The sequence below is a fragment of the Streptomyces sp. NPDC058691 genome (genome assembly GCF_042714775.1).
Taxonomy (GTDB): domain Bacteria; phylum Actinomycetota; class Actinomycetes; order Streptomycetales; family Streptomycetaceae; genus Actinacidiphila.
In genome coordinates this window covers 1-55,617 of the sequence record NZ_JBHXSO010000044.1, presented here as the reverse complement: position 1 = coordinate 55,617, position 55,617 = coordinate 1, and the positions used below count along the sequence as shown (strand labels likewise).

General features: G+C 71.4%; 59 protein-coding genes and 1 rRNA gene (1 of these 60 only partly in view). 27 read left to right on the top strand and 33 right to left on the bottom strand.

The features are described from left to right. The 3 genes from ACFWVC_RS27530 to ACFWVC_RS27520 form a co-directional block, all read right to left on the bottom strand. Positions 1-60, bottom strand: partial view of a phosphotransferase family protein gene (locus ACFWVC_RS27530; RefSeq protein ID WP_384291992.1) — the 5' end (the start) only. The gene continues 906 nt to the left of window position 1, outside the view; the window shows 60 of its 966 coding nt (coding positions 1-60); the start codon lies at positions 58-60; the stop codon falls past the left edge of the window. Between the two features lie 521 nt (positions 61-581). Further along, positions 582-1,331 (bottom strand): HAD family hydrolase, encoded by a 750-nt coding sequence (locus tag ACFWVC_RS27525; protein ID WP_384291987.1) that lies wholly within the window; start codon positions 1,329-1,331, stop codon positions 582-584. A 10-nt stretch (positions 1,332-1,341) separates the two neighbouring features. Beyond that, positions 1,342-2,199 (bottom strand): GntR family transcriptional regulator, encoded by an 858-nt coding sequence (locus tag ACFWVC_RS27520; RefSeq protein ID WP_384291983.1) that lies wholly within the window; start codon positions 2,197-2,199, stop codon positions 1,342-1,344. A 335-nt stretch (positions 2,200-2,534) separates the two neighbouring features. Between ACFWVC_RS27520 and ACFWVC_RS27515 the strand changes: the two genes are divergently transcribed. Together ACFWVC_RS27515 and ACFWVC_RS27510 are read left to right on the top strand one after the other, a co-directional pair. Further along, the gene (locus ACFWVC_RS27515) at positions 2,535-2,702 is read left to right on the top strand and encodes a hypothetical protein (RefSeq protein WP_384291980.1); all 168 of its coding nucleotides are present in this window, start codon (positions 2,535-2,537) and stop codon (positions 2,700-2,702) included. 56 nt (positions 2,703-2,758) lie between these two features. Further along, on the top strand, positions 2,759-2,938 hold the full coding sequence (locus ACFWVC_RS27510) for a hypothetical protein (protein WP_384291976.1): 180 nt from the start codon (positions 2,759-2,761) through the stop codon (positions 2,936-2,938). Between the two features lie 4 nt (positions 2,939-2,942). Here ACFWVC_RS27510 and ACFWVC_RS27505 read toward each other — a convergent pair whose 3' ends face one another. Then, on the bottom strand, positions 2,943-4,184 hold the full coding sequence (locus tag ACFWVC_RS27505) for a GNAT family N-acetyltransferase (protein WP_384291973.1): 1,242 nt from the start codon (positions 4,182-4,184) through the stop codon (positions 2,943-2,945). Between the two features lie 81 nt (positions 4,185-4,265). Beyond that, complete coding sequence (locus tag ACFWVC_RS27500) at positions 4,266-4,793, bottom strand: ABC transporter substrate-binding protein (protein ID WP_384291969.1); 528 nt, start codon at positions 4,791-4,793, stop codon at positions 4,266-4,268. 222 nt (positions 4,794-5,015) lie between these two features. On the opposite strand from ACFWVC_RS27500, the gene dtd reads away from it, so the two are divergent. Beyond that, the gene (gene dtd / locus ACFWVC_RS27495; protein WP_384291965.1) at positions 5,016-5,441 is read left to right on the top strand and encodes a D-aminoacyl-tRNA deacylase; all 426 of its coding nucleotides are present in this window, start codon (positions 5,016-5,018) and stop codon (positions 5,439-5,441) included. Between the two features lie 31 nt (positions 5,442-5,472). Here the strand turns inward: dtd and ACFWVC_RS27490 are convergent, their stop codons facing one another. The 8 genes from ACFWVC_RS27490 to ACFWVC_RS27455 form a co-directional block, all read right to left on the bottom strand. Then, positions 5,473-6,456: a YgfZ/GcvT domain-containing protein gene (locus ACFWVC_RS27490; protein WP_384291960.1), complete on the bottom strand. Its 984-nt coding sequence runs from the start codon at positions 6,454-6,456 to the stop codon at positions 5,473-5,475. 9 nt (positions 6,457-6,465) lie between these two features. After that, on the bottom strand, positions 6,466-6,918 hold the full coding sequence (locus ACFWVC_RS27485) for a Fur family transcriptional regulator (RefSeq protein ID WP_384291958.1): 453 nt from the start codon (positions 6,916-6,918) through the stop codon (positions 6,466-6,468). A gap of 68 nt (positions 6,919-6,986) precedes the next feature. Beyond that, on the bottom strand, positions 6,987-7,550 hold the full coding sequence (locus ACFWVC_RS27480; RefSeq protein WP_384291955.1) for an FABP family protein: 564 nt from the start codon (positions 7,548-7,550) through the stop codon (positions 6,987-6,989). A gap of 242 nt (positions 7,551-7,792) precedes the next feature. Then, positions 7,793-8,686 carry a hypothetical protein gene (locus ACFWVC_RS27475; RefSeq protein WP_384291952.1) on the bottom strand — a complete coding sequence of 298 codons (894 nt, stop codon included), beginning with the start codon at positions 8,684-8,686 and terminating at the stop codon, positions 7,793-7,795. After that, on the bottom strand, positions 8,683-9,528 hold the full coding sequence (locus ACFWVC_RS27470) for a hypothetical protein (protein WP_384291950.1): 846 nt from the start codon (positions 9,526-9,528) through the stop codon (positions 8,683-8,685). The genes ACFWVC_RS27475 and ACFWVC_RS27470 overlap by 4 nt, the downstream gene beginning before the upstream one ends. Then, the gene (locus ACFWVC_RS27465; RefSeq protein ID WP_384291947.1) at positions 9,525-10,310 is read right to left on the bottom strand and encodes a hypothetical protein; all 786 of its coding nucleotides are present in this window, start codon (positions 10,308-10,310) and stop codon (positions 9,525-9,527) included. The genes ACFWVC_RS27470 and ACFWVC_RS27465 overlap by 4 nt, the downstream gene beginning before the upstream one ends. 29 nt (positions 10,311-10,339) lie before the next feature. Further along, positions 10,340-10,468 (bottom strand): hypothetical protein, encoded by a 129-nt coding sequence (locus ACFWVC_RS27460; protein ID WP_384291945.1) that lies wholly within the window; start codon positions 10,466-10,468, stop codon positions 10,340-10,342. 155 nt (positions 10,469-10,623) lie between these two features. Beyond that, on the bottom strand, positions 10,624-11,067 hold the full coding sequence (locus ACFWVC_RS27455; protein WP_384291941.1) for a hypothetical protein: 444 nt from the start codon (positions 11,065-11,067) through the stop codon (positions 10,624-10,626). Positions 11,068-11,195: 128 nt separating this feature from the next. On the opposite strand from ACFWVC_RS27455, the gene ACFWVC_RS27450 reads away from it, so the two are divergent. Continuing rightward, complete coding sequence (locus ACFWVC_RS27450) at positions 11,196-11,558, top strand: DsrE family protein (RefSeq protein ID WP_384291939.1); 363 nt, start codon at positions 11,196-11,198, stop codon at positions 11,556-11,558. Between the two features lie 68 nt (positions 11,559-11,626). Here the strand turns inward: ACFWVC_RS27450 and ACFWVC_RS27445 are convergent, their stop codons facing one another. The 7 genes from ACFWVC_RS27445 to ACFWVC_RS27415 form a co-directional block, all read right to left on the bottom strand. Next, on the bottom strand, positions 11,627-11,860 hold the full coding sequence (locus ACFWVC_RS27445) for a hypothetical protein (RefSeq protein WP_384292103.1): 234 nt from the start codon (positions 11,858-11,860) through the stop codon (positions 11,627-11,629). 112 nt (positions 11,861-11,972) lie between these two features. Next, complete coding sequence (locus ACFWVC_RS27440) at positions 11,973-12,263, bottom strand: DUF1416 domain-containing protein (protein ID WP_384291935.1); 291 nt, start codon at positions 12,261-12,263, stop codon at positions 11,973-11,975. 45 nt (positions 12,264-12,308) lie between these two features. Continuing rightward, on the bottom strand, positions 12,309-13,154 hold the full coding sequence (locus ACFWVC_RS27435) for a sulfurtransferase (RefSeq protein WP_384291933.1): 846 nt from the start codon (positions 13,152-13,154) through the stop codon (positions 12,309-12,311). A 390-nt stretch (positions 13,155-13,544) separates the two neighbouring features. Beyond that, complete coding sequence (locus ACFWVC_RS27430) at positions 13,545-14,258, bottom strand: DUF2993 domain-containing protein (protein ID WP_384291930.1); 714 nt, start codon at positions 14,256-14,258, stop codon at positions 13,545-13,547. An 86-nt stretch (positions 14,259-14,344) separates the two neighbouring features. Next, positions 14,345-15,256, bottom strand: coding sequence for a hypothetical protein (locus ACFWVC_RS27425; protein WP_384291928.1), 912 nt, complete (start codon positions 15,254-15,256; stop codon positions 14,345-14,347). Positions 15,257-15,260: 4 nt separating this feature from the next. After that, complete coding sequence (locus tag ACFWVC_RS27420; protein WP_384291924.1) at positions 15,261-15,524, bottom strand: MoaD/ThiS family protein; 264 nt, start codon at positions 15,522-15,524, stop codon at positions 15,261-15,263. An 86-nt stretch (positions 15,525-15,610) separates the two neighbouring features. After that, complete coding sequence (locus ACFWVC_RS27415) at positions 15,611-16,435, bottom strand: alpha/beta hydrolase (protein WP_384291920.1); 825 nt, start codon at positions 16,433-16,435, stop codon at positions 15,611-15,613. 190 nt (positions 16,436-16,625) lie between these two features. On the opposite strand from ACFWVC_RS27415, the gene ACFWVC_RS27410 reads away from it, so the two are divergent. The 6 genes from ACFWVC_RS27410 (at position 16,626) to ACFWVC_RS27385 (ending at position 22,183) form a co-directional block, all read left to right on the top strand. Beyond that, complete coding sequence (locus tag ACFWVC_RS27410) at positions 16,626-17,423, top strand: response regulator transcription factor (protein WP_384291915.1); 798 nt, start codon at positions 16,626-16,628, stop codon at positions 17,421-17,423. Positions 17,424-17,489: 66 nt separating this feature from the next. Then, on the top strand, positions 17,490-18,512 hold the full coding sequence (locus ACFWVC_RS27405) for a LacI family DNA-binding transcriptional regulator (protein ID WP_384291913.1): 1,023 nt from the start codon (positions 17,490-17,492) through the stop codon (positions 18,510-18,512). Between the two features lie 155 nt (positions 18,513-18,667). After that, positions 18,668-19,720 (top strand): S1C family serine protease, encoded by a 1,053-nt coding sequence (locus ACFWVC_RS27400; protein ID WP_384291910.1) that lies wholly within the window; start codon positions 18,668-18,670, stop codon positions 19,718-19,720. 28 nt (positions 19,721-19,748) lie between these two features. Beyond that, the gene (locus ACFWVC_RS27395; protein ID WP_384291906.1) at positions 19,749-19,934 is read left to right on the top strand and encodes a hypothetical protein; all 186 of its coding nucleotides are present in this window, start codon (positions 19,749-19,751) and stop codon (positions 19,932-19,934) included. A 93-nt stretch (positions 19,935-20,027) separates the two neighbouring features. Continuing rightward, the gene (locus ACFWVC_RS27390; protein WP_384291902.1) at positions 20,028-20,765 is read left to right on the top strand and encodes a response regulator transcription factor; all 738 of its coding nucleotides are present in this window, start codon (positions 20,028-20,030) and stop codon (positions 20,763-20,765) included. Further along, the gene (locus ACFWVC_RS27385; RefSeq protein WP_384291898.1) at positions 20,765-22,183 is read left to right on the top strand and encodes a sensor histidine kinase; all 1,419 of its coding nucleotides are present in this window, start codon (positions 20,765-20,767) and stop codon (positions 22,181-22,183) included. The genes ACFWVC_RS27390 and ACFWVC_RS27385 overlap by 1 nt, the downstream gene beginning before the upstream one ends. Before the next feature lie 18 nt (positions 22,184-22,201). Here ACFWVC_RS27385 and ACFWVC_RS27380 read toward each other — a convergent pair whose 3' ends face one another. From ACFWVC_RS27380 to ACFWVC_RS27360, 5 genes are all read right to left on the bottom strand, one after another. Continuing rightward, positions 22,202-23,989: a ricin-type beta-trefoil lectin domain protein gene (locus ACFWVC_RS27380; RefSeq protein WP_384291894.1), complete on the bottom strand. Its 1,788-nt coding sequence runs from the start codon at positions 23,987-23,989 to the stop codon at positions 22,202-22,204. A gap of 148 nt (positions 23,990-24,137) precedes the next feature. After that, positions 24,138-25,064 (bottom strand): RimK family alpha-L-glutamate ligase, encoded by a 927-nt coding sequence (locus ACFWVC_RS27375; protein WP_384291890.1) that lies wholly within the window; start codon positions 25,062-25,064, stop codon positions 24,138-24,140. 91 nt (positions 25,065-25,155) lie between these two features. After that, positions 25,156-26,343, bottom strand: coding sequence for a glutathionylspermidine synthase family protein (locus tag ACFWVC_RS27370; RefSeq protein ID WP_384291887.1), 1,188 nt, complete (start codon positions 26,341-26,343; stop codon positions 25,156-25,158). Then, positions 26,343-26,636, bottom strand: coding sequence for a hypothetical protein (locus ACFWVC_RS27365; RefSeq protein WP_384291884.1), 294 nt, complete (start codon positions 26,634-26,636; stop codon positions 26,343-26,345). The genes ACFWVC_RS27370 and ACFWVC_RS27365 overlap by 1 nt, the downstream gene beginning before the upstream one ends. A gap of 486 nt (positions 26,637-27,122) precedes the next feature. Then, complete coding sequence (locus ACFWVC_RS27360; RefSeq protein WP_384291881.1) at positions 27,123-28,916, bottom strand: bifunctional metallophosphatase/5'-nucleotidase; 1,794 nt, start codon at positions 28,914-28,916, stop codon at positions 27,123-27,125. 200 nt (positions 28,917-29,116) lie between these two features. Between ACFWVC_RS27360 and ACFWVC_RS27355 the strand changes: the two genes are divergently transcribed. The 9 genes from ACFWVC_RS27355 to pstB all read left to right on the top strand — a co-directional run bounded on the left by ACFWVC_RS27355 (position 29,117) and on the right by pstB (position 40,037). After that, positions 29,117-30,349, top strand: coding sequence for an MFS transporter (locus tag ACFWVC_RS27355; protein WP_384291878.1), 1,233 nt, complete (start codon positions 29,117-29,119; stop codon positions 30,347-30,349). Next, positions 30,346-31,299, top strand: coding sequence for a mycothiol synthase (gene mshD, locus ACFWVC_RS27350; protein ID WP_384291875.1), 954 nt, complete (start codon positions 30,346-30,348; stop codon positions 31,297-31,299). Before ACFWVC_RS27355 ends, mshD begins: the two co-directional genes overlap by 4 nt. 360 nt (positions 31,300-31,659) lie before the next feature. Next, complete coding sequence (locus ACFWVC_RS27345; protein WP_384291871.1) at positions 31,660-33,960, top strand: RNA degradosome polyphosphate kinase; 2,301 nt, start codon at positions 31,660-31,662, stop codon at positions 33,958-33,960. Continuing rightward, on the top strand, positions 33,941-35,218 hold the full coding sequence (locus ACFWVC_RS27340) for a CHAD domain-containing protein (RefSeq protein ID WP_384291867.1): 1,278 nt from the start codon (positions 33,941-33,943) through the stop codon (positions 35,216-35,218). The genes ACFWVC_RS27345 and ACFWVC_RS27340 overlap by 20 nt, the downstream gene beginning before the upstream one ends. 55 nt (positions 35,219-35,273) lie before the next feature. Next, positions 35,274-35,693 carry an NUDIX hydrolase gene (locus ACFWVC_RS27335; RefSeq protein ID WP_384292097.1) on the top strand — a complete coding sequence of 140 codons (420 nt, stop codon included), beginning with the start codon at positions 35,274-35,276 and terminating at the stop codon, positions 35,691-35,693. A gap of 209 nt (positions 35,694-35,902) precedes the next feature. Beyond that, positions 35,903-37,051: a phosphate ABC transporter substrate-binding protein PstS gene (gene pstS / locus ACFWVC_RS27330; RefSeq protein ID WP_384291862.1), complete on the top strand. Its 1,149-nt coding sequence runs from the start codon at positions 35,903-35,905 to the stop codon at positions 37,049-37,051. Between the two features lie 106 nt (positions 37,052-37,157). Then, the gene (gene pstC, locus ACFWVC_RS27325; protein WP_384291859.1) at positions 37,158-38,147 is read left to right on the top strand and encodes a phosphate ABC transporter permease subunit PstC; all 990 of its coding nucleotides are present in this window, start codon (positions 37,158-37,160) and stop codon (positions 38,145-38,147) included. Continuing rightward, positions 38,144-39,217 (top strand): phosphate ABC transporter permease PstA, encoded by a 1,074-nt coding sequence (gene pstA, locus ACFWVC_RS27320; protein ID WP_384291854.1) that lies wholly within the window; start codon positions 38,144-38,146, stop codon positions 39,215-39,217. The genes pstC and pstA overlap by 4 nt, the downstream gene beginning before the upstream one ends. A gap of 43 nt (positions 39,218-39,260) precedes the next feature. Next, entirely contained in the window at positions 39,261-40,037 is a 777-nt protein-coding gene (pstB, locus tag ACFWVC_RS27315) for a phosphate ABC transporter ATP-binding protein PstB (protein ID WP_384291848.1), read from the top strand. A gap of 142 nt (positions 40,038-40,179) precedes the next feature. Here the strand turns inward: pstB and ACFWVC_RS27310 are convergent, their stop codons facing one another. Both ACFWVC_RS27310 and ACFWVC_RS27305 read right to left on the bottom strand, forming a co-directional pair. Further along, entirely contained in the window at positions 40,180-41,178 is a 999-nt protein-coding gene (locus ACFWVC_RS27310) for an anion permease (protein WP_384291844.1), read from the bottom strand. A 5-nt stretch (positions 41,179-41,183) separates the two neighbouring features. Next, complete coding sequence (locus tag ACFWVC_RS27305) at positions 41,184-41,804, bottom strand: DUF47 family protein (RefSeq protein ID WP_360909989.1); 621 nt, start codon at positions 41,802-41,804, stop codon at positions 41,184-41,186. A 198-nt stretch (positions 41,805-42,002) separates the two neighbouring features. Between ACFWVC_RS27305 and ACFWVC_RS27300 the strand changes: the two genes are divergently transcribed. Further along, the gene (locus tag ACFWVC_RS27300) at positions 42,003-42,365 is read left to right on the top strand and encodes a metal-sensitive transcriptional regulator (RefSeq protein ID WP_384291840.1); all 363 of its coding nucleotides are present in this window, start codon (positions 42,003-42,005) and stop codon (positions 42,363-42,365) included. Here ACFWVC_RS27300 and ACFWVC_RS27295 read toward each other — a convergent pair. Then, positions 42,362-42,544, bottom strand: coding sequence for a hypothetical protein (locus tag ACFWVC_RS27295; protein WP_384292106.1), 183 nt, complete (start codon positions 42,542-42,544; stop codon positions 42,362-42,364). The genes ACFWVC_RS27300 and ACFWVC_RS27295 overlap by 4 nt on opposite strands. Positions 42,545-42,624: 80 nt before the next feature. Then, the gene (locus tag ACFWVC_RS27290) at positions 42,625-43,479 is read right to left on the bottom strand and encodes a hypothetical protein (RefSeq protein ID WP_384291837.1); all 855 of its coding nucleotides are present in this window, start codon (positions 43,477-43,479) and stop codon (positions 42,625-42,627) included. A 418-nt stretch (positions 43,480-43,897) separates the two neighbouring features. On the opposite strand from ACFWVC_RS27290, the gene ACFWVC_RS27285 reads away from it, so the two are divergent. Next, complete coding sequence (locus tag ACFWVC_RS27285; RefSeq protein WP_384291833.1) at positions 43,898-45,478, top strand: FAD-binding oxidoreductase; 1,581 nt, start codon at positions 43,898-43,900, stop codon at positions 45,476-45,478. Between the two features lie 43 nt (positions 45,479-45,521). Here ACFWVC_RS27285 and ACFWVC_RS27280 read toward each other — a convergent pair whose 3' ends face one another. Beyond that, on the bottom strand, positions 45,522-46,220 hold the full coding sequence (locus ACFWVC_RS27280; RefSeq protein ID WP_384291828.1) for a phosphatase PAP2 family protein: 699 nt from the start codon (positions 46,218-46,220) through the stop codon (positions 45,522-45,524). A 174-nt stretch (positions 46,221-46,394) separates the two neighbouring features. Next, positions 46,395-47,336, bottom strand: coding sequence for an NlpC/P60 family protein (locus ACFWVC_RS27275; RefSeq protein WP_384292092.1), 942 nt, complete (start codon positions 47,334-47,336; stop codon positions 46,395-46,397). 399 nt (positions 47,337-47,735) lie between these two features. On the opposite strand from ACFWVC_RS27275, the gene ACFWVC_RS27270 reads away from it, so the two are divergent. The 6 genes from ACFWVC_RS27270 to ACFWVC_RS27245 all read left to right on the top strand — a co-directional run bounded on the left by ACFWVC_RS27270 (position 47,736) and on the right by ACFWVC_RS27245 (position 54,954). Then, positions 47,736-48,044 carry a hypothetical protein gene (locus ACFWVC_RS27270; RefSeq protein WP_319140882.1) on the top strand — a complete coding sequence of 103 codons (309 nt, stop codon included), beginning with the start codon at positions 47,736-47,738 and terminating at the stop codon, positions 48,042-48,044. Between the two features lie 132 nt (positions 48,045-48,176). Beyond that, on the top strand, positions 48,177-48,998 hold the full coding sequence (locus tag ACFWVC_RS27265; RefSeq protein WP_384291818.1) for a hypothetical protein: 822 nt from the start codon (positions 48,177-48,179) through the stop codon (positions 48,996-48,998). Further along, positions 48,988-50,280 (top strand): hypothetical protein, encoded by a 1,293-nt coding sequence (locus tag ACFWVC_RS27260; RefSeq protein WP_384291814.1) that lies wholly within the window; start codon positions 48,988-48,990, stop codon positions 50,278-50,280. Before ACFWVC_RS27265 ends, ACFWVC_RS27260 begins: the two co-directional genes overlap by 11 nt. Next, on the top strand, positions 50,277-51,827 hold the full coding sequence (locus ACFWVC_RS27255) for an SCO6880 family protein (protein ID WP_384291808.1): 1,551 nt from the start codon (positions 50,277-50,279) through the stop codon (positions 51,825-51,827). Before ACFWVC_RS27260 ends, ACFWVC_RS27255 begins: the two co-directional genes overlap by 4 nt. Positions 51,828-51,973: 146 nt before the next feature. Next, entirely contained in the window at positions 51,974-53,365 is a 1,392-nt protein-coding gene (locus ACFWVC_RS27250; protein ID WP_384291801.1) for an ATP-binding protein, read from the top strand. A gap of 14 nt (positions 53,366-53,379) precedes the next feature. Continuing rightward, on the top strand, positions 53,380-54,954 hold the full coding sequence (locus ACFWVC_RS27245) for a type IV secretory system conjugative DNA transfer family protein (RefSeq protein ID WP_384291794.1): 1,575 nt from the start codon (positions 53,380-53,382) through the stop codon (positions 54,952-54,954). Here the strand turns inward: ACFWVC_RS27245 and ACFWVC_RS27240 are convergent. Then, positions 54,951-55,460, bottom strand: coding sequence for a GNAT family N-acetyltransferase (locus ACFWVC_RS27240; protein WP_384291788.1), 510 nt, complete (start codon positions 55,458-55,460; stop codon positions 54,951-54,953). The genes ACFWVC_RS27245 and ACFWVC_RS27240 overlap by 4 nt on opposite strands. 69 nt (positions 55,461-55,529) lie before the next feature. Beyond that, positions 55,530-55,617 (bottom strand): 5S ribosomal RNA (gene rrf, locus ACFWVC_RS27235); the annotation flags it as partial.

The following is a 55,617-nucleotide window of genomic DNA, read 5'->3' as shown; positions in this document are numbered from 1 at the left end:
CTCAGGGCTCAACCGCTCGAGCGCGGCGAGTACCGCGGCCTCGTCCTGCCACGTGCGCATCACGACCATGGGAGTGTCGAGGGGGACCCTCAGTTTGACGCGCGCCGTCCGATCCGCCGGGGTGGGCATTACCCAAGCGAGCGGTCGAGCCATCGGCACCACATGGTTGGAGTTGTGATGCCCCGCCAGGAAGACGGAGTCCGGATGGTGCCTCTTCCGCGCGTAGTGCCACCTGACGAAGGACTCATGCAGTCGCCCGTACATGGGTGGACGGGTCAGGCTGTCCGCCCCCGCCGGAGCCGGGGCGCCCCGGCCCTCCGGGCGGCTACATGGTTCAGGGAGATCGTCATCAGGCGTGTCGGCGGAATCGGACTGCAGACCGTCATCGCGCCGCGTGCGCATGGCAGCGTCACGCGGGGCATCCTTGGCCACAACCGTATCCGTCAACTTGCACCGACCGTTTGAGCGCTCGCCAATGGGGCATCACCACTTGATGACGCGTGATGTGCCCGCGAGCCTACGCGCTTTTCCTGGAAGACGCACATCGAAACCCTTAGCGTGTCAATCGCATTTCGATGCGCCTACTCACCTACGGGAGCGCCTCTCCGGCTGAGGCCCGCATTGGAGAAAGCTTCCACCAACTCCCACATGTCCCTGACCAGCAAATCCGCTCTCGCCTCCAGCAGAGCGTCGACCCGCTGCTGGTAACGGTCCCCGAGACCGGCATATGCCAGAAACTTGACGTGCGCCTTGCGTGCGGCCTCCAGGTCTCGCCAGGAATCACCGATCATGAGGCAATTGCCCGGGGTAGATTCCCATCCGAGTTCCTTCATCGCCGCGCGTAGACATGCGGGGTGCGGCTTCATTTCTTCCGGCGAGTCACCCCGGCCGAAGATTCTTCCGCTGAACTCCCGCTCCAGCCCGTGTTCCTTCAAGTAGACCTGGACCGAGGCCGGAGAATTGTTGGTCGTGATCGCCATGGGCCGATCCATTGCGGCCAGCCCACGTATGAGCTCGGCGGCCCCTTGGATGGGTCGCGCCACCTTTGCCGCCTGCCGCTCCGCGTCGACAAGAACGCCATCGAGGCCCTTGACTATCTCCGCGGGAACGCCGGCCGCGGCCACATCGAGGAGCAGTTGGTGCGTGTCCGTGTACGCCTCGAATTGCCGTAGCAGACAGCCCTTGTCCGCGAGGAACCCCTTCATGTGTTCGGCTACCGCCGCGGCACTGTACTCGGCGAACAGGTCACAAAGCGGCCCATCAAAGTCGAACAGGACGACCTTGACGCCTCGCAGTCGGTTCAGGAGCCGCTTGGGATCTGTCGAAGCCATTCAGTGAGTGTCACACCGATTCGGCGATTGTGTTCCACAGTGAGTCGAACCACCGCCGACACTCCTCAAGTTGGAGGGACCCCTGAGGGTAGAGCTTCGCTCCGACACCGAGGACGTCGTAGATGGACAGGGTTGTCCCGTCATCCAGGACGACGTTGTTGGGCGCCACCGAGTAGTAGCCCGTCAGCCCTTGATCCCCGTTCAGCAGGTAGATCTTGGTCATGGGGGTGATCGGAACCGTCTTGGTTTCGATCACCACCGTGGCCAACCCGCGGTTCTCCAGATCACCCAACAGGTTGTGCAAGACGCGTGCCTGGAGATCTATCAAGCCTGCCAGACGGCGCCTGGGGCGCGCATCATCTCGGTCCGAGACATTTCGCGGGATGGCCAGCAGGGCGTCGGGGCTGGGCAGCAACAGCCGGACCGTGATCGAGGAGGGGGTCAGGTCGCCTCGTAGGATCCGGCCGACCGGACGGCTGAGGGCCGCGTTCAGGGACTCGCTCGTCAGGCAGTAGGCGTCGATCGTGATGTGCTCCGCCTCGAACGCCTCCGCGATGGCGTCATCAAGCTCGACACTGGCCGAATCTGGTCGATGAGCCACGCCGTTGGCATGTGCCGGTGTCTGGTTGCGCCAGTTTCGGGCGAAGACTCCCTTGCCTTGGATTGACTCTACGTAACCCTCGTCCTGGAGCTCCTTGAGCGCCCTCTGGACTGTGGCCCGGGCTAGACCGAACTCATCTACCAGCTCAGCCTGGGTGGGGAGTTGATCGCCGACGGCAATCTCACCGGCCACGATCTGGTGACGCAGCGAATCGGCCACGCGCTCCCATTCGCGCCTGGCTCCACCGGTTGTGCGCTCGCCGTTCACGCAAGCAGCCTACATCTTCCGGTCAGGCAAGTGGAGTTGACTGCGGTGAGTTTATGGACCTGTAGTCATCGGGAACAACCTAGACATGACCGCAGTCAACTGCTCCGGCTGGCAGACAAGTTGGAGCAGTTGACCCCACGGGGACCGCGGCGTCCCGGCCCGACGATGTGACGGGAATGGCCGCGGGTGATGGTGCAGCGCCGCATGGACTGGCTCGCTCGCACGCTTCTGGATCTTCCGCTCTTTCGTCCCCCCTGATCTTCGCGTCCTCTTCCGCTGCCGTCCCGCGCCACGCGGGACGCGCGAAACAGCGCGCCACAAAGGAGTGATCCGCAATGCCCGCTCTCGCTCTGTGCGCCTTCGCGTTCGAGCAACTGTTCCAGTGGCGGTACGGCGCGGCCGGCGCCCTCGCCTTCGGGATGTTCACGGTGGGCCACAAGGCCCGGAACACGACAGTCACCTGTGTCGGACTCGTGGTGATCGCGCTGCTGCTGACCCGCTAGGGGCAGCGGCAGCGGGGCCCGCGCCGTTCGGCGGCCGCCTTGGAAAGGGGTGGGTCATGCTGTGGAGTCACGTGATGGCGGCAATCGTCGAGGAGTACCTCGGGTGGCAGTTCGGCCCGTTGATGGGGCTGGGTGTCGTACTGGTGGCGGCCGGGGCGAAGGCGCGGTCGAGCTACGCGATGTGCGTGGGCGGGGTGCTGGTACTGCTGATCCTCGTCTCGTACAGCGGCCGCTGACCCGTCAGAAGCCGTCGATCGCCCACGGCTTGCGCGAGGTACGGAACAGCGCGTCCACCCGGGCCGCCGTGCCCGGGTGGGATTCGGTGACCTGGCCGACGGTGGCGAGGCGGACCGCGGACTCGTCGCCGAGGTAGAGGGCGGCGAGGTCGGCGGCGGTGAGGGTGAGGTCCGGGGCGGCGGAGGGGGCCGCCTCGGCGATGGCGGTGCCGTCGGGGGCGGCTTCGAGGCGGAAACGGCCCGCGGCGTAGCCGTACGGGTCGATGACGTCGAGGACGACGGCGCCCGGAGCGGCGTAGGTGCGGGCGGACAGCGCGCGGGGCACGTCCACGAAGCGCAGCCACAGGAAGTCGGAGCTGTTGTCGACCCGGGCGGCACGCCGGTCCGCGAGCAGCAGCGGCATGACGTCGTCGTGGGCGCGGAAGCCCGTGCGCACGGTGGAGACCCAGTCGACCGAGAGCAGGTAGCGCCACAGGGCCCGCTCGGCGGCCGGGGTGGCGGCTATGAGGTTCTTGATCTCCAGGGGGGCCTCCGGGTACATGCCGTGCCACTTGTCGGCGACGGTGTACGCGGCCAGGCCGTCGACGCGGCCGGAGGAGTCCCGGTAGAAGGCGAAGATCGGTTCCTTCCAGGGGTCGTCCGAGGTCTGGACCTTGCCGGTGAAACTCTCCCACCAGCGGTCGTTGCGGTTGATCGAGCCGGGAGCCTGCACCCGTACCCGCTCGTGCAGTTCCGGGCCGGACTTGAGGACGTCGGCGGGGTCGACGAGTTCCACGCGGCCGTCCTCGTCGTCGCCCGGCGGGCGCAGGCCGGCGCGCGCGGTGTCGACGTGCCACTCGGTGACGCCGGCCGCGGGGCCGAAGCCGAAGCGGCCGTAGATCGGGTATTCGGCGGCGATGAGGATCGCGAGCGGTTCGCCGCGTTCGGCGGTGGCGGCCAGTTCGTCGGCCATCATGCGGGAGGCGACGCCGCGGCGGCGGTGCGTGGCCGAGACGGTGACGTTGGTGATCGCACTTGCGGGCAGTACGGCGCCGCCGGGCACGGTGAGGTCGCGCGGCATGCTGCGGAACGTGGCCACGCAGCGGCCGTCGTCGAACGCGCCCTGGGTGCGCGCGAGGTCCGTGTACGGGCGCCGGAGCTCGATCTCCCGGTCGCTGACGGTGGCGGGACGGTGGAAACCGAGGCGGGTGGCGCGCAGCCAGCCGGCGAAGTCGGATGCTTCGAGCGTGCGGACCTCAAGGCTCATGTTCCGCACGGTAGGGGCGCGTCGCTCCTTCGCGCATCCCCTTTTTCCGCGGGTTTCCCCGCACGTTTCTCCGCGGAGCTCTCAGTCGCCCGACAGCAGATCCTCGATCCGCGCCTCGCCCGCGCGGTAGCGCCGGGCGATCTCGGTGCTGCATCCGTCGACGGTGCGCTGCAGCGAGTGCCGGCAGCGCGAGACCTGCTGCTCGTGGCGGACCAGCCGCCCCATCGCGTCGTGCAGCTCCTGGTCGGTGCGGGCCTCCAGGTCGGAGAGCTCGACCTCGGCGAGCATCTCCTCGGCGAGCTGCCGGTACCGCTCGCTGCGCGGGGTGCGCAGGGTGACGTGCCGGGCGGAGGTGCGGTGCCGGGACGGGGTGTCGGTGAGGATCTCCGAGAGCCGGTCCAGCACGGGCGCGTCGGGGGCGGTGCGGCGGGCGAGTTCGGCACGCAGGATGTCGATGCGGCCCTGCAGCAGCCGCCGGAGGTAGGACAGGTCGGCCTCCTCCAGTTGCGCTTCGCGGCGCGCGGTGCGCAGGCCGTCGAGGGTGAGCCCCGCGAAGTCGGGCTGCGGCGCGTCGGAGAACGGGGAGCGCGGGCCCGGTGCCTTGAGCATGCGTTCGCCTTCCGCCGTCCCGGTGGTACCTGTCGTAACGGTGTGCTTCATCTCTGTCCGTCCCCTCGTCCCCCACGTCGGGCAGATCTCGATCGTGCCACCGACTACCTGCGTCCCGCAGGCACCTGCACCCGAACGGCCGCCCCGGACAGTTGTACGTGAGCCCAAGCGGGCGTACGGCCCTGGTGCCGCGCGCCCCTTCCCGCCCGGGAGAATGGGGTCATGCGAGCGGTGGCCCAGCGGGTGAGCGAAGCGAAGGTCGTGGTGGACGGCGAGACGGTCGGCGAGATCGCCGGTCCGGGGTTGTGCGTGCTGGTGGGGGTCACGCACGACGACACCAAGGAGAAGGCGGCACAGCTCGCACGCAAATTGTGGAGCCTGCGCATCCTGCCCGACGAGAAGTCCTGTTCCGATGTCGGCGGGCCGTTGCTGGTGATCTCGCAGTTCACTCTCTACGGTGACGCCCGCAAGGGGCGCCGCCCGACCTGGAACGCCGCCGCGCCGGGACCGGTCGCCGAGCCGTTGGTGGACGAGGTGGTGGCGCAGCTGCGCGCGCTGGGCGCGGACGTGGCGACGGGCCGCTTCGGAGCGGACATGAAGGTCTCGCTCACGAACGACGGCCCGTTCACCGTGGTCCTCGATCTCTGAGATCCCTGAGATCTCCGGTCATCGCCGCCCGTCAGGGCTCGACGACTGTCTCCTGGTTCGCGGCCGTCCCGTCCGCCAGCAGCGGCGCGTCCACAGGGGTGCTGCGCTTGACGACCGCGAGGGCGATCGGGCCGAGCTCCCAGTGCCGGGCGGAGGACGTGACGATGCCGATCTGGCGGCCGTCCGGCCCGTCGGCGGCGATGCGCACGGGCGTGCCGTGGCCGGGCAGCTTGACCTCGCTGCCGTCGAGGTGGAGGAAGACCAGGCGGCGCGGCGGCCGGCCGAGGTTGTGCACCCGGGCGACGGTCTCCTGGCCGCGGTAGCAGCCCTTGTCCAGGTGGACGGCGGTCTCCAGCCAGCCCAGCTCGTGCGGGATGGTCCGGTGGTCGGTCTCCAGGCCCAGCCGCGGGCGGTGGGCCTCGATGCGCAGCGCCTCCAGGGCCAGCACGCCGACCGGGACGCCGGCGGCCTCCCGGGCGAAGCCCTCCAGCTCGGCGCGCGGCACGAGGACGTCCCGGCCGTACGGGACCTCGCGCACCGTCCAGCCCTCCGGGACGGCGGCGATGCTGCCCGCCGGGAGGTGGACGACGGCGTACTCGCCGGTCACGTCGGCGACCTCGACCTGGTAGAAGAACTTCATGCTCTCCAGGTAGGCGATGACGTCGCCCTGGGTACCGGGCTCGACGTGCATCCAGGTGGTCGTGCCGTCGTCGACGAGGTAGAGCGCGTGCTCGATGTGGCCGTGCGCGGAGAGGATCAGCGCCTCGGTGGCCTGTCCGGGCGGCAGGTCGGTGACGTGCTGGGTGAGCAGCAGGTGGAGCCAGGCGAGGCGGTCCTGGCCGGTGACGGCGACGACACCGCGGTGGGACAGGTCGACGAAGCCCTTGCCGTCCGCGAGGGCCCGTTGCTCGCGGAAGAGGTCCCCGTAGTGCGCGGCGACTCCCTCGTCGGGGCCTTCTGCGGGGACGGCGCCGGGGAGCGACAGCAGGGGGCTGGTCAGTGTTTGTCGCTGCATGGATCCAGCCTACGTCTCGGTAGTTGAACCCTCAGACGTTCGGGCCTTCTGCACGCAGTCCGCGCACCGGCCGAAGATCGCGAAGTGCTTCATGTCGGTCTCGAAGCCGTAGGTGGCGCGCAGCCGGTCGGTCAGCGGCCCGGCCTCGGAGATGTCGGCCTCGGTGACCGATTCGCAGTCCCGGCACACCAGGTGCATGTGGTGGTGCCGGTCGGCGAGGTGGTACGTGGGGGCGCCGTGGCCGAGGTGGGCATGGCTGACCAGGCCCAGTTCCTCCAGCAGCTCCAGCGTGCGGTAGACGGTGGAGATGTTCACCCCTGAGGCGGTCTTGCGCACCTCGGTGAGGATTTCGTCCGGAGTGGCGTGCTCCAGGACGTCGACCGCCTCCAGGACAAGCTGGCGCTGCGGCGTCAGACGGTAGCCGCGCTGCCTCAGATCGCTCTTCCAGTCCGTGGTCACCACAGGGACAGTCTAGGCGGAAGGGCGCCGCCGGCGGCCCGGCGCGACATGGCGGGGCCGCCCGGGCGGGCTCAGCGGAAGAACGCGATGCCGTCGTCGGGCAGGTCCTTGAGGTCCTTGGCCCACTCGCTGGGGTTGACGACCTTCTTCAGGTGCGCCGACATGTACGGCCGCAGCGGCACCTCCGGGGTGGCCTTCTCGCCCACCCACATCAGGTCGCTCTTGACGTAGCCGTACAGGCGCTTGCCGCCGCTGTAGGCCGGCGCGTCGGACAGCCGGGCCACGGCGTCGGTGACGAGGTCGATCTGCGGCTTGCCCTCGGCGAGCTCGCCGTACCAGATCTCGATGACGCCGTTGTCACGGGTCATGGTGATCTCCACCTTGCGGTTCTTGTCGATCCGCCAGAAACCGGACTCGCTCTCCAGCGGTTTCACCGGCTTGCCCTCGGCGTCCAGGACCCAGGTCTTGGAGGTGTACTCCAGGAACGAGCGGCCGTCGTGGGTGAAGACCACCTCCTGGCCGAAGTTGCACTTCTCGTCGCCGGGGAAGTCGAAGACGCCCGCGCCCTCCCAGGTGCCCAGGAGGAAGGCGAGCGGTACGAGCTCCGGGTGGAGGTCTGAGGGGATTTCGATCATGTTCAGCGCTGTCCCTGGTAGAGCTTCTTCACCGCCAGAACGGAGAACGCGAGGACGCCAAGGCAGACCAGGACAAGCATGACGTCGAAGAAGATCTCAATGGCGCTCACGAGCGTGCTCCTCGGGCAGGCGCGGACGGTCGGCGGCCCGGTCGGGGCCGTAGCCGAGTCTAGTCGGCCGGTACGGGCGCGATGCGCTGAGGTCGGCCCCCGCGCATCGCGCCCCTCCCGGCCGCAACCCGGTCAGCCGAGCAGCTGCGACTGCAACTGCACGGTCTGGTGGAAGGGGACGGCCGGCTGGCTGCCGGCCTTGCGCATGCTGATGACGGCGACGGTGTCACCGGCGGCGATGAACGCGGACCGCACGTGGTCACGACCGCGCGGCTTGTCCTCGGTGTACGTGTTGACGCTCATGTCGCCCGGGAAGGAGGTCCCACGCTTCCATGCCAGCTCCACGACCTTGACCGGCGCGCCGGTCAGGTCCGCGGCGGTCGTCATCTGGAACCGGCCCTCCATCGCGTACGGCGCGCTGACGAACTGCAGGAGGTAGATCTCCGTCCTGGTGCCGTCCGGCATGTCCCAGGCACGGGCGGCGATGTGGCGCAGACCCGCCTGCGTCAGGCGCTCGGCCAGCCGCTTGCGGTCCGCTTTCTCGAACGCCTCGACGAATCGCGCGGTGGGCAGCCAGCCGTCCTCGCCATAGAAGGCCTTGTCGGCCTTCGCCCCCCGGGCGGCGGGCAGCAGCAGCGCGCGCAGGTCGGCGTAGTGGGCGCCGGCGGGGTTCCGTTCAGCGTCGTACGCCCGGGGCGCGCCCGCGGGCAGCTTGGGCAGCTTGAGCGCGGGGTAGGTCCAGCGCCCGTCGTCCGGCGTCTCCAGACCGGGGACGTCGGTGCGCCGCGGCTGCGTGACCGCGTACGCGGTTGCTCCGCCGAGCGCGGCGAACACCAGCACGGCCGAGGTCCAGCGCAGTGCGGCCCGCAACCGGCGCCGGTCGCGGGGTCGCGGGACGGCGACGGACACGTCGGTGTCCGTCGCGGGCGCGAGGTCCTGAACGATCTCCGGGCCCTGCGGTGCCTCCGGGGCCTCGGGCGCGGCGACGGCCTCGGCCTCGGGCCGGGCTGTCTGCTGGTCGCTCATGCTGCCTCTCCGGGGTCCTGGATGCGATCGAGCTGATGGGCGAGCACGTCGGCGGCGTCCTTCTTGTCCAGGGGAGACTGACCGGAGACCGACATCGTCACCAGAAGGTCGCCCTCGGTGGCCTGGCACTCCATGAAGTCCAGGTCGGCACCCGGCTCCTTGGGCGGCAGCACGCAGCGCGCCTTGTCGTGGCCCGTGATCGCGGGACCGTTGCGGAAGACACCGAGCGCCTTGGTGAAGTCGGCGAAGAACTCGGTACCCGCACGTGCGGCCCGCTTGTTCTTCATCTGGACGATCCGGATCTCGATGAGCATCCCGTTGTCCTCGGCGGCGTAGCTCCGCATGCCGATGCCCTGGATCCGCAGGCGGTCGACGGCCTTGAGCGCGGCGTCCCGGCTCTTCTTCGGCAGGTCGCGATAGCCCTCCGTCATCGCGGACACGGCCTGCTTGCCGGCCAGCTCGACATCGTTGCCGTACGGGGTCATGTCGGGGCCGGCCTTGTAGCCGTCGGGCATGGGCAGCAGGAGCTTGCCCAGCGCGCCGTAGTGGCTGCCGCCGGACTGGACGCCGTAGCTGCCGGTCTTCTCCGGCTGCGGTGCCTTCCACGGTTTGGTCGCGGCCTTGCCGCCGTCGTCCTCCTGGTGCTGGAGCACGGCGTACCCGATGCCGCCGCCTCCGAGGACGGCCACGAGCGCGGCCGCGATCCCGAGCGCGAGCCCCTTACGGCCGTTGCGGCGCGGGGCCTCGGCAGTGGGCTCCGGGGCGGCGGCCTCGGACAAAGGCTCCTGCTGCCCCGGCTCCGTCGCGGGCTCCTCGACGGGAGTCGTCTTCTCGTCGCTCACAGCCGCTCCAACTGCCGCTCGGCCAGGGACATGATCGTGGATTCGGGGATCGGGCGGGGCGAGGTGACCCAGATCAGCATCTCGATGTTCGCCCGCCGAGCGACGGCTGCCGATTTGTAGTAAGGGACGTAGCCTGCCTCGCGGATCGGCTTGGAGTAGACGAACGCCCTGCCGTCGACCGAGCCGGGGATCGGCCGGCCCTCGTCGTCCGCCTCGTTTTTGCCGCGTGCGTAGGCGATCTGGCGCGTCACATTGCTCTCCGCAGCCGTGAACTCCAGGTCGCGGTACTGGACGAGCCGGATCTCCACCGACGTGTCGCCGGTTTCCCAGGCGGCGGTGGCCGCGCGGCGGAAGCCGTCGCTCAGCAGGTCGCCGAAGCCGTACTTCGCGTCGTCGTAGGTCTCGGCGAACTCGGCGGGTGCCATCCAGCCGTCGACGCCGGGCGGCACGCGCCAGTCCTTCGCGCCCTTGGGTTTCTTCAGCAGCAGCTTGCGCAGGTCGCCGTCGAACTTGACGAGCGCGTCCTGGGCGACGGTGAGCGGCTCGGCCTTCGGCGCGGCGCCCTTGGGCTGCACGAGCTTCGGCTGGGCGAGCGGGGGCAGCGGCGTCTCGGGGCGGTCGTACTGGATCTTGTAGCCGGTACCGGCGCCTGCGGCGACGCCGAGCACCGCGGCGGCCAGGATGAGCAGGGTGGTGCGGCCGCGGCGGCGGGGTGGCCGCGCCGCGGGAGGCGCTTCCGGAACAGGGGGTGCCTGCTCCGGAACAGGGGTGTCCTGGGACAAGGGGTTCTCCACGAAGGTGTCGAAAAGGCTCAGCGGCCGGTCGCGAGGCGCTGGTACTGCTGGTCGAGCAGCCGCTTGAGCAGGTCGCGGCCGGGCAGTTTCTCGCCGGTCACGGTGATGCTGATGTGCACGTCGCCCTGGTGGGACAGCGCGACCACCGCGTCGGTGCTCTCGGCGGAGCCGGAGGACAGGCGGTAAGCCTTGGCGGGGTGGGTGCTGCCGATCGCCAGGGTCGGCGAGTTCAGGTAGAAGGCTTCGTAATAGCCGGAGGCGCCGGAGGCCGAGCCGAAGCGCAGCAGCTCGACGGAGATCTCTAGTCGCCGTCCGCGGTGAGGTACGTGCGCTGCGCGCCCTTCTTGAAGCCGTAGCGGCTCAGTGCCTGCTTGATGTCGTCGCTGACGCCGATCTCGTCACGGGTGACGGCGCTGCCCGCCTCGTCGCCGTAGATCTCGGCGCCCTCGGGCGGGGTGAGCAGGAACCAGCGCAGGTCTCCGCTGTGCGTGCCGTCGTGGACGGAACCGGTGACGGTGCTGGAGGGGGAGGCGCTGGGCTCGGCGGTCTCGGTGGGGTCCGCGGACGGCGACGGCGTCGCCGACGCCGACGTGGTCGCGGCCGCCTTGGACGGCGTGGCAGTCGCCGAGCTCTTCGACGACGACCCGATGGCGACCACCGCCCCCGCCGTGAGCGTCGCCAGGACGACCAGTCCGATGACCACGGCGATCACCGCACCGGTCCGTGCGTTCGTACGCGCTTCCACAAGCCCCCCCGGGCAGAAATACAGCGCTCGCGCACGGTCTGCACAGCGAGGCCAACGCATTATCTCGATCTTTGGCAAGCGCTTCACACTTTTTTCGCTGTGAGACCGGCCACCTTAGGGTGTGGACCATGGCGAAGAAGCTGGTGATCAAGGTGACGGCGGGCGCCGACGCGCCCGAACGGTGCTCGCAGGCGTTCACGGTGGCGGCGGTGGCCGTGGCGAGCGGTGTGGAGGTCTCGCTGTGGCTGACCGGTGAGTCGGCGTGGTTCGCGCTGCCCGGCAGGGCCGCGGAGTTCGAGCTGCCGCACTCCGCGCCGCTGCCCGAGCTGATCGAGGGGATCATGGCCGGCGGGCGGATCACCCTGTGCACGCAGTGCGCGGCCCGCCGGGACATCGCGGAGAAGGACGTGCTGGAGGGGGTGCGGATCGCCGGGGCGCAGGTCTTCGTGAGCGAGGCCATGGCCGACGGCGTGCAAGCGCTCGTCTACTGATCGCTCGACCCACTGGCCGCCCGCCTGCCGACCGCTCGCCAGCCGACCGCCGGTCTTCCGGCCGGCCTTCAGCGCTGGTCGCGGTGGTCGTCGCGGCGGTCCAGCTCGCGCCACCACTCGTCCGACTTGGGGTCACCGGTCTCGTCCCACCAGTGGTCGTCCGGGCCCCTGCGGTTGGCCACGATGGCCGCGATCGGCGGGATCAGCATCGCGACGACGCACATGCCGACGGCCACCGGCACCGACCACAGGCGCACGACGCTCCACGCCAGGACGAAGAGCAGGACGCACCCGCTCATCATGGCGAAGTACCAGCGCCGCCGACGCCTTGTGGACACCCTTCCAAAGTACGTCGCGAAGGGCCGCACTCCCACTCGAGTGGCGGTGCGGCCCTTCGCCGGTTCCGGCCGTCGGTCAGACGGCGATGGCCACCTCGGTGAGGTTGCCCTGCTGCGCGACGACGGCGCGGTCCACCGTCGCGCCCGGCACGAGGGCGCGCAGCGTCCACGAGCCGGGGGCCGCGAAGAAGCGGAACTGCCCGGTCGCGGAGGTGGGAACCTCGGCGGTGAACTCGCCGCCGCCGTCCAGGAGCCGCACGTAACCGGCGACGGGCTCGCCGTCGCGGGTCACGGAACCCTGGATGATCGTCTCCTTCGCCACGTCGACGCCGGCCAGGTCGGGGCCGCCGGCCTTCGCTCCGCACATGGTGTCTTCCTTCGGGTCAGGGTCGGGCGGGTCGGGGGTCGGGTGTTACTTGGCCGGGCCGAGCTCGATCGGCACGCCGACGAGGGAGCCGTACTCGGTCCAGGAGCCGTCGTAGTTCTTGACGTTCGGCTGGTCGAGCAGCTCGTGCAGGACGAACCAGGTGAGCGAGGAGCGCTCACCGATGCGGCAGAGCGCGATGGTGTCCTTCGCGAGGTCGACGCCCTCGTCCTCGTAGAGGGCCTTGAGCTCCTCGTCGGACTTGAAGGTGCCGTCGTCGTTGGCGTTCTTCGACCACGGGATGTTGCGCGAGCTGGGGATGTGGCCCGGCTTCTGCGACTGCTCCTGCGGGAGGTGGGCCGGGGCGAGGAGCTTGCCGGAGAACTCGTCGGGCGAGCGGACGTCGACCAGGTTGAGGTTGCCGATCGCGGCGACGACCTCGTCGCGGAAGGCGCGGATCGAGCTGTCCTGGGCCTTGGCCTTGTACTCGGTCGCCGGGCGGGCCGGGACCTCGGAGCCGTCGACCAGGTCGCGGGAGTCCAGCTCCCACTTCTTGCGGCCGCCGTCGAGCAGCTTGACGCCCTCGTGGCCGTAGAGCTTGAAGTACCAGTAGGCGTACGCGGCGAACCAGTTGTTGTTGCCGCCGTAGAGGACGACCGTGTCGTCGTTGGCAATGCCCTTGGCCGACAGCAGCTTCTCGAAGCCGGCCTGGTCGACGAAGTCACGGCGCACCGGGTCCTGGAGGTCCTTCTTCCAGTCGATGCGGACGGCGTTCTTGATGTGGTTCTTGTCGTACGCCGACGTGTCCTCGTCGACCTCGACGATGACCACCTTGGGGTCGTCGATGCGGGCCTGGACCCAATCGGCGTCCACCAGGACGTCACTGCGGCTCATTGCTGATCTCCTCCGGGGCAGTAGCGGATGTCTCGGCGCACGGACGGGTGCGCACGGTGCCGGGCTGCGCTGCACGGGCGCGTTCACGGCGATGCGCGGGGCGGGGAAGGTGGGGCCGGAGTGCGGCGCCGACGACGGCGCGAAAGCCCCTACGGCAGGCGACAGAGCATGGCGGCGACACGGCACAGGTCGACTGCCCGCCGCTTCGTGAGATCCGCCTGTCGCTTCATGTGCTCGATCGTAGGGAAGGGACTTCGCGGTGTCACCGCCGGTCCGCATCGCAAGATGAGATTGTCCGCATGATGATACGGCGACGGGGTGCCCGGCCGCGCCGGACGGAACCGGGGGCGGGCACCCCGCGTGGAGGACTGCGGAGCGGACGCCGTCGTCTCAGTTGGCGAGAACGACCTTGGTGCCGGTCGCCTCGACGGTGATGCCCTCGGGCGTCGCGGTGACCGACTTCAGCTCGATACCCTGCGGCAGCCCGGCCAAAGCCCGCGTGAAGTCGATCCGGTCGCGGATCAGGTCGCCCACCTCCGAGGGCAGGGCGTCCAGTCCGGGGATCTCGCCCGCGGTCAGTTTGATGCCGTCCTTGCCGCTGACACTGATCTCGCTCACCACGCTGCGCTTGATGTCGCCGATCGGCGTCGAGATGTCCGCGCTGACCTTCACCCGGCCCTTGCCGTCGGCGGAGGTGCCGCCGTAGGCGACCTTCACCCCGCTCGGCGCGGCCTTGCTCAGGTCCGCGTAGCTGAGGGTGGCGGAGCCGGTCGCGGAGTCGGCCACGGCGCTGGAGAAGCCGTTCGACATGCGGACGTCGTGCAGCTCGGCCTGGAAGCGGTCGACCCGCAGCGTCTGGCCGCCGGTGCCGGTCGTCTCGATGCCGTTCGCCGTCACCTCGACGTCGTCGAGCTTCTTGCCGAGCACCTGGGTCAGGAACGGGAAGCCCTTGATGTCGACCTCGGGCGTCGAGGTCAGGCCCTGGGTCTGCTGGGCCCGGTCGGCGGCCTCGGACTCCGCGAAGTGCACCGCGATGCGATCGGCCGCCACGAAGAGCGCGCCGAATATCACGAGGAAGATGAGCAGGATCCGTAGTGCACGCATGAGGTGTCCCCCGCAGTGATGTTCACGTTTCCGTTGGTAGCGTCCGGCACCGTGCGGTGCCCGTACCGCGACCCGACCCTAGCCGGTCAGCCTAGGAGCGCCCTTGCCATCACGTAGACGGCCGGTGCGGCCGCGGTGAGCGGCAGCGCCACACCCGCCGTGAAGTGCACGAACCGGGACGGGAAGTCGTAACTGGCCACCCGCAGGCCGATCAGCGCGCACACCCCGGCGACGAGCGCGATCAGCGCCCCGTCCGCCGTCTCCAGGCGCCCGAGGGCGATCCCGCTGCCCGCGGCGGCCGCGAGCGCGACCGGCACGGACACCACGCCCGGCAGCGGAAGAGCCCGCGCCAGGGTCGCGACGGCCACCGCGGCGAGGGCGGTCACGACCGCGTCCTTGCCAGCCGGGACGGCCGTGGCCGCCAGGTAACCCGTCGCCAGCACGGTGATCAGCGTCGAGGCGGCGGTCGCGGTGAGCGAGGAGAGCCGTTCCTCGGGCGTCCCCTGGTGGCGCAGATGCATGACGAGCACGAACAGCAGCCACACGCCGAGCGTGCCGATGATGACGGCCGGGGCGTTGTCGGCCCCGTCCACCAGCACCGCGACCTCGGCCGTCACACCCGCCAGGAACGCCAGCGCGATGCCCTGCCGGGCGGGCCACATCCCGTTCAGGCGGAACCAGCCGGCCGCGGTCACCGCCTGCAGCAGCACGGCCGCGGCGGCCAGTGCCGGCCGGCCGAGCAGGGCGCCGCCCATCAGCAGCAGCGCGAGGGCCGCGGTCACGGCGGCGGGCTGCATGCCGGGCGCGATGATCGGCGACCCGGTGCGCTCCACGGGGGTCCGGCCGGCCTGGCGGCGCCGGGCGGCCCGCCCGCCGGGGGCGGGGGCGGGGGCGGCCGGGCCCTCGTCGCCGACGGGCGGCAGGACGGCCGTGCTGTCGTGGCTGTGCGCCGGCAGGGGCCCGGGGCCCGGGGCGTACCAGTCGTGGTTGTCGGTCACGCGCTCATCCTCCCGCGAACGGCGGGAGCACCTCGACCGTGCCGCCGTCGGCCAGTTCGATCCCGGAATGATCCCGGGTGCCGACGGGGTTCCCGTCGACCACGAACGAACAGTTGGACAACACCCGGGCGAACTCGGGGCGCGCCACGTGGCGCTCGCGGGCCGCGTTCAGCGCCTCGGCGAGCGTGCCCTCGCGGTAGGGCTCCTCCGCGGCGCCTGCGGCGGCCTTGGCCGCGGCCCAGTACCGGATCGTGCCGTGTGCCGCCATGGCGGCTCCTTCCCCTTGCCCTCACGGGTCCTGCCGCCGTCCATGATGACGCAGCGCCGCGTGGCGGCGGCGCCGCGGGTCGCCCGCTACGGCACGCGGGCCGCCGCCCAGGTCGCGATGCAGCGCAGGAGCTCGTCCGGTGCGGCGTTCTCCGCGTGGCCGAAGCCGGGTTCGATCCACAGGTCGGCTCCGTCGCCTGCCGCCTCCGCGAGGGAGAGGGGGTGGTCGAGCGGGAAGTAGCCGTCGCGGTCGCCGTGGACGATCAGCAGCGGAGTGGGAGCGATGAAGGGGACGGCCTGGAACGGGGGGACGGGGACGGGGTTCCAGTCCTTGTGGTGGATACGGGTGCGGAACAGGCCGCGGGAGAGCAGCCGTCCGGCGGGCCGGGTGATGGCCCAGTGCACCCGCCGCATGGGCGCCGTACCGCGGTAGTACCAGCGCGCGGGGGAGCTCACGGAGACGACGGCGTCAACGTGCGCCCCTTCGTGCGCCGTTGTGCGCCCCGCGTGCCGCAGCACCACGGAGCCGCCCATGGAGAAGCCGACCGACACGACACGCCGGTGCCCGGCGAGCCGCGCCCAGCGCACGGCCGCGTCGAGGTCGAGCACCTCGCGGTCGCCCACCGTGGAGTGCCCTCCGGAGCGGCCGTGGCCGCGGAAGGAGAACGTGACGACGCCCCCGACGCCGTCCACCCGTCCGAAGATCTCCGCCGCGCGCCGCACCGCGGGCCGCTCCAGGGCGCCGGTGAAACCGTGCGCGACGACGATCGCGAGGCCGTCCTCCGTCCCTCCGGGCGCGTACGCGGCGTCGATGCGCACCCCGTCCTCGGTCGACAGCACCGCACGCCGACCACCGCGAGCGACCGACGGAACACACAAACCCGCACCATGGGACTCACTTACCGACTCCATGTGGGCTATTCTCTTGGGTCAAGAGGATCCGGGCAGCGTCGCCCCCGGGTCCTTTCGCGCTTTCCGGGCCATGCCGAGCAGTCCCGGACGGCGCAGACAGGCGCACGCACACGTCCTCGCGGGACCGAGGAGGGTTTGCAATGGGCAAGCGGAAGACGCATGGCCGGACGATGAACGACGGGAGCGGCCGGTGAGCTCACTCCTCCTTCTGACGAACGCGCTCCAGCCGAGCACCGAGGTGCTCCCGGCACTGGGGCTGCTGCTGCACAGCGTCCGGGTGGCCCCCGCGGAGGGGCCGGCACTGGTGGACACCCCCGGCGCCGACGTGATCCTGATCGACGGCCGGCGCGACCTCCCGCAGGTCCGCTCGCTGTGCCAACTGCTGCGGTCCACCGGGCCCGGCTGCCCGCTGGTCCTGGTGGTCACCGAGGGCGGGCTGGCCGCCGTGACCGCCGACTGGGGCATCGACGACGTCCTGCTGGACACCGCGGGCCCGGCCGAGGTCGAGGCCCGGCTGCGGCTGGCGATGGGCCGGCAGCAGATCACCGTCGACGACGGTCCGATGGAGATCCGCAACGGCGACCTGTCGGTGGACGAGGCCACGTACAGCGCCAAGCTCAAGGGCCGGGTCCTGGACCTGACCTTCAAGGAGTTCGAGCTGCTGAAGTACCTGGCCCAGCACCCCGGCCGGGTCTTCACCCGGGCCCAGCTGCTGCAGGAGGTCTGGGGTTACGACTACTTCGGCGGCACGCGCACGGTCGACGTCCACGTCCGGCGGCTGCGCGCGAAGCTCGGCCCCGAGCACGACTCGCTGATCGGCACGGTCCGCAACGTCGGCTACCGCTTCGTCACCCCCGAGAAGGGCGACCGGCCCGCGGACGAGCCGGCCAAGGCGGCGCCGCCACACGGGGAGCGGGACCACGGGCCGGAACAGGCATCGGAGCACGAGTCCGCCGAGGCGGCCGCCCTGGCGGCCCGCAACGCCTGATCACACCCGGGTCACGGCTGTGAGCAGACAGTGGGATGCACGGGTGGACCCGCGTAGACTCGGCCCGTGGCAAAGGTGACGCGGGACGATGTGGCCAGGCTTGCGGGGACGTCGACCGCGGTCGTCAGCTACGTCATCAACAACGGACCACGGCCGGTGGCGCCGGCGACGCGCGAGCGTGTGCAGGCGGCCATCAAGCAGCTCGGTTACCGCCCTGACCGGGTGGCCCAGGCGATGGCCAGCCGCCGGACCGACCTGATAGGCCTCATCGTGCCGGACGCTCGGCAGCCGTTCTTCGCGGAGATGGCGCACGCCGTGGAACGGGCGGCCGCCGAGCGCGGCAAGATGGTGCTGGTCGGCAACTCCGACTACCTGGACGAGCGCGAGGTCCACTACCTGCGGGCCTTCCTCGGCATGCGGGTGTCCGGGCTGATCCTGATCTCGCAGGGGCCGAGCGAGCACGCCGCCATCGAGATAGACGCCTGGGACGCGCGGGTCGTGCTGCTCCACCGGCGTCCGGAGGCGATCGACGACGTCGCGGTCGTGACGGACGACGTCGGCGGAGCGCAGCTGGCGACCCGGCACCTGCTGGAGCACGGGCACGAGTACGTCGCCTGCCTCGGCGGCACCGAGATCACCCCGAAGTCCGGCGACCCCGTCACCGACCACGTCGAGGGCTGGCGGCGGGCGATGCAGGAGGCCGGCCGGAGCGTCGAGGGCCGCCTGTTCTCCGCCCCGTACAACCGCTACGACGCCTACAAGGTCGGCCTGGAGCTGCTGGCCCGGCCGGGCAGGCCGACGGCGATCATCTGCGCGACGGACGACCAGGCCATCGGGCTGCTGCGGGCCGCGCGCGAGCTGCGGATCGACGTACCCGGCGAGCTGGCCGTGGCCGGCTTCGACGATGTCAAGGAGGCCGGGCTGACCGATCCGCCGCTGACCACGGTCGCCTCGGACCGCGAGGCGATGGCGCGGGCGGCGGTGGACCTGGTGCTGGACGACGGGCTGCGGGTCTCCGGTTCGCGGCGTGAGCGGCTGCGGCAGTTCCCGTCCCGGCTGGTCGTGCGGCGCAGCTGCGGCTGCCAGTAGGGCGTTCCCGCAGGTCCGGGCGCATGCGCTCGGACCTGCCTCACCGCACACCGCTGACCTGCGCCTTCCGTCTTTATATCGGGCATACGGAACTCTGCCCCGGTTCTCAGGGCACGCTCAGGAAGCTCTCATGTTCGGGCCGCACAGTCGTTGTCATGAACGAGAACTCCCAGCGCGACAGCGGCGCAGACGAGCACCGGAACGGTCCCGCGGCCTACCCGCCGCCCCCGCCCTATGACCCGCAGGCCACCGTGTACGGGATGCACCCGTACGGCGCGCCCGCACCGGTGGAGCCCGCCGCCGCCCGGCGCGGGCCCAGGCGGTCGGTACCGCTGGTCGCCGCCGTGGCGCTGGTCTCGGCGCTGGTCGGCGGTGGAACGGCGGCGCTGATCGGGAACGCTACGGCCTCGCAGACCGCCGCGACCTCGACCCGGGTGATCGGCACGAGCGCGAAGGGCACCAGCGGTGTCGCCTCGGTCGCCGCGGCCGTGAGCCCGAGCATCGTGGAGGTCCGCGCCTCCTCGTCGGCCGGCGAGTCGACCGGCTCGGGCGTGATCGTCACCGGTGGCGGCGAGATCGTCACCAACAACCACGTCATCTCCGGCGCGGACACCGTCAAGGTCACCTTCAGCTCCGGGAAGACCGCGACCGCGAAGGTGGTCGGCACCGACAGCGCCAAGGACCTGGCCCTGCTCAAGGCCGAGGACGTGAGCGGCCTGACCCCGGCGGCGCTCGGCGACTCCCGCCAGGTCGCGGTCGGCGACGAGGTCGTGGCCATCGGCTCCCCCGAGGGCCTGACCGGCACCGTCACCAGCGGCATCGTCTCCGCGCTCGACCGCGACGTCACGGTCGCCGCCGACGAGGGGCAGAGCGAGGGGCAGGGGCAGCGGCAGGGCGGCGGCTTCGGCGGCGACGACGACCGGTGGCCGTTCCAGTTCGGCGGCGGCCAGTACAACGGCGACGTCGGCTCGTCCACGACCACGTACAAGGCGATCCAGACCGACGCCTCGCTCAACCCCGGCAACTCCGGTGGCGCCCTGATCAACATGAACGGCGAGATCATCGGCATCAACTCGGCCATGTACTCGTCCAGTTCCTCCTCGTCCGGCGACAGCGCCGCCGGCAGCATCGGCCTCGGATTCGCGATCCCCGTCGACACCGTCAAGGCCGACCTCGACACCCTGCGCAACGGCGGCAGCGACAGCTGACCGCTCCCTCCCGAAGGGACGGACCGTCATGAACGTCATCCTCAGCACCGCCCTGCACCCCGCCGGCATCCCTGCCGGCCCCGCGGACCTCGCCCTGATCCACTTCCCGGCCCAGGCGCCGCGCGAGCCCGAGATCGCCGCCAACCGCCGCTACGCCCGCCGGTACGCCCGCCGCTCGCGCGCCGCGCACCGTCTGGCCCTCGTGCAAGGCTAGGAATGCAGCAGCAGCGCACGGCACGACACAGCACGACACGACGGCAGCACAGATCCAAGCCCCGGACCACTTTCTGCACGAGGTGAAAGACGCATGAGCCCCGGCGAGAACGGCGAGGCCCCGGCCCGCATCCTGATCGTGGACGACGAGCCCGCGGTCCGTGAGGCGCTGAAGCGGAGCCTCGCCTTCGAGGGCTACGAGACCGCCCTCGCCGAGGACGGCCTGGCGGCACTCGACCAGGTCGACGTCTACCGGCCGGACGCGATCGTCCTGGACGTGCTGATGCCGCGCATGGACGGCCTCACCACCGCCCGCCGCCTGCGCTCCAGCGGCACCAACACCCCGATCCTCATGCTCACCGCCCGCGACACGGTCGGCGACCGGGTCACCGGACTCGACGCCGGCGCCGACGACTACCTCGTCAAGCCCTTCGAGCTCGACGAACTCCTCGCCCGCCTGCGGGCGCTGCTGCGGCGCAGCTCGTACGCCTCCGCCCTGTCCGGCGGCGCCGCCGAGGAGAGCGCGCTGTCCTTCGCCGACCTGCGCATGGACACCGCCACCCGCGAGGTCACCCGGGCCGGCGAGCCGGTGGAGCTGACCCGCACCGAGTACACGCTGCTGGAGATGTTCCTCGCGCACCCGCGCCAGGTGCTCACCCGGGAGCAGATCCTCAAGGCCGTGTGGGGCTTCGACTTCGAGCCGAGCTCCAACTCCCTGGACGTGTACGTCATGTACCTGCGCCGCAAGACCGAGATCGGCGGCCTCCCCCGGCTCGTCCACACCGTCCGGGGCGTCGGCTACGTGCTGCGCAACGCGGAGGGCAAGGGCTGATGCGCCGCATGGTGCGCTTCCGTTCCCTGCCGCTGCGCTCCCGGCTGGCGATCCTGACGGCGGTGGCGGTCGCGGCGGCGGTGACCGCGAGCGCGCTCCTGTGCTGGTTCTTCGTCCGCGGGACCCTCATGAACTCGCTGGACAACTCGCTGCGCGACAACCGGATGCCCCCGGGAAGGGTCGTCGACCAGCTGCGCGCGGGCCTGTGCACGACCGAGCCGCCCGCCTCCGACGACCAGGTCCCCAATCCCTTCAACTCCACCGTCCAGGTCGTTTCGCGGACCGGTGCCAGCTGTGTGATCCAGGGCGCCCAGTCGCTGCACGTCACCTCGGCGGACACCGACGTCGCCAAGGGCACGCTGCGTGAGGCGCTCCACACGGTGACCGGCTCCGACGGCAACCAGTACCGCGCCGTGACGTTGCCGCTGCTCAACACCGACGGGGCGTACACGGTGGCCCGCCCGCTCGACGAGGTCACCGAGTCGCTCAACACCCTGGGCCTGATCCTCCTGGCCGTCGGCGGCCTGGGGGTGATCGGCGCCAGCGTCGCCGGCCTCGCGGTCGCCCGCGCCGGCCTGAAGCCGGTGGACCGGCTCACCCGCACCGTCGAGCACATCGCGCGCACCGAGGACCTCAGCGTCCGCATCCCGGTGCACGGCGACGACGAGATCGCACGGCTGTCGGCCTCCTTCAACGCGATGACGGCCGCCCTGTCCTCCTCCCAGGAGCTGCAGCAGCAGCTGATCGCCGACGCCGGCCACGAACTGCGCACCCCGCTCACCTCGCTGCGCACCAACATCGAGCTGCTGGAACGCAGCGAGATGACCGGCAGGGCGCTGCCGCCGCAGGACCGGCGCGAGCTGCTGAGCTCGGTGAAGGCCCAGATGGGCGAGCTGGCGGCGCTCATCGGGGACCTCCAGGAGCTGTCGCGTCCGCAGGCGGTGCAAGGCGGCGGCCCGCTGCAGACGGTGGCGTTCCACGAGGCCGTGGAGGCGGCCCTGGAACGGGCCCGGCTGCGCACCGGCCCGGATCTGAAGATCACGGCGGAACTGGCGCCGTGGTACGTACGGGCCGAACCCGGCGCCCTGGAGCGGGCCGTGATCAACCTGCTGGACAACGCGGTGAAGTTCAGCCCGCCGGCCGGGTCGGTGGAAGTGGGCCTGCACGGCGGCGAGCTGACCGTCCGCGACCACGGCCCCGGCGTGCCGCCCGAGGATCTGCCGCATGTCTTCGAGCGCTTCTGGCGCTCCACTTCCGCGCGCAGCCTCCCCGGCTCGGGCCTGGGCCTGTCCATCGTGGCCCGCACCGTGGAGCAGGCGGACGGCACCGTTCGCCTGGAGCCCGCGAGCGGCGGCGGCACCACGGCCGTGGTCTATCTCCCGGGCGGCCCGACCCCGCCGGCCGGGGACGACACCTGACCGGTCTCCCCGTCCCCGCTAACCGGCCTGCCAGCGCTGGCCGGTGGCGTCGCCCACGGACTCGAAGGAGAGCGTGGCACCCGGTGTGCCGCCGTCGGGGGCGGCTGCGACACCGAGGTCGATCTGCGGGCGGATGCGGCCGAGACTGTCGACGAGGAAGAACAGGTTCTCGGCGTGCCTGCCGTCGGCGGACGAGCAGCGCCAGACGCCGAGCCCGCGGTCGGTGTCACCGCGGGAGTCGAGGCAGTAGTCGGAGTCGCCGGCGTTGCGCAGCACCCCCTGGGGCTCCACCCGCCACCGCTGCGCGGCGGAATCGGGGTCGCAGCCGGCGAGGATGACGTCCGAGCCGTTGGAGAAGTCCTCGTCGCGCACGTCCAGGCACAGGCCGGAGTCGCTGTTCACGACCTGGGCGAAGCTGCTGCCCGGGGGCTTCGGCGTGGGCGTCGGGGTGGTGGGTGCGGCCGGGATGCGGTGGGTCGCGGCCCCGCTCGGCGTCCTCGGCGGCGACGGCGTGGCGGTCCTGGTCGGGCCGGCCGTGGGCGAGCCGGTGACCGTGGCCGTGGCGGTCGCCGTGGCCGTAGCGGTCTCCGTCACGGTGACGGAAGCCGAAGGAAAGACCGGCGGCGACTGGGCGGCCTGGCCGCCCGCCGGGTCGGAGTCGCCGGCGACGTACACCAGGCCGGTGACGGCCATGACCGCGGCGGAGGCCAGGACGAGCGTGATCAGCGGCGTCGGGTAGCGGGTGCGCAGCCGCACCAGCCGGGCGGGCCAGGTGGCCCCGGCGAACCGGGTGAACCGGGTCAACCTGTCCAAGGGGCTCGGCCTCGGCTTGCGCCGGGAGGCCGGGGCCGGCCGCACGAAGCGGGTGAGCCAGGTGAGCCTGTCCAAGGGGCTCGGTCGCGGCTTGCGCCGGGAGACCGGTGTGGGCGCGGCCGGCGGGGCGGGAGGCGGCGCGGGCGCGGCGAGCGCCGCGAGGTAGGCGGGCCCAGCCCAGGCGACCAGGGCCGTGCCGAGCAGAGGGCGCGGGTCGCGCTCCAGCACGATCAGGAACTCCAGGGCCTTGGCGCAGTCGGCGCACCCGGCGAGGTGCCGCTCCAGGTCCTCGTTCTGCCGCGCGTCGTCCCGGCGGGCGGCGGCGTCCAGGATGCGGCCGAAGCCCCGGCACGCCGGGTCCTCGCTGCGTTCCAGATAGGTGCGCAGGTAGGACTCTCGGTACGCGTCCAGCGCCCGGGCCCCGAGGTCGGCCATCTCGGAGCGCCGCTCGCCGGTCCACAGCGCCGCGTCGGCCTCGGGCGTCCGCTCGACGACGGTGTGCCAGAGGATGCCCTGCGTGCTCTGCCGCAGGGCGGCGAAAGCCCCGAACAGGGCGGAGCCCTCGGCCAGTCGGTGCCGCGGGTGGACGGGCATGCCCGGCAGGCCGGGCGGGCTCGTCATGCCGCTGTCCCGGGCGCGGATCACGTCGATGAAGGCGGCGTACTCCCCGTTCAGCCGGACCCGCCGGCTGCCGGCGGCCCAGACCGCGCCCGCCTGGTGGACGAGCATGAGCAGCCGGTGCCGCCACGCGCCGCGCGGGTCGACCCCCCGGTGCACCTCCTGCCAGGCCAACGCGAAGGCCTGCGCCGCCAGTTGCCCGGCGGACTCCTCGTCACGGGCGCACAGCCGGGCATAGCACACGACGGCGGGCAGATGACGGCGGCGCAGTTCCTCGGTCGCCGGGTAGGCGGTCGGCGCGCCGGCCCGCACGCGCTCGGTGAGAGCGGCGTCGGACAACTCGTCGTAGACGGGCGCCTTGTGCGGTTGGGACACGGATGACCACCCGGACGCATTGATGGGCCTGGAGGACGGGGGTGCCCATGGTGCGGCACAAGTTACTGCCGAGGAAAGTGTTTCCGGTGGTAACTACCCGCCGTGGGACGGGTGAACGGGAAATCTCGTACGCAGCGCGGCCGGGATGTCACCCTGTGCTCGGCGCACCGCCCGGCAGCCGCGCGGCGCAGGCGGCGGTGACGGCGGCCGCGACCTCTCCCATCGCCTCGCCCCAGCCGACGTTGGCGTTGACCTCGCACAGGACGAAGTCCCCGTCCGGTGCGAAGAGCAGGTCCACTCCGGCCACGGCGAGCCCGAGCACCCCGGCGGCGCGCACGGCCAGCGCCTCGGCCCGGGGGTAGCGCCCGGAGCAGGGCGTCGCGGTGCCGCCCTGGGCGAGGTTGGACTTCAGTCCGGCGCCGTGGCCGGTGCGGGTCTGGGCGGCCACGGCCCGGCCGTCGACGACCACCACGCGCAGGTCGCGGCCGTGGGAGTGGGCGACGTACTCCTGGAAGAGATAGGGCGTCTCGTGGCGCAGGCTGCCCTGGACGTCCCGCAGCATCGCGGTGTCCGGGGCGAGGAAGACCCGCCGTCCGCGGTGCCCGCGCACCGCCTTGACCACACACGGCTCCGGCACCATTCCCGGGGCGTCGACCACCGCCTCCAGGGGTGCGTCGGCGTAGCTGAGCGTGTCCGGCACCGGCAGCCCGGCGAGGGCGAGTTGCTGCAGCTGCCAGACCTTGTTGACGCAGGCCATGACGGAGTCGATGGGGTTGACCAGGACGGCGCCCAGGGCCTGGAGGTGGCGCAGCAGCGTGATCTCGCGCTCGGCGCCCAGGCCCGGCGACATCATGCGGGCGAGGACGACCCGGGGAGCCTCGACGGGCCGGCCGTCGAGGCCGTAGAGCGCCAGCCGGCCCGTACGGACGCCGAGCAGCAGGTCGGCGGTGCGGACGACGGCGCAGCGCGGGCCGAACTCCTCGGCGAGGGCGGCCTGGAGCCGCCCGACGACCGGGCTCTCCTCGACGCCGTGGCCGAGCAGCAGCCACACGTCGGCGCGGAGTGCTCCGGTCACGGTGACAGCATTCCTGCAGCCGGGCCGTTCCCGCCAGGGGCGCGCCGTGCCGTCCGCGGCGCGGCTTAGCGGCACGGCCCAGCGGCGCCGCTCAGCGGATGACGTGCGGCACGAAGCGGGCGTACCCGTCGGTGACCGGGCCCGCCGACTCCCGGATGCCGAGCCCGGCCGGCTCGCCGTCCACGACCCAGGCGCCCAGCACGACGTGGTTGCCGTCGAAGACGGGCAGCGGGGCCAGTTCCTGGTAGCAGCAGGGCTCGTCGTCCCGTACGGCCACGGGCTCCCCTGCGCGGTGGACGGTGACGCCCGCGCCCTCACGGCCCAGCAGCGGCTTGGCGACCCAGCCGGTCGTGGCCGCCAGCGCGCGCGGGCCGTCGAGGTGTGCGGCGAGCAGGTTGGGATGGCCGGGGTAGAGCTCCCACAGCACGGCCAGGAGCGCCTTGTTGGACAGCAGCATCTTCCATGCGGGCTCGATCCAGCAGGTGCTGCCGGTGCCGCCGCCGTTGTCGAGGGTCTCCAGGACGTGGCCGCCGAAGGGGTCGTCGGCCAGCCATTCCCAGGGGTAGAGCTTGAAGCAGCTGCGGATGAAGCCCAGCCGGTCGTCGACGAAGCGCCGCGATAGGCCGTCCCAGCCGATCGACTCCACCGACAGAGCGCGGGTCTCCAGCCCCGCCTGCTCGGCGGTCTCGCGCAGATAGGCGACCGTCATCAGGTCCTCGCCGAGCTCGTCGCCCTCGGAGTGCGCGAAGTGCACGGGCCCGGGCGGCAGCAGGGGGGCCTGCCGCTTCCACGCGGCGACCAGGCGTTCGTGCAGGGAGTTCCACTGGTCGGCGCCGGGGAACCGGTCCTCCATCCAGAACCACTGGGCGCTGGCCGCCTCCACCAGGGAGGTGGGGGTGTCGGCGTTGTACTCCAGCAGCTTGGCCGGGCCGCCGGCGCCGTCGTGGCGCAGGTCGAAACGCCCGTAGAGGCTGGGCAGTTCGGTCCTGCGGTGCCAGGACTCGGCGATGCGGGCGGCCAGGTGGGGGTCGTGGATGCCGAGGTCGGCGAAACGGTCCCGCTCGACGATGTGCGCGGCCGCGGCCAGGCACATCGCGTGCAGGTCCGCAACGGTCTCCTCCAGCTCCTCGACCTCGGGCAGTGAGAACTCGTAGTAGGCGCTCTCGTCCCAGTAGGGGCGCAGCGTCCCGTCCGGATGGCGGGTCAGCGGGTAGACGACGCCCTGGTCCTCCACGATCCGCTGCCAGCCGGGGCGGGGCTCGGCGGTGCGGCGCCGCATCAGCCGCCGCCGGAGCGGTGGCCCGTGCCGTGGCCGCCGAAGCCGCCGGTCTTCACGGACGACTCGTCGAAGCTGCCGCCCCCGACCTTGCCGCCGCGGACGCTGCCGCCGTAGTAGTAGTGCCCGCTGCCCCCGCTCTCGCAACTCGACTTCGGCAGGGTCTTGTACGTGTGGGGATCCACGCAGCGCTTGTCGGGCTCGGAGCCGCAGGCGGCCAGGGCCGCGGCGAGCACACCCATGCTCCCGAGGATCACCGTGCCGGACCTGAACCGCCGTCGCTCCGTCGTCGTCATGCGCACAGGTTATGGAGATGTGCGGGGCCCCCGGCGACCGGGGGTCGGGGTCACGGCACCGCGGCCGGCCGCCGCGTCCGGTCGGCGGCGGGGTCGTGCCGAGGTCGCCGGAGTCCGGCCGCGGCCGGTTCGCGGTCCGCGCGCCGAGCACCCCGGGTGGATACGCCGCGGCCTCGCCGTGGCCGCAGAAGCAGGCGGAACGCGCGGGGCGGCCGTGGGTCCGCGGCGTCCCGGGCGCGCTCGCGGCCGTCCCGCCCGGGCGATCCGCCGGTCCCCGGCGCACCCGGTGCCGGCGCGGGCGAACGCGGTCTCCCAGCGGTGTCCGGAACCCGGCGCCGAGTCACCCACACGGTCGAGGCGGCAGCGGCCCACGAGCACCCTTCCGTGCCGCCGGCGGAACCGCGCACCCATAGAGGAAAGAAGAGGCGGCCGTCCCGTCGGACGGCCGCCCCTTCTTCGAACCGGCGGTGGTGCGAGGCCGGTTGGTTACTGCACGACGGTGATCCGGTTCGCCGCCGGCGCCGCCAGCGGCGCGGAGGCCGAGGAGTTGGCGGTCAGGTAGGCGTTCAGGGCCGCCAGGTCGTCGCCGCCGACCACCTGGTTGGTGCCGTTGGCGAGCTCGCCGAAGCCGTCACCGCCGCCCGCGAGGAAGTTGTTCATCGCGACGCGGTAGGTGGCCGCCGGGTCGATCGGGACGCCGCCCAGCTTGACCGAGCCGGCCACGATGCGGTCGGCGCCGGTCTTGCTGAGGTCCAGCGTGTAGGTGAGGCCCGCGGAGATCTGGAGGATCTTCGGCGCGGCGGCGTTGGCGCCGCTGACCTGCTGCTGCAGCACGGTGACCAGTTGGGCGCCGGTGAGGTCCTTCAGGTTGACCGTGTTGCTGAACGGCTGGACGGCGAAGCCCTCGGCGTAGGTGACCACGCCGTCGCCCTCGGAGCCGGAGGCCTTGTGGACCAGGTCGGTGCGGATGCCGCCGGGGTTCATCAGGGCCAGGTCGGTGCCCGGGTCCAGGGTCTTGCCGTAGGCCAGCTGCGCGTCGGCGATGAGGTCACCGAGCGGCGACTCGTTGCCGTTGCGGGTGATGTCCTGGGAGATCCAGCCGACGGTCCGGTTGGCGACCGGGGCGGCCAGCGTCTGCCAGTGGCTGACGAGCTGGGTCAGGTCCGCGGCCTTGTTCTGGGTGCGGTTCACGACGTGGTTGGAGCCGACGACGGAGGCGCGGACGATGTCGTCCGTGCGCTTGTCGAACTTCATGTTCAGCTCGGTGTAGAGCCGGCCGAAGGAGGCGGCGCTGGTGACCAGGCGGTCGTTGCCCTTGGGGTCGGGGATGGTGCACACGTACGCGTTGTGGGTGTGCCCCGTGATCAGCGCGTCGACGTCGGGCGAGGTGTTCTTGGCGATGTCGACGATCGGGCCGGACAGGCCCTTGCCGTCGCCGCCCGCGTCGCAGTCGTAGTTGTAGGAGCCGGAGGCCGGGAAACCGCCCTCGTGGACCAGGGCGACGATCGCGTTGACGCCCTTGGACTTGAGCTCCTTGGAGTACTTGTTGATCGTCTCGACCTCGTCGAGGAACTTCAGGCCCTTGACGCCCTCGGCCGTGACGATGTCCGGCGTGCTCTCCAGGGTGACGCCGATGAAGCCGACCTTGATGCCCTTGATGTGCTCGATGGTGTAAGGCGCGAGCAGCGGCTTGCCGGTCTTCTCGTTGACGACGTTCGCCGACAGGATCGGGTAGTCGGCGCCCTTGAACTTGCGGCCCTTCTCGTAGCAGCCGTCCGTCGGGTGGCAGCCGCCCTTCTGCAGGCGGAGCAGTTCGTCCTTGCCCTCGTCGAACTCGTGGTTGCCCACGCCGGTGACGTCCAGGCCCAGCTTGTTCATGGCCTCGATGGTCGGCTCGTCGTGGAACAGGCCCGACAGCAGCGGGCTGGCGCCGACGATGTCACCGGCCGCGACGGTCACGGTGCGCTTGTGGCCCACGCGGGCGCTGCGCAGGCTGGAGGCCAGGTACTCCACGCCGCCGGCGTCGATGGTCTTGGTGGTGCCGTCCGCCTGGAGTTCGGTGACGCGGCCGGAGGAACCGGCCGGGGGCTCCAGATTGCCGTGGAAGTCGTTGATGGCGAGCATCTGGAGGTCCACGGTGCGGTCGCGCTCCGCGCTGTGCCGGGACTCGTGGGCCTGGGCCGTCGGCATCGCGATGGCGAGCGCGCCGAGCGCCGCCAGACCCGTGGCCGCCGCGGCGACCTTGCGGGCGGCGTGGCGCCGGGGTTGGTTCGCAGACATGGGTGGGTCCCCTTAGACGTGAGCGAAAAAGGTGAAGGGTTGAGAGGGGAGGACCCGCCGCAGCCTAGGGTCAACGCGCGTAGTTGTCAGTGGCTTTGCGGTTAAGGCCAGATTGCCACTGTCCGGGGCGGGCGGCCGACCGGACTCATTCGTCTCACATGCCGAAATCATCTGTCTCGCCATTCAGTCGAGGAGCATAGTTGCGCCCACCACCGACCGAGGAGGTGCACGCCATGCGCCGCCGCTGGCTGATGCTGGCCCTGGGCACCGCGGCACAGACCGCCGCCTGCGCGTTCGTCTATGGAATTCCCTATCTGGCCGCCGAGTTGCGCGACTCCGCACATCTGTCGCTGCCCCGGATCGGCCTGCTCATCGCCTGTCCCACGGTAGGCCTCGTCGCCGCTCTCGTCGCCTGGGGAGCCCTCGCCGACCGCCACGGCGAGCGAATCGTCATCGCCACCGGACTGGGCGGCGCCGCCGCGCTCTTGGCCGCCACCGCCGCCGTGACGGCCGCCGGGGGCGGCACGGTGGCGCTCGGGGCGCTGCTCGTCCTCGCCGGAGCGGCCGCCGCCTCGGTGTACTCCGCGAGCGGACGGCTCGTCATGGGCTGGTTCACCGCGCGGGAACGCGGCCTGGCCATGGGCATCCGGCAGACCTCCACCCCGCTCGGCATGGGCGTGGCCGCGCTGACCATGCCGCCCCTGGCCGCCGCGTACGGCATCGGCGGCGCCTTCGGCTTCCTGGCCGCGGTGTGCGCGCTCATCGCCGCCGCGGTCGCCGTGCTGGCCGCCGACCCGGCGCGCCCGGCGGGGACCGGGGCGGCGGCGGAAGCGGCCGCCAACCCCTACCGGGGCTCGTCGACGCTGTGGCGGATCCACGGCGCGGGGGCCCTGCTGGTCGTGCCGCAGTTCACCGCGGGCGCCTTCGCGCTCGTGCTGCTCGTGGACACCCGCGGCTGGTCCGCGGTGGACGCCGGCCGGCTGATCGCCGGCGCGCAGGTGCTGGGCGCGGCCACCCGCATCGCCGCGGGGCGCTGGTCGGACCGGGCCGGCAGCCGGCTGCGCCCGATGCGGCAACTGGCCGCGGTCACCGCCGCCGTGGTCGCCGCCGCCGCGTTCACCGCGGCCTTCCCCTCGCCTCTCACCGCCGCCGCCCTGGTGTTGTCGGTCGGCATCACCGCCAGTACCAACGGCCTGTCCTTCACCGCCACCGCGGAACGCGCCGGGGCCGCCTGGTCCGGCCGCGCCCTCGGCGTCCACAACACGGGCCAGAACCTCACCGCGGCCGTCGTCCCGCCGCTGAGCGCGGCTGCGATCTCCGCCACCGGCTACTGGCCCGCCCTGGCCACCGCCGCGGTCGTCGCCTGCGGAGCCGCACTGCTCGTACCGGTGGACTCCCCACGGCGGCGAGCGGTCGTAAGCTCAGTTCCATGACCGACGCAGCAGCGCAGCAGACCGCGGTGGGCCCCCGCCGGATCGAGACCGTGAACGAGCTGACACCGAAGACGGCCGACGCGGTACTGACGCTGATCGAGGAGGCCGCGGCGGCCGACGGCCAGGCCGCGGTGTCCGAGCAGGCCCGGATCCACCTGCGCGGCGGCGCCCGCGAGGGCGTCCGCCACCTGCTGGTCGAAGCCGACGGCACGCTCGTCGGGTATGCCCAGTTGGAGGACACCGATCCCGTCGAGGCCCCGGCCGCCGAGATGGTCATCCACCCCGACCACCGCATCCAGGGCCACGGCCGCGCCCTCGGGCACGCACTGCTCGCCGCCTCCGGCAAGCGGCTGCGGATCTGGGCGCACGGCGGCCACCCCGCCGCGCGGCACCTGGCCGGGCTGCTCGGACTCGCCCTCTTCCGCGAGCTGCGCCAGATGCGCCGCCCCCTGGACGGCGCGGTGGAGGGAGCGAGCGGTGCGCCGCTGGCCGAGCCCGTGCTGCCGGAGGGCGTCACCGTGCGCCCCTTCGTCCCGGGTCAGGACGACGCCGCGTGGCTCGCGGTGAACGCCGCCGCCTTCGCCCACCACCCCGAGCAGGGCAGCCTCACCCAGCGCGACCTCGACGACCGCAAGGCCGAGCCCTGGTTCGACCCGGCCGGCTTCTTCCTGGCCTTCCGCGGCGACCGCCTCGCCGGCTTCCACTGGACCAAGGTCCACGCCCAGCAGGGCCTGGGCGAGGTCTACGTCCTCGGCATCCACCCCGACGAGCAGGGCGGCGGTCTCGGCCGCGCCCTCACCCTGATCGGACTGCGCCACCTCGCCCGGGACCGCGCGCTGCCCACCGCGATGCTCTACGTGGACGCCGACAACGCCCCCGCGGTCGCCGTCTACGAGCGCCTCGGCTTCACCACCCACGAAGTCGACCTGATGTACCGCACCGAGAGCTGAACGAGCGGCGGGCAAAGCGGGCGAAGCGGCGGCCCCGCGGGAAGCGCGGGGCAGCGCGCGAGAGGGCGGGACGGAGGGGAAACGGACGCCCCGCCGGGCCCCGTCGCGCCCCTTCTCGGTGATCACACGGTCACGGCCGGTACGGGTGGCGCTTTCCTGACCGCCATCTAACCGTTACCGGCGATTCAAACTCGCTTGCGAGCATCGCTGAATGCATCCGCCCGCCACACGCCGCCTTCCCCTCCCCGACCTGCCGGTATCCGCCAGGTCCGGGGACAATGGGGGCATGGCCGGCGGCCGGGTTCCGTGCGCCGCCGTCCACGTGAACGACGTGCCGGATCCGGAGGAGGGCTCGCACCGATGGCCTCGATGAAACACCCCACCAACGCGGGGACCGACCGGTCCGGTTCCGAGAGCGACACCCACGCGTCCGCCGAGTCCGACGCGTCTCCCGCGTACGGCCGGCCGCACGTGGTGCCGCCGCTGCACCCCGAGATCACCCGCATGGACGCCCGGCAGCGCACGTCCGACGAGGGCGGCGCGGCCGTCACCGTGACGACCGTCCTGGAGAAGACCACGCCGGCGGGCCCCGATCTGCCCGCCGACCGCTTCCTGGACCGCGAGCAGAGCTGGCTGGCCTTCAACGAGCGGGTGCTGGAGCTCGCCGAGGACCCGGCGACCCCGCTGCTGGAGCGCGCCAACTTCCTCGCGATCTTCGCGAGCAACCTGGACGAGTTCTTCATGGTCCGGGTCGCCGGACTGAAGCGCCGCATCACCACCGGCGTGGCCCAGCGCTCGGCCTCCGGACTGTCACCGAGCCGGGTGCTGGACAACATCCTGACCCGCTCCCGCGAGCTCATGGCGCGGCATGCCGCCTGCTTCCAGACCGAGGTGGCCCCCGAGCTGGCTGCCGAGGGCATCCACATCATCCGGTGGGGCGACCTCACCGAGCAGGAGCAGGCCCGGCTGTTCACGCTGTTCCGCAACAAGATCTTCCCGGTCCTGACGCCGCTGGCGGTCGACCCGGCGCACCCGTTCCCGTACATCTCCGGCCTGTCCCTGAACCTGGCCGTCACCGTGCGGAACCCGGTCTCCGGCCACGATCACTTCGCCCGTGTGAAGGTCCCGCCGATCCTGTCCCGCTTCCTGGAGGCGAGCCCGCAGCGCTTCGTCCCGCTCGAGGACGTCATCGCCGCGCACCTGGAAGAGCTGTTCCCGGGCATGGAGGTGCTCGATCACCACATGTTCCGGGTGACCCGGAACGAGGACCTGGAGGTGGAGGAGGACGACACCGAGAACCTCCTCCAGGCCCTGGAGAAGGAACTGCTGCGCCGCCGCTTCGGCCCGCCGGTCCGCCTGGAGGTCGAGGAGTCGATCTCCACCAAGGCGCTGGACACCCTGGCCCAGGAGCTGAACATCGCGGACGCGGAGGTCTACCCGCTGCCCGGCCCGCTCGACCTGACCGGGCTGTTCGCCGTCGCGGGCCAGGACCGGCCGGAGCTGAAGTACCCCAAGTTCGTCGGCGGCACGCACCCGGACCTCGCCGAGGTCGAGTCCGCGCACGCCACCGACGTTTTCGCGGCGCTGCGCGAGCGGGACGTGCTGCTGCACCACCCGTACAACTCCTTCTCCACCTCGGTGCAGCGCTTCCTGGAGCAGGCCGCCCAGGACCCCGACGTGCTGGCGATCAAGCAGACGCTCTACCGCACCTCCGGCGACTCGCCGATCGTGGACGCGCTGATCGACGCCGCCGAGGCCGGCAAGCAGGTGCTGGTGCTGGTCGAGATCAAGGCGCGCTTCGACGAGCAGGCCAACATCAAGTGGGCCCGCAAGCTCGAGGAGGCCGGCTGTCACGTCGTCTACGGCCTGGTCGGGCTGAAGACGCACTGCAAGCTGTCGCTGGTGGTCCGCCAGGAGGGCGAGAACCTGCGGCGCTACAGCCACGTCGGCACCGGCAACTACCACCCCAAGACCGCGCGGCTGTACGAGGACCTGGGGCTGCTCACCGCCGACCCGCAGGTCGGCGCCGACCTCTCCCACCTGTTCAACCGGCTGTCCGGCTACTCGCGCCGCGAGTCCTACAATCGGCTGCTGGTGGCTCCGCGCAGTCTGCGCGACGGGCTGATAGAGCGCATCCTCGGCGAGATCGCCAAGCACCGTGAGGGCCGGCCGGCCTACATCCGCATCAAGGTCAACTCGATGGTCGACGAGGCGATCATCGACGCTCTCTACCAGGCCTCCATGGCGGGTGTCCCCGTCGACATCTGGGTGCGCGGCATCTGCGCGCTGCGCCCCGGCGTCCCCGGCCTGTCGGACAACATCCGCGTGCGCAGCGTGCTCGGCCGCTTCCTGGAGCACTCCCGGGTCTTCATCTTCGCCAACGGCGGCGACCCGCAAGTGTGGCTCGGCAGCGCCGACATGATGCACCGCAACCTCGACCGCCGGATCGAGGCGCTGGTACGGGTTTCCGACGCCGCCCACTGCGCCTCCCTGAACCGTCTGCTGGAGACCGGCACTTCGGACGAGACCTCGTCCTGGTGGCTCGGCCCCGACGGCGACTGGACCCGGCACGGCACCGACGCCGAAGGGCGTCCGCTGCCTCATATCCAGGAGATGCTCATCGACGCGCGGAGGCGCCGGCGTGGCCCAGCGACACCCTGACACGGCGGCAGCGACGCCCGTCGGCCTCACCGCCGACGGGCTCCCCGGCCGTGACGCCGGCTCCGTGCTCGAACAGTACTTGCGTGACCAGGCCACCGGATTCCTGCGCGCGCTGGCTCCGCGCGAGGGCGAGCCCGGCCGCCCGCAGGACGACAGCGCCGAGGCAGGCCGCCTCATGCGCCGTTCGGCGCGCCGCATCGCCGGCGCCCTGCACACGTACGGGTCGCTGACCGACCCGGCGTGGGCCGACCCGCTGCGTGCCGAACTCGGCTGGCTGTCCAGCACCCTGGGCCGCGAGCATCAGTACGCCGCGCGCATGGCCCGGCTGATCACCGCGCTGCAGCGGCTCGCCTCCGCCGAGGAGGCCGCCGGCACCGCCGCGGCCTCGCAGGCCGACGACGAACTGAGCCTGTGGCTCCCCGCGTCCGGCGAGCGCGAGGGCCCCGCCGCGGACCACCCGCAGGCCGCGGCCGAGCCGGTGTCCGCCGACCGCACGAACGGCACCGGCACCGCCGAGGCCCTCCGCGACCCCTCGGCACGCACCGCCCCGGGCACCGAGGCCCTGACCGGCACCGCCCGCGCCGCCACCGGCAGGCGCACGCCCGCGCCCTCCCCGGCCGCCGCCGAGCGCGGCACCGGCACCGGGCCGCTGGCCGTGGGCGCCGCCCGGGCCGGCGCCCTGCTGGAGCGTCAGCTCACCCTGGCACGGACCCGGGCGCACTCCGCCGCCCTTCAGGCGATGGGCTCCTCCCGCTTCCACGCCGTGGTCGACGCGGTGGCGCTGCTCGCCTCCGAGGTACCGCTGACCCCTGCGGCGCACCAGCCCGCCGAGGCCGTGCTGCCGTTGCTCGCCGAGCAGTCGCACGCCCGGCTGAACGAGGCCGCCGGCGATCTGGCGCTGGCGCGCGCCCGGCACCCGTACAACGCCGACGCGCTCTACGCCGCCCTGGCCACCGAGCTGGTGGCCGAGCGTCAGGACGTGCCGTGGAACCGGGTCCGCGTCCTGCTGCGCCTGCGCCGCTACGCGCAGGAGGTCTTCCCGTACGACGACGTCGAGCCGACCGCCCGGCTCACCGCGGCGGCCCGGGTGCTGGAGCAGCACCGCGAGGCCGCGGAGGCGGCGGCGGCCGTCACGGCCGCGGCCCGCACCCCGCGGATCGCCCCGGCCACGGCGTACGCGCTGGGCGTCCTCCACGCCGACCAGCGCCTGGAGGTGGAGGCCGCCCGCTACGCCTTCGCCCACCTGTGGAGCCGTTGACGACGGCCCGCCCGCCCGCAGCACCGCCGCCCCGCAGCACGAAGGGAGTGTCGTCATCACCGCCACCGCCGACACCCCGATCCTGGCCGCGGGAGCCGTCCTGTGGCGCCGCTCCCCGATCGACGGCGGCCTGGAGATCGCGCTGATCCACCGCCCCAAGTACGACGACTGGTCGCTGCCCAAGGGCAAGCTCAAGCGCGGTGAGACGGCGGTCGACGGCGCCCGCCGCGAGGTCAAGGAGGAGACGGGCCTCGACTGCGTGCTCGGCGTGCCGCTACCGTCGTCGATGTACGTCGTCGCCGGGCGCCCCAAAGTCGTCCGCTACTGGGCGGCGCGGGCCGGTCAAGGTGCCTTCACCCCGAACCGCGAGGTGGACCGGATGATCTGGCTGCCGCCGGTCGCGGCCCGTCATCGCCTCACCCACGAACGTGATCGCCCCGTGCTCGACGCCTTCCTGCGGAATCCGGCCGAGTGACCCCAGTAGGGCTCCGACGTGTCCCCGGTCACAAGGGCCACCGCACTGATATGCGAGGTTCACCCTGCGTTCACGCTGCCCCTTCGGCCGTGTCATCTGATCTGCCTAATTTCGGCCGTACCGGTGAGCGAACAGCTGCCGGGTGGATGCAGAAATCCATACCTCTGCTTCGCCGTCCACCGGCGGGCTTCAGGAAGGAATCACCGAAGGTGAAGCTTCAGCGTAAGAGCGGGCTCCGCGCCCTGGCCGTCGGCGCGGTCGCGGTTTCGGGCGCCCTGGTCCTCACTGCATGTGGCTCGGACAACAACAACGAGGCCGGCGGCGACAACAGCGCGGCCCCGTCCTCGTCCTCCTCGAGCAGCATCAAGTGCGCCGACAACGGCGGCCAGCTCCTCGCTTCCGGCTCCTCGGCCCAGCAGAACGCCATGGACGCCTGGGTCAAGAACTACATGCAGGCCTGCACCGGCGCGCAGATCAACTACAAGGCGTCCTCCTCCGGTGAGGGCATCATCGACTTCAACAACGGCACGGACGCCTTCGCGGGCTCCGACTCGCCGCTGAAGCCGGAAGAGGTCGACGCCTCGAAGAAGGTCTGCAAGACCGGCTCGGGCATCAGCATCCCGATGGTCGGTGGCCCCATCGCCATCGGTTACAACCTCTCCGGCGTGGACAACCTGGTCCTGGACGCCCCCACCCTGGCGAAGATCTTCAACTCGAAGATCACCAACTGGGACGACGCGGCGATCAAGAAGCTGAACCCCGACGCCAAGCTCCCCAACACCAAGATCCAGTCCTTCCACCGCCAGGACGAGTCCGGCACCACGGACAACCTGACCAAGTACTTCAACGGTGCCGCGGGCAAGGACGCGTGGCCCTACGAGCACGCCAAGCCGTGGATGGGCAAGGGTGGCCAGTCGGCCGCCAAGTCCGCCGGTGTCGCCGCTCAGGTCAAGCAGGTCAACGGCTCGATCGGTTACTTCGAGCTCTCCTACGCGACCGCCAGCGACATCAAGACGGTCAAGATCGACACCGGCGCCTCCGCCCCGGTCGAGGCCACCGCTGCCAACGCCTCCGCCGGCATCGCCGAGGCCAAGGTCGTCGGCACCGGTGCCGACCTGTCCCTGGACATGGGCGCCGCCTACACCACCAAGGCCGACAACGCCTACCCGATCGTCCTCGTGACCTACGAGATCGCCTGTGACAAGGGCAACAAGGCCGAGACGCTGCCGCTGGTGAAGTCCTTCCTGGGCTACACCGCCAGCGAGGAGGGCCAGGCCATCCTGTCGGACGCCGGCTACGCGCCGCTGCCCGCCGAGATCGCCGACAAGGTCCGCTCCACCGTGGCCGCCCTCGCCTGATCCCCGCGCGGACAGGCCCCGTGACCGCGGTCGCGGGGCCTGTCCGCACATCCGGTGCACCGCCGCCGGGGGAGCCATCCCCCACCCAGACCGGAGAAAACAACCGATGGCCATAACAGCACAGACCCCTACTCCGCCACCGGCAGCCAAGAAGGCCGGGGGCACTGTCACGCGCGCTGGTGACAAGATCTTCTCGGGCCTCTCCCGTGGTTCCGGCATCCTGCTGCTGGTGATCATGGCAGCGATCGCGATCTTCCTGACGATCCGCGCGATCAACGCGATCTCCAAGGATCACGGCAACTTCCTGACCACCTTCGAGTGGAACGCCAGCGCCACCCCGCCGGTCTTCGGCATCGCGGTCCTGGCCTACGGCACGATCGTCAGCTCGCTCATCGCGATGATCATCGCGGTCCCGGTCGCGGTCGGCATCGCGCTGTTCATCTCGCACTACGCGCCGCGCCGCCTCGCCTCGCCGCTGTCCTACATCATCGACCTGCTCGCCGCCGTGCCCAGCATCATCTACGGCCTGTGGGGCGCCCTGTTCCTGGTGCCGCACCTGACCGGGCTGAACATCTGGCTGAGCAAGTACCTCGGCTGGACGGTGATCTTCGAGAAGGAGGACCCGCAGGGCGCGGCCCGCTCGATCTTCACCGTCGGCATCCTGCTGGCGATCATGATCCTCCCGATCATCACCAACGTCAGCCGCGAGGTCTTCCGCCAGGTCCCGCGGATGCACGAAGAGGCCGCCCTGGCCCTCGGCGCGACGCGCTGGGAGACCATCCGGATGTCGGTGCTCCCCTTCGCCCGCTCCGGCATCATCAGCGCCTCGATGCTCGGCCTCGGCCGCGCGCTCGGCGAGACCATGGCCGTGGCCACCGTGCTGTCGGCCTCCCCGATCCTGTCGCTGCACATCCTCGACCCGGTCGGCGGCACGTTCTCCCAGAACATCGTCGCCAAGTTCGGCGAGGCCAACGAGTTCGGTCGCGACGCCCTGATCGCCTCCGGTCTGGTGCTCTTCATCATCACCCTGCTGGTCAACGGCGCCGCCCGCGCGATCATCGCCCGGCGCAAGGAATACTCGGGGGCCAACGCATGAGCCACGCAATAACGGACAAGCGGCCGGCCTCCTCCGTGCCGCACCGCGCCCTGGCCCAGCGTCGGCTGCCCCGCTGGGCCCCGGCGGCCATCGCCGCCGGCTCGCTGGTCCTCGGCGTCCTCATCGGTGTCGTCGGCGGGCTGGACAGCAAGATCCAGTGGGGTCTGATCGCCGTCCTGCTGTTCATCTTCGGCACCTACGCGATCGCCGCGCAGGTCGAAGGCCGCCGTCAGGCCAAGGACCGCGTCGCCACCAGCATGATCTGGGCCTCGTTCATCGTGGCCGCGCTGCCGCTGTACTCGCTCCTCTCCACCACGATCAGCAAGGGCGTCAAGATCCTCGACGGCGACTTCCTGTCGCACTCGATGAACGGCGTTCTCACCATCGGCACCGGCGGCGGCGTCTACCACGCCATCATCGGCACGCTGGAGCAGGTCGGCATCGCGACCGTCATCGCCGCGCCGATCGGCATGCTGACCGCGGTCTACCTGGTGGAGTACGGCAAGGGCCGGCTGGCCTCGGCTGTCACCTTCTTCGTCGACGTCATGACGGGCATCCCGTCGATCGTCGCCGGTCTGTTCATCCTCTCGACCTGGAACCTGCTGCTGGGCTTCGGTCCCTCGGGCTTCGCCGGCTCCATGGCGCTGGCCATCCTGATGATGCCGGTCGTCGTCCGGTCCACCGAGGAGATGCTCAAGCTCGTCCCGAACGAGCTGCGCGAGGCGTCCCTCGCCCTCGGTGTTCCGAAGTGGCGCACCATTGTGAAGGTGGTCGTCCCCACCGCGATCGGCGGCATCACGACGGGCGTCATGCTCGCCGTCGCCCGCATCGCCGGTGAGAGCGCCCCCATCGCGCTGTTGGTCTTCGGAAACAACCTGATCAACAACGACCCGTTCAACGGCCCGCAGGCCTCGCTCCCGTTCTACATCTTCCAGCAGTACCAGAACGGCAACGAGCCGAGCTACGACCGGGCGTGGGCGGCGGCACTCGTGCTGATCGCCTTCATCATGATCCTGAATGTACTGGCCCGCGGCATCGCCCGCTGGAAGGCCCCGAAGACCGGTCGCTGACGCGGCCAACATCAGCGACCCAAGGATTGCGAGCAACACCACCATGGCCAAGCGAATCGACGTCAGCGGACTCTCCGCTTACTACGGCGGCTTCAAGGCGATCGACGACATCTCGATGAACATCGAGCCGCGTACGGTGACGGCCTTCATCGGCCCCTCCGGCTGCGGCAAGTCCACCTTCCTGCGCACCCTGAACCGCATGCACGAGGTCACCCCCGGTGGCCGCGTCGAGGGCAAGGTGCTGCTGGACGACGAGAACCTGTACGGCGCGGGCGTGGACCCGGTCTCCGTGCGCCGCACGGTCGGCATGGTCTTCCAGCGGCCGAACCCGTTCCCGACGATGTCCGTCTACGACAACGTCGCGGCGGGCCTCAAGCTCAACGGTGTCAAGCGCAAGGGCGACCTCGACAACATCGTCGAGAAGTCCCTGCGCGGCGCCAACCTGTGGAACGAGGTCAAGGACCGCCTGAACAAGCCGGGTTCCGGCCTCTCCGGCGGTCAGCAGCAGCGTCTGTGCATCGCCCGCGCGATCGCGGTCGAGCCCGAGGTGCTGCTGATGGACGAGCCGTGCTCCGCGCTCGACCCGATCTCCACCCTCGCCATCGAGGACCTGATCGGTGAGCTCAAGGAGCGCTTCACCATCGTCATCGTCACCCACAACATGCAGCAGGCCGCGCGGGTCTCCGACCGCACCGCCTTCTTCAACCTGTCGGCGGTCGGCCAGCCCGGCAAGCTCATCGAGATCGACGACACCGAGCGCATCTTCTCCAACCCCTCCGTCCAGGCGACCGAGGACTACATCTCCGGCCGCTTCGGCTGAGCCGAATCGTCGCCCGAAGACCGTCCTGCGGTGCTGCATGGCGGTGCCACCGCAAGGCGAAGGGCCCGCCCCCTCAAGGGGGCGGGCCCTGTTGCTTTCCGCGGGCGGGGCGGGCCGGAGCCGGACCGGAGCCGCAAGGAACTCAGGCGAAGGCGAAGTGCACCACGCCGTAGGTGGCCGCGGCCATGAGCGCCGCGGCCGGCATGGTGATGAACCAGCCGGCGACGATGTTCTTGGCGACCCCCCAGCGGACCGCGTTGAGCCGCTTCGTCGCACCGACGCCCATGATGGCCGAGGTGATGACGTGGGTCGTGGAGATCGGCGCCTTGAAGATGTAGGCCGTCGTGTAGAGGATCGACGCCGCCGTGGTCTCCGCGGCGAAGCCCTGCGGAGGGTCGAGCTCGATGATCTTCCGGCCGAGGGTCCGCATGACGCGCCAGCCGCCCGCGTACGTGCCGAGCGACAGCATCAGCGCACAGACGATCTTCACCCAGACCGGGATCCCGTCGCCCTCCTGCTGCACATCGGCGATGGTCAGGGCGAGCACCACCACGCCCATCGTCTTCTGGGCGTCCTGCAGGCCGTGACCGAGGGCCATGCCCGCCGCCGAGACGGTCTGCGCGATCCGGAAGCCGCGCTTGGCCTTGTTCGGGTTGGCCTTGCGGAAGATCCACACGATGGCCAGCATGACCAGGTAGCCGACGACCAGGCCGACGATCGGCGACAGGAACATCGGCAGGACGATCTGGTCGATCACACCGGACCAGATGACCCCGGTGCCGCCGGCCAGCGCCGCGCCCACCAGACCGCCGAACAGGGCGTGGCTGCTGGAGGAGGGCAGGCCGTAGTACCAGGTGATCAGGTTCCATACGATGGCGCCGACCAGCGCGGCGAAGAGGATGCCCATCCCCGCCTGGCCGGACGGGGTGTCGATCAGCCCCTCGCTGACGGTCTTGGCGACCCCGGTACCGAGGAAGGCGCCGGCGAGGTTCATGACGGCGGCCATGAGCAGCGCGGCCCGCGGGGTCAGTGCCCGGGTGGACACGGAGGTGGCGATGGCGTTCGCCGAGTCGTGGAAGCCGTTGGTGTACGTGAAGAAGAGCGCGACACCGATGGTCACGACCAGAGAGAAGGTCTCCACCTGGTTCAGGACTCCTTGACCGCGATGGTCTCCACGGTGTTGGCCACGTGCTCGAAGGCGTCCGCCGCCTCTTCCAGGACGTCCACGATCTGCTTGAGCTTGAGCACCTCGATGGCGTCGTACTTGCCGTTGAAGAGGTGGGCCAGCAGCTTGCGGTGGATCTGGTCGGCCTGGTTCTCCAGGCGGTTGACCTCGATCCAGTACTCGGTGAGGTTGTCCATCGTGCGCAGGTGCGGCATGGCCTCGGCGGTCAGCTCGGCGGCCCGGGCCAGCACCTCGATCTGCTGCTCGACACCGCGCGGCAGTTCCTCGATCTGGTAGAGGACGACCAGGTCGACGGCCTCCTCCATGAAGTCCATGATGTCGTCGAGGGAAGAGGCGAGGGAGTAGATGTCCTCGCGGTCGAAGGGCGTGATGAAGGAGGAGTTCAGCTGGTGGAAGATCGCGTGGGTGGCGTCGTCCCCCGCGTGCTCCGCCGCCCGCATCCGCTCGGCGATCTCCGCGCGCGTGGCGGAGTCGGCACCGAGGAGTTCCATCAGGAGCTTCGACCCTGTGACGATGTTGTCCGCGGACGCGGCGAACATGTCGTAGAAGCTCGTCTCCCTTGGGGTCAGACGAAAGCGCACGTGAAGTCCTCGGAATACATCGGTTTCGGTCGCATTGATGCTAGGCGCATCGCACGGCCAGGGCTAACCGGCGTCTTACAGTGTCGCTCATGGTCGCAAACGGTCCCCATCGGGGCTCCTCCCGGTGCACGCTCGCACAATGAGGCGAATTCGGTACGATATACCCGGCAGGGGTATATCGGGGGCAGGAGGGACGCCATGACGGTCACCGAGACCGGCGACACGGCTCCGCACGGGGAGCAGCCGGGGACCGGCGGGCCCGGAGAGCATTCGGCGCACCAGCACGGGTACGCCGGACAGCGGGACCAGCACCTGAAGCGGCTGCGCCGTATCGAGGGGCAGATCCGGGGCCTCCAGCGGATGGTCGAGCAGGACGTGTACTGCATCGACATCCTTACCCAGGTGTCCGCCGGCACAAAGGCCCTGCAGTCCTTCGCCCTCCAACTGCTGGAGGAGCATCTGCGGCACTGCGTCGCCGACGCCGCCGCCAAGGGCGGCCCCGAAGCCGACGACAAGGTCGCCGAGGCCACCGCGGCCATAGCCCGGCTGCTGCGGAGCTAGCCGAGCCGGCGGCCCTGCGCGGGGACGCGTGGTTCCACCTTGAGCACCTCGTCGATGCGCTCGGAGCTGAGCCGTTCCTCGGCGGTCGCCGAAGCGGCGATCATCAGCTCACAGCACAACTCGATCTCCGCGAGGGCCACGTGGACCTGATCGTCCTGGTCCAGGAGCCACATCGCCACGTGCACCACCTCCTCCCCGCCCAGCGTAGGGACCGGCGCACGGTCCGTGCATGACACGGACGGACCATTTCCGCAAGGTTCTAGGAACCGGCCGCAGAAACGATCTTCCCGGTGTAGATGTCGGTCGCGCGTGGCAGGACGACCCGTACCGGCGCCCCGAAAGCGTACATCCCGGTGGTCGAGACCACCGTGACCTCCGTCTGGGCGCTCCGGCCGCCCGCGACGCCCGGGTTGGCGAAGGTGAAGCGCTGCCGGACCTTGCGCAGCAGGCCGGCCTCGTCCACGTACGCGTCGAAGGGCACCCGCGTCACGGAGAAGCCGCCCGCCGCCGCCCGCAAAGGGCCGCGGGCCTGCGCCGAGGCCGTCTCCGCGGCCCGCGCGATGTCGGTCACGCCCCGGTAGTGCCGCACCCGCGCGCCGTCCAGCGTCTCCGCGCCGACCAGCCGCACCTCGCGAGCGCCCCGCAGCAGTTCCGCCGCGACCAGCGGGTCGGTGGCCCCGCCGGTGACGAGGTTGCCGTCCGGCAGCCGGGTGGTGTCCACCCACACCCACTTGTCGGCGGGGACGCCCTCGCCCCGGTTCTTCATGTAGAGGGCTCCGGGTGTCAGCAGCTCCGTGACCGGGGCGTGCTCCACGTCGCCCGCGGCGTCGGGCGGGAGGACGAGCCGGAGGCTGCCCCGTCGCGCGGCGTAGTCGAAGCTCCCGGTCCCGGTGATGGTGACCTTGGTGCCGCCGCTGGCCGTCTCCATGGACGTGCGGACCTTCGAGCTGCCGGCCCGGACCAGCGCGTCGGCCGCCTGCCGCAGCGTCCGCTCCGCGTCACCAGGGGCGCCGCCCACCTCCACGGCCTCGCCGCTGCCGGAGCATCCCGCGAGTGCCGCCGCGCACAACCCGAGTCCCACGGCCGCGGCGGTCGCCCGACTGACCTGCCCCATCTGCGCCTACCCCCTGCACCGTGCCGCCGTCCAGGACCATTTCGGGGCTCGGTTCGCCTACGAGGCGCTCCAGCCCCTTCGGCAGCCCCTTCGGCTCACTCGCCATGCGGCATAACGAGGGTCAGGGCACCGCGTCACGGCCGGTAGCTTTGACGCGTGCCCCCCAGCGATCCCCCTCCCCCGCATCACGCCACGACCAAGGAGAAGGGTGCCTTCTCCTTCGCCACCTGCTCCTGCGGATGGCGTGGGCCCTCCCGGCGGGCCCGCGACCGCGCCCGGCGCGACGCCACCGAGCACGCCGGGTCCTGAGCGCCGGCGCACTCCCTGCCGGTGTGTTCTACGCCTCACAACCATCACGCCCCTCCCGCCGTCATCACAGAAGGAACCACAGGGTTTCCAGAGCGAGAGGGCGCCCACGTTGAACCGACGAGCACTCATCCGCGGGGGCGCCGGCATCACCGCCGCTACCTGGCTGAGCGCGGCCTGCGGCCCCACCGGGTCCGGCCACCCGGCGACTGCCGGCAGCCGAACAGCCAGTGACGCGCCCACCGGGACCGGCACGCCCACCGCCGCGAGCGGACCCCCCGCCGGCGCCACCAGCGCCGCCGCGACCGTGCCGCCCGACTGGAAGGCCCTCGCCCGCTCCCTCGGCGGCCGGCTCATCCGCCCCGACGACGCGGACTACGCCACCGCCAGGCTGCTGTACAACACGCGCTTCGACGGGCAGCGGCCCGCCGCGGTCGCCTACGTCTCCGGCACCGCGGACGTCCGCGAGTGCCTGGACTTCGCCCGCCGCACCGGCGTCCCCGTCTCGATCCGCAACGGCGGCCACTCGTACGCCGGCTACTCCGGCGGCAAGGGCAGGCTCGTCCTGGACGTCTCCTCCCTCGCGAAGATCACCCGCTCCGGCTCCTCCGCCACCATCGGCGCCGGCGCCAAGCTCATCGACGTCTACACCCAGCTCGGCGCCGCGGGCCGCACCCTGCCCGCCGGCTCCTGCCCGACGGTCGGCATCTCCGGTCTCACCCTCGGCGGCGGCCACGGCGTGATCAGCCGGGCGTACGGGCTCACCTGCGACAGCCTCACGGCCGCCGAGATCGTGACCGCGGGCGGGCGGGTGCTGCGCTGCAGCGCCGACGAGAACCCCGAACTGTTCTGGGCGCTGCGCGGCGCGGGCGGCGGCCAGTTCGGCGTCGTCACCAATCTGACGTTCACCACCCAGGCCGCCCCGCAGGTCGTCACCGGCTACCTGACCTGGCCGTGGAGCAAGGCCGCGGCGGTCATCCGCGCCTGGCAGGAGTGGGGTCCCACGCAGCCGGACCAGATCTGGTCCGCGCTGCACCTGGACAAGTCGGGCTCCGGCTCCCCGCAGATCAGCATCGCCACCGTCGGCATCACCTCCCGCACGGAACTCGCCAACGCCGTCGACCGGCTCGCCGACCGCGTCGGCGCCCCCGCGAGCAGCGTCTCCCTGCACCCGCGGCCCTACCTCGACGCGACGCTGGCCTACGCGGGGTGCTCGGACAAGACCACCGCCCAGTGCCACCTGCCCGGGACGACCCCCGGCCGCAGCCCCTCGGGCCGTCTCGGCCGCGAGACGTACGCCGCGCGGTCCGACTTCTACGACCGTTCCCTGTCGGAAGCCGGCATCCAGACCCTGCTCTCGCAGGTCGCCGGGCTGCGCTCGGGCTCCGGCAGCGTCTCGCTCACCGCCCTCGGCGGTGCCGTCAACCGGGTCTCGCCGACCGCGACGGCCTTCGTCCACCGCCGCTCGCGCATGCTCGCGCAGTACATAGAGACCCCCGGCACCACGCAGTGGCTCGACGGCCTGCACACCGCCATGCGCCGGTACGCCTCGGGCGCCGCCTACCAGAACTACACCGACCCCACGTTGACCGACTGGCGCGCCGCCTACTACGGCTCGGCCGCGGGCAAGCTCACCCGCCTGAAGGCCCGCTACGACCCCACGCGGCTGTTCGCCTTCCAGCAGGCGCTGTAGGGGGCGCGGGCGCCGGACGGGCGCGGGGAACGCGAGGGAGCCCTCAGGCCGCCAGATCCTTGTCGACGGCCGTGGGCTCCGGATACGGCTCCCCGCGCCGCGCGGCGGCCCTGCCGGCCGCCTGGGGCGCCCGTACGAGCCCGCCCACCCGGGAGCCGGCCACCGCGGTCATGAGCGGCGTCAGCAGGGCCAGCGCGAGGGGCGCCAGGAGCAGCGCGACGGCCGTGCCGAGGGCGAAGCCGCCCAGCACGTCGGTGGGGTACTGCACGCCCATGTAGACCCGGCAGAAGCCCTCGGCGAGCGCGACGGCGATTCCGGTCAGCCCCCATGCCCGGCTGACCAGGAACACGCCGACGGCCACCGCCATCGTCACGGTGGCGTGGTCGCTGACGAAGGAGAAGTCGGTCCTGCCCTTGACCAGGACGTCCAGGCCCTGGTGGTCGACGAACGGCCGGGGCCGGTCCACGAAGTTGCGCAACGGGACGTTCAGCAGCAGCGCGACGCTGCCCGCGAGCACGGCCCAGACCACGCCCGCGACCGCCGCGGGGGCCTCGGCACCGCCGCGGCGCGCCACCCGCCACCAGCACCATCCGACGAGCAGCACCATGAGCAGGATCAACCCGTAATCGCCCACGGCCACCATCACGCGGTCGAGCCAGCGCGGTGCGTGCTTCGCGAGCCCGTTGATGTCACGGAGCAGACTGACATCCGGGTTGGAGCCGTCCAGTGAAAGCGCTGCCACCGGTGCACCCCTAACTGTCTCCGCGGCGCCCCGCGCACCTACGACACGAGGCCGGGAGTGCCATTGTCCCCCGTCCAACGAGCCGCACGGCACGAGGCGTTCCGGTCTCCACCGGATGATCACCAGGACGTTATCGAAGGGAGACACGGACCCCCCGCGGGCGGCGGGCGGCGGTCAGACGGCCGCCGCGCCCGCCGCCGTCACCCGCGTCGCTCCGATGTAGTCCGGGCTGTCGATCTTGTCGAAGCGGATGACCGCGCCCGTGTAGGGGGCGTTGATCATGTACCCGCCGCCGACGTAGATCCCCACGTGGTGGATCGTGCGCGGGTCGGTCAGATCGTTGGCGAAGAAGACCAGGTCGCCCGGGAGCAGCTCGTCGCGCTTCGGGTGCGGCCCGGCGTTCCACTGGTCGTTGGCCACGCGCGGCAACTCGATGCCCACCGACTCGTACGCCGCCTTCGTCAGGCCCGAGCAGTCGAAGCGCCCGTCCTGGTCCGCCGTGCCGTTGCCGCCCCACAGGTACGGCGTGCCCAGCTTCTCCTGCGCGTAGTAGATGGCGCCCGCCGCCTGCCGCGAGGGCGCGACCGCGCCGACCGGCGCCGCGAAGCTCTTCTCCAGCGTGGTGATGATGCGGACGTAGTTCTGCGTCTCGCGGATGCGCGGCACGCCGCCGGCCTGTATCACCCGGTACGCGCCCGCGTTGTAGGCGGCGAGCATGTTCTCCGTCGGGTTGCCGGGGACGTCCTTCACGTACTGCGCGAGTTCGCAGTCGTACGACGCCGCCGACGGGATCGCGTCCCGCGGGTCCCAGACGTCGCGGTCGCCGTCACCGTCACCGTCCACGCCGTGCGTGGCCCACGTCCCCGGGATGAACTGCGCGATGCCCTGCGCCTGCGCCTGGCTGCGCGCCTGCGGGTTCCAGCCGCTCTCCTGGTACAGCTGGGCCGCCAGCAGCGCCGGGTTGATGGCGTCGCACAGGTTGCCCCACTTCTGCACGATGCTCTGATAGGCCGCCGGCACCGCCCCCTTGGCGAGCGCCACCGCGCCACCGCCGCCGCCCGCCAGGCTCGCCGCCACCAGATACGTACCGACGACGAGCAGCGTGACGAACGACATGAACAGTCCGCCGAGCACCCCTGCCAGCCACCAGGCCTTGCGCGCCGAACGACCCGCCGCCGTCACCCGCCCCACCCTCTTCGTGTGCTCGCCCGTTCACCCTGCCCGGCACGGAAGGTGACGGTACGCCAGGGCCCGGGAAGCATCCCCGGCCTGCGGGCCGCCAATCGTTGCCCTCCGCTCACCACCGTGATACACAGAGTAGTCAACTAAGTCCCATCGAACACCGGCTCGCACGCCGCTGCGACCATTTTGACGGCTGCGGCCCGGATCACACGGGGAATCGGCTGAGAAAGTCGCCGAGTCGACATACGACGGCGACATCCTCCGCCAAGATAGACCTTGGCTCCTTGCGCCCCGGCAAGGATGCCAACTGATCTAGCGTGGTGGTGAGTTCTCATGTTCCTGGCGGCCGACAAGGGCGACATCAACACCATCATTGGTGGTATCGCCCCGGACTGGGGGCCGTTCGGCTCCCTGGGGAACGAAGCGCGCGTCATGATCGAGGTGGTGATGGCAGTAGCGATTCTGCTCTGTCTGGCCATCGCGATCTGGGGCGCCGCGAAACAGCGCATCGGAGCGACGGCGCTCCGCGACACATTCAGTGCCGAACAGGGCAAGGGCCTGATCATCGCCGGACTGACCGGCGTGTTCATCATCGGCTCCCTCGGCACCCTGTTCACCATCGTCTACGGGATGGCGGTCTAGCGACCGCGCTCCGGGCTCCCCGCCCCCATCCCCTGCGCACTGTCCCAAGGGGCCCGTCCCGGCCCCGTCCCCCACCCGAGGCTGCGTACTGATGCCCACTCACCCGACGATCCCCAAGGGGGCGAGCCCCCGATGAGCCTCGGCCAGGACGGCCCGCCCACCCGCACCCGGCTCCCCGAGTCCCCGGGCGGCACCGGCGGCCCGGCACGCCGGCCCGCGCGCTCCGGCCGCAGCCTCGTCACGGTCGTCGGCGTCGTCGTCCTCCTCATCGCCGCGATCGCCTTCGTCAACCGCGGCGGCGACCACGGCGGGGGAACCGCGGGCTCCGGCAACGGCGACCGCGCGACGGGCGGCACCGCCGCCCAGCCCACCGCCGCCACCGGCACCCGCCCGGTCGACGGCAAGTCCGCGGGCATCCCCACGGGGTACTCCCGCACGGACCAGGGCGCGCAGTCCGCGGCGGCCAACTACGCGGTGGCGCTCGGCTCGGACGGCATGTTCGCCCCGGACCGGCGGGCGGCGATCGTCAGCACCGTGTACGCGCCGGACGTGGCGGTCGCTCAACGCCGCGACCTCGACGGCGTCTACTCCGACCCGGCCTTCCTCGGCAGGATCGGCCTGAGCGAGAACGGGACCCCGCCGGACGGCATGACGTTCGTCTCGCGCACGACTCCCGTGGGCACGAAGCTCGACGACATCGGCGACGACTCGGCCGTCGTGGAGGTCTGGTACTCGTCCCTGTTCGGACTGGCCGGGGAGGGTTCCACCAACCCCGTGTCGGAGAGCTGGTACACCAACACCTTCCGCCTCAAGTGGGTCGGCGGGGACTGGAAGATCGTCGACTTCGAGCAGAAGGACGGCCCGACTCCGGTCGGCCGGGACCAAACCGCTTCCTCCGCCGACGAGATGTCCGATGCCGTGAACGGGTTCGGGGGGTTCACCTATGCCCGGTAGCCGCCGTGCCGTCAGCTTCGCCGCCGCGTTCTCGGGTGTGCAGGCCACGGCCGTCCTCCTCGCATCGCGGGCGTTCGCCGCTCCCTCGCCCACCCCGACGCCGGCCCCGAGCACGAGCAGCAACGCATGCGACCTCATCCGCGGACCTGCGCGGGACTACTGCGAAAGCGGCGGCTCCGGCGGTCACACGCCCTCCGTCGCTGACCCCCTCGACCCCCTGTCCTCGCTCGCCAAGGGCTGCGCCGACGCCGCCGCCTGGGTCATCAAGGGCCTCTCGGAGGCGGTCACCAAGACCGCCGCCGTGGACTTCACCAACAAGGCGTTCCTGACCCAGTACGCGGTCGTCTTCGCCGCCTCCACGTTCCTCACCCTGCTCCTGTGGCTGCTGGCCGTCGCCAAGCGCGCCGTGCGCGGCGTTCCGCTCACCGAGGCGCTGACGGAGGCCGTCGGCTTCCTGTGGCTGACCGTCATCGCCTCCGCGTTCACCCCGCTGATCCTCTACACCGTGGTGTCCGCCACGGACGGCATCACCGAGGTCATCGCCTCCGGCACGGCCGCCAACACCGACGTCTTCTTCGGGTCGTTCACGGACGCGCTCACCAAGGGCTCCGACATCGGCGGCGGCCCGATCATGCTGATCGTGGTCTCCCTGGTCTCCGTGCTCGCCGCCGGCGTCCTGTGGCTGGAACTGGTGATCCGGGCCGCGCTGCTGTACGTCGGCGCCCTGCTCGGCACCGCCGTGTACTCGGGCCTGGTCGACAAGAACATGTGGCACCACGTGCGCCGCTGGGCCGGGATCATGATCGCGGTGATACTGGTGAAACCGGTCATCGTGATCGTGCTGGGACTGGCGGGCGCGCTCAGCGGCTCCGACGGGCCCACCGCTTTCGGCGCCGTCGTGTCGGGCCTGGCCATCATCCTGCTGGCCATCTTCGCCAGCGCGATGATCTACCGCTTCGTCCCGGGCTTCGGCGACGACGTGGCCAGCCTGCGCAGCAACCGCAAGGCGAGCTCCGAGTCCCAGGCGGCGGCCGTCATCTCCTCGCCGGCCGCGCTCGTCAAGCAGGGCATCAAGACCCACAGCTCCCGCGGCGGCGGCGCCCAGGAGCAGCCCACCGGCGGCGGCGGGGGCCAGCCCGCCAATGCCGTGCCCAGCGGAATCGCCGCCCACAGCAGCCGGAACGGCGGCTCGAACGCCCCGGCCCCCGCGCCGGCCCCGCGTACCAACCCCGACCGCGGCAACGGCGGCAAGAGCAACACAGCAGGAGGCGAAAGCCGGTGACGTCCCAGCCCTACGCCGCCCCGCAGCAGCGCCGTACGTATCTGATCGGCAAGGCCCGCCCCAACGCCATCGTGGGCAAGAACCGCGAGACGGGCGAGATCGCCCTGATCATCGCGGGCGCCTTCCTCGGCATGATGTCCGGACTGCTCATCCCGATCCTGCCGCTGCGCATCCTGGGTCTGACCGGCTGGCCGCTGCTCGCCTTCGCCGCCGTCTACATGCCGTACCGGCGCCGCACCTTCTACCGCTGGTTCGAGATCAACCGCACCTACCGCAGGACGCTGCGCTCCGCCCCGACGTACCGCTCCGCGGCCCTCGAGGCGGGCACCCGGCTCGACGGCCGGGAGATCGAGATCGGGCCGCCGCCCGGCATCGGCCGCATCACCTGGCTGTCGGCGCCCTTCGGACCGGACGAGATCGCGGTCCTGCTGCACGTCGACCGCCGCACGGTCACCGCGGCCATCGAGATCGAGGGCCCCGGCGTCGGCCTGCGCGACAGCGAGGACCAGGAGGCCCTCGTCGACCGGTTCGGCACACTGCTCAAGCACGTGGCCAACGGCGACGGCTTCGTGACCCGCCTCCAGATGCTGGCCCGCACGCTCCCCGCCGACCCCGACGCCCACGCCAAGGACGTCGCCCAGCGCGGGGACGACCGCGCCGAGCAGTGGCTCAAGGAGTCGTACGACCAGCTGCAGTCCATGGTCTCCACCTCCTCCGAGCAGCACCGCGCCTACCTCGTCGCCTGCATGCACTACAGCCGCGAGCTCGCCGCCGAGGGCAACGCCATCGCCCGCGCCGCCGGCGTCGAGCGCAAGGCGCTCGACAAGGACGCCGGCATCGCAGCGGTCATGGCCCGCGAGCTCACCGACATCTGCGCCCGGCTCACCGAGGCGGACATCCGCGTCCGCCAGCCCCTCGGGCAGGCCCGGCTCGCGTCCCTCATCCACTCGATGTACGACCCGGACCACCCGATCGACCACATCCAGGCGATGACCCGCCGCAACGCCTGGCCGGCCGAACTCGACGCCACCGAGCCGACGTACCTCCAGGCCAAGACCCGCGAGTCGGCCACGCGCGCCCCCTGGTGCCACTCCACCGCGTGGGTCAAGGAGTGGCCGCTCACCCCGGTCGGCGTCAACTTCCTGGCCCCGCTCCTCGTCCACACCCCGGATGTGATCCGCACGGTCGCCGTCTGCATGGACCTGGAACCCACCGACGTCGCCATCGAGCGCATGCTCACGGAGAAGACCAACGACGACGCCGACGCCAGCCGGGCCGCCAAGATGAACCGCGTGGTCGACCCCCGCGACATCGCCCACCATTCCCGTATCGACCAGCGCGGCGAAGACCTCGCCTCGGGCGCCGCCGGCGTCAACCTGGTCGGCTACATCACGGTCTCCTCCCGTTCCCCCGAGGCCCTCGCCCGCGACAAGCGCACAATCCGCGCCTCGGCGGGCAAGTCGTACCTCAAGCTGGAGTGGTGCGACCGCGAGCACCACCGGGCGTTCGTGAACACGCTCCCGTTCGCGACCGGCATCCGCCGGTAGGTGGGAGGACGAGCATGCGCCCGTGCGCACTTGACGCCCCGCCCACAGGGACGGCGCTAATGGGAAGGACGACAGGGACAACGATGCCGAGCCGAGGCCCGCGCCGCAGGCGCGCCGACCGCTGACGCCGAGGAGGCGCTCCACCCATGGCCATGCTGGACCCCCTCGCAGCGATCACCGACGCCTTCACCGGCTTCCTCTTCGGCAAGGTGGAGAGCACCCGTCTCCCCGTCCGCACCTCCACCGGCCAGGCCCAGGCCGTCTATCTGCCGACCGCGGCCCCCGGCCTCGGCGACTCCGGTGTGATCATCGGCCGCGAGGTCTACTCCGGCAAGGGGTACATCTACGACCCCTTCCAGCTGTACGGGCAGCAACTGCCCGCCCCGCACTGGCTGGTGCTCGGTGAGTCCGGCAACGGCAAGTCCGCCCTGGAGAAGACCTACGTGCTGCGGCAGCTGCGCTTCCGCGACCGCCAGGTCGTCGTCCTGGACGCCCAGGGCGAGGACGGGGTCGGCGAGTGGAACCTCATCGCCAAGGCGCTCGGAATAACTCCCATCCGGCTCGACCCGATGGCCGCCCTCGACGGCGGCATCAAGCTCAACCCGCTCGACCCCGCGATCACCACGACGGGCCAGCTGGCCCTGCTCCGCACGATCATCGAGGTCGCCATGGGCCACGGCCTGGACGAGCGCTCCGGCTTCGCGCTCAAGGTCGCCCACGCCTACGTGCACGAGACCGTGACGGACCGCCAGCCGATCCTGACGGACATCGTGGACCGGCTGCGGCACCCCATGGAGGACTCCGCCGAGTCGATGAACGTCGACCTGGAGGACGTCCGCGCCTGGGGCCTGGACGTCGCCCTCGTGCTCGACCGGCTCGTCGACGGCGACCTGCGCGGCATGTTCGACGGACCGACGACCGCCGGCATCGACCTGGACGCGCCGCTCATCGTCTTCGACCTGTCCCACATCGACCGCAACTCCATCGCCATGCCGATCCTCATGGCGATCGTCGGCGTCTGGCTGGAGCACACCTGGATCCGTCCCGACCGGAAGAAGCGCATCTTCCTGGTCGAGGAGGCCTGGCACATCATCAACAGCCCGTTCGTGGCCCAGCTCTTCCAGCGCCTGCTGAAGTTCGGCCGGCGACTCGGCCTCTCCTTCGTCGCCGTCGTCCACCACCTCTCCGACGTCGTGGACGGCGCGGCGGCCAAGGAGGCGTCGGCCATCCTCAAGATGGCCTCCACCCGCACCATCTACGCCCAGAAGGCCGACGAGGCCCGGTCCACCGGGCGAGTGCTGGGCCTGCCGCGCTGGGCGGTGGAGATCATCCCCACGCTCACCCCGGGCATCGCCGTGTGGGACGTCAACGGCAACGTCCAGGTCGTCAAGCACCTCATCACCGAAAGCGAACGCCCCCTCGTCTACACCGACCGCGCCATGACCGAGGGCTCCGTCAACGACTACGACGAGGACCCGGACCAGGGCGAGCCCCGGGTCTCCCTCGACAAACACATGGCCGACGACGCGGTGGCCTGAACGGTGACCTGACCATGGCGAGAGCGCAGCACAGCAGCCAGGAGCGCGAGGGCGGAATCCCCGACGGGCTCATCCTCGGCGTGATCGGCTTCCTGCTCGGCATGACGATCCTGGTGTGGACGGGCACCGGGATAGCCGGGTTCCTCTCCCACGGCGCCTGGCCGGCGGGCATCCACTTCACCCGGACGCCCCTGGCCATGCGCCATCTGATCGCACAGCCGCACGACATCGCGGGGGCCTGGACGCCCGCCCCGGCGACGGGGCTGCCCGGTTCGGGCCTCTTCTGGGGCGTACTCATCGGGCAGTTCATGGTCCTCTTCGTCCTCACCGTCTTCGTCATGGGAGCCATCGCCCGCACCAGGCTGCGGCGCGCGGCCCGCCGTGCGGCGGCCAAGGCGGGCACGGGACCCGCGCAGGCGTCCGGACCGCTGGTACCGGGCCCCGCCACACAGACCCCCGCCCCGGTCGCGGCGCCCGTGCCGGCTCCGTCCCCCGCGGGAGACCCCGCTGTGGATCCCCTCCCCGCGCCGGTGCGAGCCGAGCCCCCAGCGGCCGCCGAGGTCGCCGTCGACCGCGAACTGACCCGCACCTACGCCGCCTTCGCCCCGCAGCGCGGCGACAAGGGCAAGCGCCTGGTCCAGCCCGCCGTCCTCAACGCCGCGGGCCCGGTCGTCGTCACCACCGCCGACCCCGACACCTTCCACCAGACGGTCGGCAACCGCGCCAAGCTCGGCCCGGTCCACATCTTCGACCCGGCCCACCTCGTCGACACCCCCGCCCGGCTGCGCTGGGCGCCCCACACGGGCTGCGAGGACGTCCCCACGGCCATCTCCCGCTCCCGGGCCCTGCTGTTCCCCGTACGGCCCCGTGCGAGCCTCGACGCGGCCCTCTACGACGCCGCCGAGACCCTGCTGCGCTGCTGGCTGCACGCCGCCGCCGTCGACGGTCAGCCCTTCCGCCAGGTCCACCGCTGGGCGGGCGGCACGAACGGCCAGGACGCCGTACGCATCCTGCGCACCCACACCCGGGCCGCCTCCGGCTGGAGCGGGGAGCTGGAGTCCGTCCTGCACGCCCATGCCGACCGCCGGGACGCCGCCCAGGCCCTCGTCCACCGGGCCCTGGAATCGCTCAACTCCGTCCACATCAGGGACGCCTGCAACCCCGGCCGTGCCGACTCCCTCGACCTGGAGTCATTCCTGACGGATCTGGGCACGCTTTACGTGGTGGGCGAACCCAACGAGGACCCGCGAACCCACCCGGGTGCGATGCCGCTGCTCACCGCACTCGTCTCCAGCGTGGTCGAGCACGGCCGGCGCATGGCCGCCAGGTCACCCTCCGGTCGGCTCGACCCACCACTCACCCTCGTCCTCGATGACGTCGCCGCCCTGGCGCCGATCCCCGAACTCCCGGACCTCCTCGCCACGGGCTCCGCCGCCGGGCTTCCCACCCTCGCCGTCCTCCGCTCCCCCGAGCAGGCCCGCGACCCCTGGCGCTCCGCCGTCTGGCAACGCGCCGACACCCGCCTCGCCCTCGGCACCCATCCCCCGGCCCTCCTCGACGAGGTCCCGGACGCGGTCCAGCTGCCCTAGGGACGTTCCAGGGCCATCTCGTACTCGGTCTGCGACTCGTCGAGCGGGAAGGACATCGTCCGGCCCGTCCTGACGAAGCCGAGGCGCTTGTAGAACGCCTGCGCCCGGTGGTTGTCCTCGTGCACCCACAGCCGCACGCGCCGCACGTTCTCCGGCAAAGCCCACGACCACTCGACCGCCGCCCCGAGCAACTCCGCGGCCAGACCGCCGCCGCGGAACTCCGGACGCACGTACACCCCGACCAGATGGGTCTGCGGTACGTCGTACTCCTCGCCGGTCTCGACGAGCACGGCAACGTTCGCCACGCGCTCGCCGGCCTCGTCCTCCGCGATGAACGACTGTGTCCGCGCCCGCTCTTGCCACACCTCGTCCGTGAAACCCGCCTCGGTGTCATAGGTGTTGACGAAGGCCACATCACTCACGGGGTCCTTCAGCGCCTCGAGCCGCAACGCGCGCTGAGCACGCCATTCATCGGGACGTGAGGCTCGTATCGTGTAGGTCGACATGGCGCGATGGTACGCAAAAAAGCCCCGGCTCCCGAGTGATTAAACTCGAGAGCCGGGGGCTCAATAATTGTTCGGCGGCGTCCTACTCTCCCACAGGGTCCCCCCTGCAGTACCATCGGCGCTGAAAGGCTTAGCTTCCGGGTTCGAAATGTAACCG

Coding starts and splice junctions, on each gene's coding strand:
- ACFWVC_RS27525 (WP_384291987.1), bottom strand. CDS start 1,331: ATGGCTTCGACAGATCCCAAGCGGCTCCTGAACCGACTGCGAGGCGTC.
- ACFWVC_RS27515 (WP_384291980.1), top strand. CDS start 2,535: ATGCCCGCTCTCGCTCTGTGCGCCTTCGCGTTCGAGCAACTGTTCCAG.
- ACFWVC_RS27510 (WP_384291976.1), top strand. CDS start 2,759: ATGCTGTGGAGTCACGTGATGGCGGCAATCGTCGAGGAGTACCTCGGG.
- ACFWVC_RS27505 (WP_384291973.1), bottom strand. CDS start 4,184: ATGAGCCTTGAGGTCCGCACGCTCGAAGCATCCGACTTCGCCGGCTGG.
- ACFWVC_RS27500 (WP_384291969.1), bottom strand. CDS start 4,793: ATGCTCAAGGCACCGGGCCCGCGCTCCCCGTTCTCCGACGCGCCGCAG.
- dtd (WP_384291965.1), top strand. CDS start 5,016: ATGCGAGCGGTGGCCCAGCGGGTGAGCGAAGCGAAGGTCGTGGTGGAC.
- ACFWVC_RS27490 (WP_384291960.1), bottom strand. CDS start 6,456: ATGCAGCGACAAACACTGACCAGCCCCCTGCTGTCGCTCCCCGGCGCC.
- ACFWVC_RS27480 (WP_384291955.1), bottom strand. CDS start 7,550: ATGATCGAAATCCCCTCAGACCTCCACCCGGAGCTCGTACCGCTCGCC.
- ACFWVC_RS27475 (WP_384291952.1), bottom strand. CDS start 8,686: ATGAGCGACCAGCAGACAGCCCGGCCCGAGGCCGAGGCCGTCGCCGCG.
- ACFWVC_RS27450 (WP_384291939.1), top strand. CDS start 11,196: ATGGCGAAGAAGCTGGTGATCAAGGTGACGGCGGGCGCCGACGCGCCC.
- ACFWVC_RS27445 (WP_384292103.1), bottom strand. CDS start 11,860: ATGATGAGCGGGTGCGTCCTGCTCTTCGTCCTGGCGTGGAGCGTCGTG.
- ACFWVC_RS27440 (WP_384291935.1), bottom strand. CDS start 12,263: ATGTGCGGAGCGAAGGCCGGCGGCCCCGACCTGGCCGGCGTCGACGTG.
- ACFWVC_RS27435 (WP_384291933.1), bottom strand. CDS start 13,154: ATGAGCCGCAGTGACGTCCTGGTGGACGCCGATTGGGTCCAGGCCCGC.
- ACFWVC_RS27430 (WP_384291930.1), bottom strand. CDS start 14,258: ATGCGTGCACTACGGATCCTGCTCATCTTCCTCGTGATATTCGGCGCG.
- ACFWVC_RS27420 (WP_384291924.1), bottom strand. CDS start 15,524: ATGGCGGCACACGGCACGATCCGGTACTGGGCCGCGGCCAAGGCCGCC.
- ACFWVC_RS27415 (WP_384291920.1), bottom strand. CDS start 16,435: ATGGAGTCGGTAAGTGAGTCCCATGGTGCGGGTTTGTGTGTTCCGTCG.
- ACFWVC_RS27400 (WP_384291910.1), top strand. CDS start 18,668: ATGAACGAGAACTCCCAGCGCGACAGCGGCGCAGACGAGCACCGGAAC.
- ACFWVC_RS27395 (WP_384291906.1), top strand. CDS start 19,749: ATGAACGTCATCCTCAGCACCGCCCTGCACCCCGCCGGCATCCCTGCC.
- ACFWVC_RS27390 (WP_384291902.1), top strand. CDS start 20,028: ATGAGCCCCGGCGAGAACGGCGAGGCCCCGGCCCGCATCCTGATCGTG.
- ACFWVC_RS27385 (WP_384291898.1), top strand. CDS start 20,765: ATGCGCCGCATGGTGCGCTTCCGTTCCCTGCCGCTGCGCTCCCGGCTG.
- ACFWVC_RS27370 (WP_384291887.1), bottom strand. CDS start 26,343: ATGCGGCGCCGCACCGCCGAGCCCCGCCCCGGCTGGCAGCGGATCGTG.
- ACFWVC_RS27365 (WP_384291884.1), bottom strand. CDS start 26,636: ATGACGACGACGGAGCGACGGCGGTTCAGGTCCGGCACGGTGATCCTC.
- ACFWVC_RS27360 (WP_384291881.1), bottom strand. CDS start 28,916: ATGTCTGCGAACCAACCCCGGCGCCACGCCGCCCGCAAGGTCGCCGCG.
- mshD (WP_384291875.1), top strand. CDS start 30,346: ATGACCGACGCAGCAGCGCAGCAGACCGCGGTGGGCCCCCGCCGGATC.
- ACFWVC_RS27345 (WP_384291871.1), top strand. CDS start 31,660: ATGGCCTCGATGAAACACCCCACCAACGCGGGGACCGACCGGTCCGGT.
- pstC (WP_384291859.1), top strand. CDS start 37,158: ATGGCCATAACAGCACAGACCCCTACTCCGCCACCGGCAGCCAAGAAG.
- pstA (WP_384291854.1), top strand. CDS start 38,144: ATGAGCCACGCAATAACGGACAAGCGGCCGGCCTCCTCCGTGCCGCAC.
- pstB (WP_384291848.1), top strand. CDS start 39,261: ATGGCCAAGCGAATCGACGTCAGCGGACTCTCCGCTTACTACGGCGGC.
- ACFWVC_RS27300 (WP_384291840.1), top strand. CDS start 42,003: ATGACGGTCACCGAGACCGGCGACACGGCTCCGCACGGGGAGCAGCCG.
- ACFWVC_RS27290 (WP_384291837.1), bottom strand. CDS start 43,479: ATGGGGCAGGTCAGTCGGGCGACCGCCGCGGCCGTGGGACTCGGGTTG.
- ACFWVC_RS27275 (WP_384292092.1), bottom strand. CDS start 47,336: ATGTCGTTCGTCACGCTGCTCGTCGTCGGTACGTATCTGGTGGCGGCG.
- ACFWVC_RS27270 (WP_319140882.1), top strand. CDS start 47,736: ATGTTCCTGGCGGCCGACAAGGGCGACATCAACACCATCATTGGTGGT.
- ACFWVC_RS27265 (WP_384291818.1), top strand. CDS start 48,177: ATGAGCCTCGGCCAGGACGGCCCGCCCACCCGCACCCGGCTCCCCGAG.
- ACFWVC_RS27260 (WP_384291814.1), top strand. CDS start 48,988: ATGCCCGGTAGCCGCCGTGCCGTCAGCTTCGCCGCCGCGTTCTCGGGT.
- ACFWVC_RS27250 (WP_384291801.1), top strand. CDS start 51,974: ATGGCCATGCTGGACCCCCTCGCAGCGATCACCGACGCCTTCACCGGC.
- ACFWVC_RS27245 (WP_384291794.1), top strand. CDS start 53,380: ATGGCGAGAGCGCAGCACAGCAGCCAGGAGCGCGAGGGCGGAATCCCC.
- ACFWVC_RS27240 (WP_384291788.1), bottom strand. CDS start 55,460: ATGTCGACCTACACGATACGAGCCTCACGTCCCGATGAATGGCGTGCT.